Annotated in this window: 42 protein-coding genes and 1 pseudogene (1 of these 43 running past the window's edge); 25 read left to right on the plus strand and 18 right to left on the minus strand. The window is 70.6% G+C overall.

The features are described 5' to 3' along the window. A partial coding sequence (locus tag ACWD5O_RS07900; protein ID WP_450084896.1) for a transposase family protein occupies nucleotides 1-380 on the plus strand: 380 nt, incomplete at its 5' end. Nucleotides 381-424: 44 nt separating this feature from the next. After that, the gene (locus ACWD5O_RS07905; RefSeq protein WP_450084957.1) at nucleotides 425-715 is read left to right on the plus strand and encodes a DUF1801 domain-containing protein; all 291 of its coding nucleotides are present in this window, start codon (nucleotides 425-427) and stop codon (nucleotides 713-715) included. A 154-nt stretch (nucleotides 716-869) separates the two neighbouring features. Here the strand turns inward: ACWD5O_RS07905 and ACWD5O_RS07910 are convergent, their stop codons facing one another. Continuing rightward, nucleotides 870-2,093, minus strand: coding sequence for an FAD-dependent oxidoreductase (locus ACWD5O_RS07910; protein WP_450084897.1), 1,224 nt, complete (start codon nucleotides 2,091-2,093; stop codon nucleotides 870-872). Between the two features lie 445 nt (nucleotides 2,094-2,538). On the opposite strand from ACWD5O_RS07910, the gene ACWD5O_RS07915 reads away from it, so the two are divergent. Together ACWD5O_RS07915 and ACWD5O_RS07920 are read left to right on the plus strand one after the other, a co-directional pair. Then, on the plus strand, nucleotides 2,539-2,970 hold the full coding sequence (locus ACWD5O_RS07915; protein WP_450084898.1) for a YciI family protein: 432 nt from the start codon (nucleotides 2,539-2,541) through the stop codon (nucleotides 2,968-2,970). 100 nt (nucleotides 2,971-3,070) lie between these two features. Continuing rightward, nucleotides 3,071-4,348: an RNA polymerase sigma factor gene (locus ACWD5O_RS07920; protein ID WP_450084899.1), complete on the plus strand. Its 1,278-nt coding sequence runs from the start codon at nucleotides 3,071-3,073 to the stop codon at nucleotides 4,346-4,348. 158 nt (nucleotides 4,349-4,506) lie between these two features. Here ACWD5O_RS07920 and ACWD5O_RS07925 read toward each other — a convergent pair whose 3' ends face one another. Continuing rightward, nucleotides 4,507-4,875, minus strand: a complete 369-nt coding sequence (locus tag ACWD5O_RS07925) for a YciI family protein (protein WP_450084900.1) — start codon at nucleotides 4,873-4,875, stop codon at nucleotides 4,507-4,509. 221 nt (nucleotides 4,876-5,096) lie between these two features. Between ACWD5O_RS07925 and ACWD5O_RS07930 the strand changes: the two genes are divergently transcribed. Both ACWD5O_RS07930 and ACWD5O_RS07935 read left to right on the plus strand, forming a co-directional pair. Then, nucleotides 5,097-5,594 (plus strand): YcxB family protein, encoded by a 498-nt coding sequence (locus tag ACWD5O_RS07930; protein ID WP_450084901.1) that lies wholly within the window; start codon nucleotides 5,097-5,099, stop codon nucleotides 5,592-5,594. Nucleotides 5,595-5,741: 147 nt separating this feature from the next. Then, on the plus strand, nucleotides 5,742-6,233 hold the full coding sequence (locus ACWD5O_RS07935) for a DUF2231 domain-containing protein (RefSeq protein WP_354966861.1): 492 nt from the start codon (nucleotides 5,742-5,744) through the stop codon (nucleotides 6,231-6,233). A gap of 65 nt (nucleotides 6,234-6,298) precedes the next feature. Here ACWD5O_RS07935 and ACWD5O_RS07940 read toward each other — a convergent pair whose 3' ends face one another. Together ACWD5O_RS07940 and ACWD5O_RS07945 are read right to left on the minus strand one after the other, a co-directional pair. Beyond that, a complete protein-coding gene (locus tag ACWD5O_RS07940; protein WP_450084902.1) occupies nucleotides 6,299-7,486 on the minus strand; it encodes a hypothetical protein in 1,188 nt (395 codons plus the stop codon). Further along, nucleotides 7,483-11,007: an AfsR/SARP family transcriptional regulator gene (locus tag ACWD5O_RS07945; protein ID WP_450084958.1), complete on the minus strand. Its 3,525-nt coding sequence runs from the start codon at nucleotides 11,005-11,007 to the stop codon at nucleotides 7,483-7,485. The genes ACWD5O_RS07940 and ACWD5O_RS07945 overlap by 4 nt, the downstream gene beginning before the upstream one ends. Before the next feature lie 99 nt (nucleotides 11,008-11,106). Between ACWD5O_RS07945 and ACWD5O_RS07950 the strand changes: the two genes are divergently transcribed. The 4 genes from ACWD5O_RS07950 to ACWD5O_RS07965 all read left to right on the plus strand — a co-directional run bounded on the left by ACWD5O_RS07950 (nucleotide 11,107) and on the right by ACWD5O_RS07965 (nucleotide 18,162). Next, nucleotides 11,107-12,807, plus strand: coding sequence for an AMP-binding protein (locus ACWD5O_RS07950; protein WP_450084903.1), 1,701 nt, complete (start codon nucleotides 11,107-11,109; stop codon nucleotides 12,805-12,807). Further along, nucleotides 12,804-13,298 (plus strand): pyruvoyl-dependent arginine decarboxylase, encoded by a 495-nt coding sequence (locus tag ACWD5O_RS07955; RefSeq protein WP_450084904.1) that lies wholly within the window; start codon nucleotides 12,804-12,806, stop codon nucleotides 13,296-13,298. Before ACWD5O_RS07950 ends, ACWD5O_RS07955 begins: the two co-directional genes overlap by 4 nt. Nucleotides 13,299-13,393: 95 nt before the next feature. Further along, nucleotides 13,394-14,899 (plus strand): guanitoxin biosynthesis pre-guanitoxin forming N-methyltransferase GntF, encoded by a 1,506-nt coding sequence (gene gntF, locus ACWD5O_RS07960; protein WP_450084905.1) that lies wholly within the window; start codon nucleotides 13,394-13,396, stop codon nucleotides 14,897-14,899. A gap of 305 nt (nucleotides 14,900-15,204) precedes the next feature. Beyond that, nucleotides 15,205-18,162 carry a M4 family metallopeptidase gene (locus ACWD5O_RS07965; protein WP_450084906.1) on the plus strand — a complete coding sequence of 986 codons (2,958 nt, stop codon included), beginning with the start codon at nucleotides 15,205-15,207 and terminating at the stop codon, nucleotides 18,160-18,162. 88 nt (nucleotides 18,163-18,250) lie between these two features. Here the strand turns inward: ACWD5O_RS07965 and ACWD5O_RS07970 are convergent, their stop codons facing one another. From ACWD5O_RS07970 to ACWD5O_RS07995, 6 genes are all read right to left on the minus strand, one after another. Continuing rightward, on the minus strand, nucleotides 18,251-19,267 hold the full coding sequence (locus tag ACWD5O_RS07970) for a helix-turn-helix transcriptional regulator (RefSeq protein ID WP_450084907.1): 1,017 nt from the start codon (nucleotides 19,265-19,267) through the stop codon (nucleotides 18,251-18,253). A gap of 161 nt (nucleotides 19,268-19,428) precedes the next feature. Next, nucleotides 19,429-19,809, minus strand: a complete 381-nt coding sequence (locus tag ACWD5O_RS07975; protein ID WP_354966854.1) for a VOC family protein — start codon at nucleotides 19,807-19,809, stop codon at nucleotides 19,429-19,431. Nucleotides 19,810-19,840: 31 nt separating this feature from the next. Beyond that, the gene (locus tag ACWD5O_RS07980) at nucleotides 19,841-20,173 is read right to left on the minus strand and encodes a GNAT family N-acetyltransferase (protein WP_450084908.1); all 333 of its coding nucleotides are present in this window, start codon (nucleotides 20,171-20,173) and stop codon (nucleotides 19,841-19,843) included. Nucleotides 20,174-20,197: 24 nt separating this feature from the next. Beyond that, complete coding sequence (locus ACWD5O_RS07985) at nucleotides 20,198-21,190, minus strand: ROK family protein (protein ID WP_450084909.1); 993 nt, start codon at nucleotides 21,188-21,190, stop codon at nucleotides 20,198-20,200. A gap of 4 nt (nucleotides 21,191-21,194) precedes the next feature. Beyond that, the gene (locus ACWD5O_RS07990; protein ID WP_450084910.1) at nucleotides 21,195-22,664 is read right to left on the minus strand and encodes a M81 family metallopeptidase; all 1,470 of its coding nucleotides are present in this window, start codon (nucleotides 22,662-22,664) and stop codon (nucleotides 21,195-21,197) included. A gap of 12 nt (nucleotides 22,665-22,676) precedes the next feature. Continuing rightward, nucleotides 22,677-23,822, minus strand: coding sequence for an ROK family transcriptional regulator (locus tag ACWD5O_RS07995; RefSeq protein WP_450084911.1), 1,146 nt, complete (start codon nucleotides 23,820-23,822; stop codon nucleotides 22,677-22,679). Between the two features lie 289 nt (nucleotides 23,823-24,111). On the opposite strand from ACWD5O_RS07995, the gene ACWD5O_RS08000 reads away from it, so the two are divergent. From ACWD5O_RS08000 to ACWD5O_RS08020, 5 genes are all read left to right on the plus strand, one after another. Next, a complete protein-coding gene (locus ACWD5O_RS08000) occupies nucleotides 24,112-25,917 on the plus strand; it encodes a peptide ABC transporter substrate-binding protein (RefSeq protein ID WP_450084912.1) in 1,806 nt (601 codons plus the stop codon). Nucleotides 25,918-25,993: 76 nt separating this feature from the next. After that, nucleotides 25,994-26,953 carry an ABC transporter permease gene (locus tag ACWD5O_RS08005; protein ID WP_450084913.1) on the plus strand — a complete coding sequence of 320 codons (960 nt, stop codon included), beginning with the start codon at nucleotides 25,994-25,996 and terminating at the stop codon, nucleotides 26,951-26,953. After that, nucleotides 26,950-27,870, plus strand: coding sequence for an ABC transporter permease (locus ACWD5O_RS08010; RefSeq protein ID WP_450084914.1), 921 nt, complete (start codon nucleotides 26,950-26,952; stop codon nucleotides 27,868-27,870). The genes ACWD5O_RS08005 and ACWD5O_RS08010 overlap by 4 nt, the downstream gene beginning before the upstream one ends. Before the next feature lie 13 nt (nucleotides 27,871-27,883). Beyond that, on the plus strand, nucleotides 27,884-30,010 hold the full coding sequence (locus ACWD5O_RS08015; RefSeq protein WP_450084915.1) for an ABC transporter ATP-binding protein: 2,127 nt from the start codon (nucleotides 27,884-27,886) through the stop codon (nucleotides 30,008-30,010). Continuing rightward, a complete protein-coding gene (locus ACWD5O_RS08020; RefSeq protein WP_450084916.1) occupies nucleotides 30,007-30,714 on the plus strand; it encodes a copper homeostasis protein CutC in 708 nt (235 codons plus the stop codon). The genes ACWD5O_RS08015 and ACWD5O_RS08020 overlap by 4 nt, the downstream gene beginning before the upstream one ends. Nucleotides 30,715-31,009: 295 nt before the next feature. On the opposite strand, the gene ACWD5O_RS08025 is transcribed toward ACWD5O_RS08020, so the two are convergent. Genes ACWD5O_RS08025 through ACWD5O_RS08060 form a run of 8 tightly spaced genes read right to left on the minus strand, consistent with a single transcriptional unit; the run spans nucleotide 31,010 to nucleotide 40,082 of the window. Next, complete coding sequence (locus ACWD5O_RS08025; RefSeq protein WP_450084917.1) at nucleotides 31,010-32,650, minus strand: DUF4127 family protein; 1,641 nt, start codon at nucleotides 32,648-32,650, stop codon at nucleotides 31,010-31,012. A 2-nt stretch (nucleotides 32,651-32,652) separates the two neighbouring features. Further along, nucleotides 32,653-33,360 carry an N-acetylmannosamine-6-phosphate 2-epimerase gene (locus tag ACWD5O_RS08030; RefSeq protein ID WP_354966851.1) on the minus strand — a complete coding sequence of 236 codons (708 nt, stop codon included), beginning with the start codon at nucleotides 33,358-33,360 and terminating at the stop codon, nucleotides 32,653-32,655. Between the two features lie 47 nt (nucleotides 33,361-33,407). Next, on the minus strand, nucleotides 33,408-34,304 hold the full coding sequence (locus ACWD5O_RS08035) for an ROK family protein (RefSeq protein WP_450084918.1): 897 nt from the start codon (nucleotides 34,302-34,304) through the stop codon (nucleotides 33,408-33,410). Then, complete coding sequence (locus ACWD5O_RS08040; protein WP_354966849.1) at nucleotides 34,301-35,143, minus strand: carbohydrate ABC transporter permease; 843 nt, start codon at nucleotides 35,141-35,143, stop codon at nucleotides 34,301-34,303. Before ACWD5O_RS08040 ends, ACWD5O_RS08035 begins: the two co-directional genes overlap by 4 nt. Continuing rightward, complete coding sequence (locus tag ACWD5O_RS08045) at nucleotides 35,133-36,080, minus strand: carbohydrate ABC transporter permease (protein WP_354966848.1); 948 nt, start codon at nucleotides 36,078-36,080, stop codon at nucleotides 35,133-35,135. The genes ACWD5O_RS08040 and ACWD5O_RS08045 overlap by 11 nt, the downstream gene beginning before the upstream one ends. Before the next feature lie 11 nt (nucleotides 36,081-36,091). Further along, a complete protein-coding gene (locus ACWD5O_RS08050; RefSeq protein WP_354966847.1) occupies nucleotides 36,092-37,375 on the minus strand; it encodes an ABC transporter substrate-binding protein in 1,284 nt (427 codons plus the stop codon). 25 nt (nucleotides 37,376-37,400) lie between these two features. Beyond that, nucleotides 37,401-38,996 (minus strand): FAD-dependent oxidoreductase, encoded by a 1,596-nt coding sequence (locus tag ACWD5O_RS08055; protein ID WP_450084919.1) that lies wholly within the window; start codon nucleotides 38,994-38,996, stop codon nucleotides 37,401-37,403. A 39-nt stretch (nucleotides 38,997-39,035) separates the two neighbouring features. Further along, complete coding sequence (locus ACWD5O_RS08060) at nucleotides 39,036-40,082, minus strand: LacI family DNA-binding transcriptional regulator (protein ID WP_354966845.1); 1,047 nt, start codon at nucleotides 40,080-40,082, stop codon at nucleotides 39,036-39,038. A gap of 363 nt (nucleotides 40,083-40,445) precedes the next feature. On the opposite strand from ACWD5O_RS08060, the gene ACWD5O_RS08065 reads away from it, so the two are divergent. The 10 genes and pseudogenes from ACWD5O_RS08065 to ACWD5O_RS08110 all read left to right on the plus strand — a co-directional run. Continuing rightward, complete coding sequence (locus ACWD5O_RS08065; protein WP_354966844.1) at nucleotides 40,446-41,801, plus strand: glycoside hydrolase family protein; 1,356 nt, start codon at nucleotides 40,446-40,448, stop codon at nucleotides 41,799-41,801. A gap of 109 nt (nucleotides 41,802-41,910) precedes the next feature. Then, nucleotides 41,911-42,598: pseudogene (locus tag ACWD5O_RS08070) on the plus strand (helix-turn-helix domain-containing protein); the annotation flags it as partial. Between the two features lie 1,349 nt (nucleotides 42,599-43,947). Beyond that, nucleotides 43,948-44,616, plus strand: a complete 669-nt coding sequence (locus ACWD5O_RS08075) for a response regulator transcription factor (RefSeq protein WP_354966842.1) — start codon at nucleotides 43,948-43,950, stop codon at nucleotides 44,614-44,616. Then, nucleotides 44,588-45,679 (plus strand): sensor histidine kinase, encoded by a 1,092-nt coding sequence (locus ACWD5O_RS08080; protein ID WP_354966841.1) that lies wholly within the window; start codon nucleotides 44,588-44,590, stop codon nucleotides 45,677-45,679. Before ACWD5O_RS08075 ends, ACWD5O_RS08080 begins: the two co-directional genes overlap by 29 nt. Before the next feature lie 405 nt (nucleotides 45,680-46,084). Then, entirely contained in the window at nucleotides 46,085-51,271 is a 5,187-nt protein-coding gene (locus ACWD5O_RS08085; protein WP_450084920.1) for a hypothetical protein, read from the plus strand. A gap of 169 nt (nucleotides 51,272-51,440) precedes the next feature. Beyond that, nucleotides 51,441-52,586 carry a multicopper oxidase domain-containing protein gene (locus ACWD5O_RS08090; RefSeq protein ID WP_354966839.1) on the plus strand — a complete coding sequence of 382 codons (1,146 nt, stop codon included), beginning with the start codon at nucleotides 51,441-51,443 and terminating at the stop codon, nucleotides 52,584-52,586. A gap of 34 nt (nucleotides 52,587-52,620) precedes the next feature. Continuing rightward, nucleotides 52,621-54,633 carry a multicopper oxidase domain-containing protein gene (locus ACWD5O_RS08095; protein WP_450084921.1) on the plus strand — a complete coding sequence of 671 codons (2,013 nt, stop codon included), beginning with the start codon at nucleotides 52,621-52,623 and terminating at the stop codon, nucleotides 54,631-54,633. 29 nt (nucleotides 54,634-54,662) lie between these two features. Next, nucleotides 54,663-55,643 carry a multicopper oxidase domain-containing protein gene (locus ACWD5O_RS08100; protein WP_354966837.1) on the plus strand — a complete coding sequence of 327 codons (981 nt, stop codon included), beginning with the start codon at nucleotides 54,663-54,665 and terminating at the stop codon, nucleotides 55,641-55,643. A gap of 14 nt (nucleotides 55,644-55,657) precedes the next feature. Beyond that, nucleotides 55,658-56,200: a hypothetical protein gene (locus tag ACWD5O_RS08105; RefSeq protein WP_354966836.1), complete on the plus strand. Its 543-nt coding sequence runs from the start codon at nucleotides 55,658-55,660 to the stop codon at nucleotides 56,198-56,200. After that, on the plus strand, nucleotides 56,184-57,671 hold the 5' portion of the coding sequence (locus ACWD5O_RS08110) for a copper resistance CopC/CopD family protein (RefSeq protein WP_450084922.1). The gene runs 411 nt beyond the window's last position; only the first 1,488 of its 1,899 coding nucleotides appear in the window; its start codon is at nucleotides 56,184-56,186; the stop codon falls past the right edge of the window. Before ACWD5O_RS08105 ends, ACWD5O_RS08110 begins: the two co-directional genes overlap by 17 nt.

A 57,671-nucleotide genomic window follows, 5' to 3' on the forward strand; every position in this document is an offset into this window, starting at 1 on the left:
GGACCTCGGATGCGCTGCCCGGTCACCTGCACGACCTGACCTGCGCCCAACGGTTGGACGTTACCGGCGCCCTCTACTGGGCGGCATCCACACTGAAACTGCCGACCTTGGCCGACTCCGGCTACGACGGCGCTGGTCAGGGCATCCACACCCCGTACAAGCAGCCCGCCGACGGCCGCCGGCTCGCGGTCGACAACCGCGCCTACAACGCCGCTCTCCGATCGATGCGCTGTCTCGGAGAACGCGGCTTCGCGATCCTCACCGGCCGCTGGCGCAGCCTCCGCCACACCACCGCCAGCCCCCGAAACCTCGGCGACCACGTCCGCGCCGCGCTCAACCTCACACATTTCGAATACCGGTACCTACCGGATTCTTGTTGAGATCACCTCAGTACATCAACAAGGCGCAGCCGTGGCAGATCGATGTGTGCGAGAAACTACGTGCGATGGTCGGCCAGACCATTCCAGATGTCGAGGAGCGGCTCCAGTACGGCAAGCCGCACTACCTCAAGAACGGGCACTATGCGGCCGTCATCGCGGTGGCCAAGGACAAGGTCTCGTTCATGATGTTCAACGCAACGGACGTTCCTGAGGTCAAGGGGTTTCTTCGGGCTCTGGGCAACGGTGAACGCAAAGCCGTTGACATCAGAGATGGGCAAACCGTCGACTACGGCGCACTTGCCAGCATCCTGGAGAAGACCGCGACTGCCCTGTAGCTGCCCGGGTGTGTGCCGGGCAAGGCCTGGTCCTGGCATCGCGAGCCCAGGCCGCGGCCGTCCGATGTCCGGCACCTACACCGAGGTCGTACCGAGTGCGCATCGCGGCGTCGGTCATACGGCCCTGCCGGTGGCGGACACCCGCGCCCGGCCGTCACGTGCGGGAGCGTGGCTTCGGCAGATGGTTGAAGATCCAGAGCCACAGCGAGTTCCCCCAGCGGGCGGTACCCGTCTCTGCCCGCCGGGACGCCTCGACTGCGGTGAAGCCGTAGTCGCGCATCTTCTCCTCGTAGGCGCCGATTGCTGCGACGATGTCGGTGCCGCCACCGGGGAGCGCATCGCACAGGTTCGACGCGTCCAGTAGGGCCGTATTCGCGCCGGAGCCGCGGGCCGGGCTCATCGCGTGGATTGCGTCGCCGAGCAGGGTCACCCGGCTCGGCGTCCACGGCTGGACGCGTTCGGCGCTGCGGACCCGGACGAGGAACGTCTCGTCGACCGCGGCTTTGGCGAGCAGCGTGCGCAGGTCGGGGTGCCACGTACGGATCGCCGTGGACGCGACGACATGCAGCGCCACCGCGTCCATCCCGGTCATCGTCGCGTCTGACTCCGGGAACCGGTCATGCTGCGCGGACACGCCCCACATCAGGTAGTCGCCGCTCGGGCTCAGCCTCACCCTCGGGGCGATTGCGGCGGCCGCCTCCGGCGGCGGCTGGCGTAACTCGACGAGTCCGGTCGCCATGCCGATGTGGCCGCCGATGATCGCGGTGAACCCGTCGCGTAGCGCCGTCGGGACGAGCCGTCGCGTCTCGTCGTCGAGCGGCGTCTTGCCGTAGATGATGCGCGACCCGGTGTCCACGACCGTCGCGTCGGGCAGCATCGTGCGGCGGACCGCCGAGTGCACGCCGTCCGCGCCGACGAGCACGTCGGCGCGCTCGGTCGAACCGTCCGCGAAGTGCAGGGTCACACCGGCCGTGTCCTGCTCGTACCCGTCGAGTTCGTGGCCGAAGTGGATCCGATCGTCGAGGCCTGCGCCGAGAATCTCGCGAAGCGCCCCGCGGTTGACCGACGTGCTGAGCGTCTCGGGCTGGTACGGGTCGCGGTTCGGGTCGGTGAGTGTCTCGTGCAGGACGCGCAGTTGGGCGGAGAGCACGGTGAACTTCCTGCTCGGCTGGCTCGCCGTCGTGACGAACAGCCGGAACAGCTTCGGGGGCAGGCGCTTGTCGAGTGCCAGGCCGGCGCGTGCGTCGACGTGCAGCCGGTAGCCCTGCCGGCGGACGTCGGGCGCGGCGTCGCGTTCGTAGACCTGGACGTCGACGCCGGCCCGCACGAGCCCCTGGGCGAGGCACAACCCACCGAGGCCGGCACCGGCCACCGCCACCGCGCAGATCGCTGCTCAACCCTGTCGCCTTCCAGCTTTGCCGGCGTACCGTCCCGGGTTGGATTGACTCGCGGGGTTGAGTAGTTCAGGCCGCGTGTGCGGGTCCTTGGCGATCGGCGTCTCACCCGCGCGGGCGACCGCGACCGCATCACGACGCGACTCCGGCGGGAACGCCTTCGGCATACAGACATCCTTCCAGTGAGGAACACATCCGCACAGGTCAGGAGTCAACCGAACCGGGCGGAGGGTCGTCCCGCCAGCGCTGGCCGCCGTCGCGCGCCCGCTAGGCCGGACCGGCCGCCTTCGCCTGGTGGGCAGCGGACCCGCCGACCCGCCGAGCGCGGCGTTGCCAAGCGCGGCGGAAAAAACTTCTGGCAGGGTGTCGAGCGGGCCGACCGCCGTTCGACGCGTAGGTGAGATGGCACCCTGACATGAGGAGACAGCGATGCGGTTCATGGTGATCACCAAGGCCACCGCGGCGAGCGAGGCCGGCGTGCTGCCCGCCACCGAGGATTTCGACACGATGGGCAAGTTCATTCAGGAGATGGTCGACGCCGGCGTGCTGCTGGACGCCGGCGGCCTTCAGTCCAGCGCCAAGGGCGCCCGGATCTACTTCGACGGCGACAAGAAGACCGTGGTGGACGGGCCGTTCACCGAGACCAAGGAGCTCATCGCCGGTTACTACCTGGTCGAGATGAAGTCGCTTGAGGAGTGTGTCGAGTGGTTCAAGCGCTGCCCGATCCAGCACCCGGGCGTGGGGGCGCAGACCAACATCGAGATCCGGCGGGTCTTCCACGCCGAGGACTTCGGCGAGGAATTCACCGCCGAGCAGCGGGCGGCCGTGGAGAGGCGGCGCGCGACGGTCGCCGGGAACTGATCACCGCAGCCTGGGAGACGCGGGTTCGGCTCAGGACCGAACCCGCCCGCGTGGCATGAGCGTGCTTGCGTCCGATCGCGCGGTGGGGTAGACGGGGGCCGTGGCCACTGACACCCACCGCGCGATCGAGGCTGCCTGGCGGATCGAGGCGCCCCGGCTCATCGCCGGACTGACCAGGCTCGTCCGCGACATCGGCGTGGCCGAGGAGTTGGCGCAGGACGCGCTGGTCGCGGCGCTGGAGCAGTGGCCGGCGGAGGGCGTGCCGCGTAATCCGGGCGCGTGGCTGATGACCACCGCCAAGCGTCGGGCCATCGACCAAATCCGGCGCAACGAGACCTTCAAGCGCAAGGTCGAGGAGGTCGGCCGGGAACTCGAGGAATCCACCCCGGACATCGGTGCGATGGTCGCCGAGGACGACGGCATCGGCGACGACCTCATGCGGCTGGTGTTCGTGGCCTGCCATCCGGTGCTGTCCACGGAGGCCCGCGCCGCACTGACCCTGCGGCTGCTCGGCGGCCTGACCACCGACGAGATCGCCCGGGCCTTCCTGGTGCCGGAACCGACCGTGGCGCAACGGATCGTGCGGGCCAAGAAGACCCTGGCCAACGCTCAGGTGCCGTTCGAGGTACCGCAGGGCGACGAGCTGGCGGCCCGGTTCTCCTCGGTGCTCGAGGTCGTCTACCTGATCTTCAACGAGGGCTACTCGGCCACCACCGGCGACGAGTGGATGCGGCCGGCGCTGTGCGAGGAGGCCCTGCGGCTGGGCCGGGTCCTGGCCCGGCTGGCCCCGCGCGAGCCCGAGGTGCACGGCCTGGTGGCGCTGATGGAGATCCAGGCCTCCCGGGCGGTCGCTCGCACCGGCCCCGGGGGCGAGCCGATCCTGCTGAGCGACCAGAACCGGGCCCGCTGGGACCAGCTGCTGATCCGCCGCGGCTTGGCCGCGCTGGAGCGTGCCGAGGCCCTGATCGATGGCAAGCCCGGCCCGTACGTGCTGCAGGCGGCCATCACCGCCTGCCACGCCCGGGCACGCCGCTTCGAGGACACCGACTGGGAGCGCATCGCCTGGCTCTACGAGAATCTGGCCGAGGCGATGCCGTCCCCGGTGGTCGAGCTGAACCGCGCGGTGGCGCTGTCCATGGCGTTCGGGCCGGCGACCGGGCTGGCGCTTCTGGATCAGCTGATGGCCTTCCCGGCCATGCAGAACTACCACCTGCTGCCCAGTGCACGCGGTGACTTCCTGGTCAAGCTGGGCCGGCACGCCGAGGCGCGGGCGGAGTTCGAGCGGGCGGCGTCGCTGACCCGCAACGAGCGGGAGCGGAGCCTGCTGCTGGATCGTGCCGCCGCCTGCGATCAGCCGCTGCGAACGGACCATTCCTAACCTTTTGAGCCTCTCACCGCCGCGGTGACCGGCGGGGCGCACGCCAGATGAGAGCCACACCAACCTACGGTGCGCAGCCGCGATGAGAGCGACTCCGACGCAAGTCTTGCTCTGACGTGGCGAGTCTTCCTCGATCCGACACCGTCGGAACGTCACCATCACCTGTCAGCCCGGCGAAGCATCGCGTCTGTTTCGGGATCGGGCATGAGCTCCCGAACCTCTTGCGCGCAGCGGCAAGCGCCGGCAATCTTGGCAGCCCACGTCAGCGCCTCCTCGCGTGAGGCCACGTCGACGACCACGAACCCACCAATGACCTCCTTGGTCTCCGGGTAAGGGCAATCGGTGACCATCCCGTCCGTGGCCACGACGCTCGCCCTCTGGCGTTCGAGTCCAGCGCCGAACACAAACACGCCGGCGTTCACGGCCTCCTGGACTACCGCGTGCGATGCCTTGCCCACGTCGGGCCAATCCTCGTCGGGGATGTGGTCCATCGAGCCGTCATTGAACGAGATCAAGTATCGCGTCATCCCATGGCTCCCTTGTCCCGGCGGCCTCGTCCAGCTGCCTCTCGCCTGCTCTACGAACGACTCACCCCGGATCCGACGCTATGCCAGAAGAATTCTCACGGGACCGCCGATGAGCAGAGACTCCTGCCGCGTGCCGCTGACAACGGGCGGCGCTCGACGGTCCGGCCAGGCGGCGGGAGTCAGGCGCTGCCAGGGGCGGGTGGGGGCACTATCGTTCTGGCGTGCACATCCGTTTTGACGTCCCAGCCGATCCCGCCTACCCAGGCTGCGTGGCCGCTGCGCTCGGCAGGGTCCGGCTGCGCAGGTTCGGCTACATCGGTGCGGTGCTGGCGGCGGTCGGGGCGATCGGTTTGGCCGTCTCGCGGGGGTCCGGGTGGGGTGAGCAGACTTCGCCGCTGTGGATGGCGATGGTCGTGGGTGGCCTGCTGTCGATGCTGTACTGGCCGTGGGTGCGGTGGCGCGCCCGGCGTCGCTCCAGTCGCTACGCCGTCGAGGGCGCCTACGACATCACCGATGACAACATCATGATGCGCAGCGGCTCGGAGTCCGGTGGCATCGCCTGGGACGGGGTCGCCGAGGTGAGGGATACCCCGGAGTTCTGGATCGTGTACGTCGGCCGGATGCCGGCGACCGTGATCCCACGCTGGTTGATGTCGGCCGAGGATGCCGAGACGTTGCGAGCCTTCATTGCCAAACGGGGGCTGCTCCGACGTCGGTGAACCCGCCCTGGCCGCGGTCGTACGCGATGCCACTCACCTGGACGCCCGGCCCGCTGGCGCGGCCGTTGAAACCGAACTGTCCCACCGGGTGTATCGGCGTCCGGTCCGGGTATGCGGGCGCGGTTGTCGCCCCGACAGGAGGTAGTGGTGGAAAGTCGAGCCAAGGCGATGGGTCACGCGATCCATCCCATGCTGATCGTGTTCCCGCTCGGGCTCCTCGCCACGTCGGTCATCTTCGACATCCTCTATCTGATCACCGACCGCACCGGATTCCAGATCTCCGCCGCGTACACCATCGCGGCGGGTGTCATCGGCGGCGTGGTCGCCGCCCTGTTCGGCCTCATCGACTGGAGTGCCATCCCAGCCGGCACCCGGGCCAAGCGGATCGGCGCCGCGCACGGCGTCGGCAACCTGGTGGTCGTGATCCTGTTCGCGGTGAGCTGGCTGGTGCGTCTGTCCCGGGAGAACTGGGAGCCGAACGCCGCCGCGCTGGTCCTGAGCTTCGCGGGCATCATCCTGGCCCTGGGGACTGCCTGGCTGGGCGGGGAACTGGTCGAGCGGCTGGGCATCGGGGTGAGTGACAAGGCCGGGGTGAACGCGACCAGCTCGCTGCGCCGCGCGCCGTCGCGCGGCGCCTGACCCCGGCGCCACGCCAACCGGCCGATCTGTCGAGCCGAACCGGTGCCGCGGACATTCCCTCGCGATCAGGTGTCCGCCATCGGTGCCAGGGCGAACAGGGGCGGCACCGGATCCGCAGCCTGGATCGCGGCAACGACCTGCGTCAGTTGCGGGTGGTCGCGGCCGGCCGCCCTGGTGAGGGTGTCCGCATCGGCGTGGTTGCCGAGGTAACACTCGGCGACGGCCCGCAGGAGTAACGCGACGCTGCACAGGTTCGGCGGGTCGGCACCCGGCCGAATGTCGAGAAGCAGCGAACGCGCCTGCTCCGGCCGCTGGTTGAGCAGGTGAGCCAGGCTCATGGCGACACGGGCGGACAACATGTGCGGCTGTACGTGGAAGGCGAGCTGGGCCAGTTCCGCGATCTCCACCACCTCCGGGTGTTGGACCGGCGATTCGTTCACCACCGCGGCGTACAGGTACCACAACCCGAACTGCACCGTGAGCACCTGTCCGATGGCGGCGGCGGTCATGGGATCGGTGCGGTCGGCGCGCGCCAGCGCCGCGAGCCGCTCAGCGTCGGCGATGAGGTCCGCCGCCGACTGCGTGTGGCCCGTGCTCCAGCGCCGGTGGACGGCGGCGAGCGCGAGTCGCGGGTCGTTGCCGTCGCGAGCCGGATCTCTGAGACGATCGTCGTCGACCTGCCCTCGGGCGATCGTCCGCAACGTGCTGCTCACCTCCTCCTGGTAGTAGCCAGCCCGTAGCGCGGCAAGGGTGGCTGTTGGCGCCAGGACCCAGCGCAGCAGGTTGCGGCCGTCACTGCGGGGCGAAGTCCCGGGAATGAGGTTGACCACCCCGAGCAGCGCCGCGAAAAGCGCTGCGCCGAACAGCGCGAGGCGTGTCAACGCCGTGCTCGTCAACGCCGCTGCGGCACAGAGCACCGCCGCAGTGCACAGGTTCGCCATCGGGCCACCGAGGTAGAACAGCACCATCCGCAGCGGCAACGCGGTCGCCGACGGCGCTGGCCGGACCGACACTTCGTTCCGCCACCCGCCGAAGGGTGCGATACGGACCGCGATGACCGGCAGACGCAGCAGCTTCGCCATGACGAGGTGTCCGCACTCGTGCAGGACGAGGTGCACCCACAACGACACGCAGGTGATGGCAACGGCGGCGATCGCACCGGTCACGGACTCGGTCACGACGAGCCCGAACGCCACCGCCTCCAACACCAGGAGAATGGACGCGGCGGCCAGCCGTCGGCGGGGGGAGATCACCGGGAGATGGTACGGCCGGACAAGTAACCGGCGAACGCCTGAACTCGGCGCAGATCGGCGCCACACCCGGCGGCGTCGAATCCGGCGATCGCCCGATCCAGGTGCTCGGCCCTGGTGAGCCCAAGGGTGGACCGCTGCCCCGAGGCGAGGTGACGGCCGAGTTCGTGGTGGGCGCGCGCCAGTTCGTAGGGCATCCCACGGCGCTCGGCTTCGCGTACCGCCCGGACCCACGCCCGGCGGGCGGCCCCGGCGCGGCCGTCGAGCCAGTGGTACCAGCCCAGGCAGATGAGCGCTCTCGGACGGGCCATGGGAAACGTGCGGGCGTAGCGATGCAGCCGGCGCAGGGCGACCGCTGTGGTCGCGCGCAGGTGGGCGGGGTCCGGCTCGTCCGCTCCGCCAGCCGGATTTTCCCGAGAGCCGGCCTGTTCGAGCAGCGTCAGACAGACCTCGGGGACGCCGGCGTGCGCCTCGATGGCGTACTGCTCGAATGACTGATGTGGGCCCATCAGGTGGTCGGCGGTGCGGATCGCCTGCCACGCGTCCGCCCGCCGCCCGGCTGCGAGGTGTTGGCGGGCGGTGGCGACGTGGAGGCGGGCGGCGTCGATCCGGGCTGCTGCCGGCAGGAGCTGTGCGGCCTCTTCGGACCAGCCCGCCAGAGCCGCGTCGTCGGGGTTGGCGCGCAGGGCCGTCTCGATCAGGACGAGCAGACCCCACAGGTGCACGATGGGATCGCGGCGGTCGCGGCCGGAAGCCATCGCCTCGACGGCCGCCGCGGCCGCCTGCGAATAGCGGGCGGTGAGGTACCGGGTGACCGCGGTGATCAGCAGCACCTCGTCGGCCCACCGGTGCATCGGTGTCCGGCGCCGCAGTTTCAGGACCCTGGCGGCGCCGGCCTCGACCGCCGCCCAGTCGCCGACGCCGGTCCAGTGCAGCCCGCCCACGATGCCGACCCAGCAGGCGGTGAGCGGGTCGTCGGTGCGCTCGACGGCGGCGCTCGCGGCGCGGAGGTGTCGGCCCGCGAGCTGGCGCAACCCCAGGGTGCCGACGGTCATCCCGAGACCAGCCTGCGCCCGGACGATGAGATCGAGGTCCCCGGCGCGTTCGGCATCGTTCAACGACGATATCGACGCCGCGAGGATCGGGAAGTGCTCATTGAGCACCCAGTAGACCTCGGCGATCGTGAAGCAGGTGGCGGCGCGTTCCCGGGCCGCCTCGCGCCGCTCCGCACGACGGTCGACGGCACCACCCGGCCGCAGGCCCCGGAGTGTCCGGCGTGCCACCTGTGACGTGAGCATCCCCAGCCGGCCCGTCGTCGACGCCGGCACGCGGGCGCCGAGCAGATCCAACGCCCGTTCCAGGTGGTACCGCGCGGCGTTCGCCTCGCCGAGCTGCTGGTGCGTCTCGCCGAGCATGCGGTGCCAGCGTGCCCGCTGCAGGGTCGTGATCCCCTGGCGTTCCAGGGCGGCGCCGAAGAAGACCTGAGCCTCCCGGAACCAGCCCAGGCGCCGGTACAGCGCCCACAGCCGCAGCAGGTGGGCGTCGAGCGCGGTCGGGTCGGCGTCCAGGATGAGCCAGTCGGTGGCGGCGCGCAGGTTCTCCTGCTCGACTTCCAGACTCGGCCGGCCCTCGGCGCGGGCCTCATCCGGTGGGGGTAGCAGCGCGACATAGTGCTCGGCGTGGCGCCACCGCGCCCGCGCCTCCTCCGCCGGGTCCGTGGCCAGACTCTCGGCGGCGTACTGCCGGAGCAGCTCGTGCATCTCGTAGCGGTCGTCCCCACCGACGGCGACCAGCGACTGGTCGACCAGGCTGGCCAGCATCGGCAGTCCGGCGTCCGCCACGGCGCCGGCGGCCGCGAGGTCGAAGCTGCGGCGCAGCACCGACAACCGACGCAGGGTCCGGCGTTCCTCGTCGGTCAGCAGCTGCCACGACCAGTCGATCACCGAGCGGAGGCTGCGGTGCCGCCGCTCCACGTCAGGTGCGGTCGTCTCGAGCAGTTCGAGCCCGTCGGCGAGCCGGTCGGCGATGGCGGCCGGGCTGGCGGACCGTACCCAGCGGGCGGCCAGCTCGATGGCCAGCGGCACACCGGCGACCAGCCGGCACACCCGACCGACTCCCTCGGCGTCGACGACGGCGGGGAAGCCGGGGCGCAGCGGCCGGGCCCGCTCCTGGAAGAGCTGCACCGCCTCGTAGCCGGCGGCGTCCGCGTCGGCGCCCGGCGGCGGGTACGGCAGGCCGGGCACCTCGACCAGCCACTCCACGCCCAGCCCCAGCTGCCGCCGGGAGGTCACCAGCAGCTGCGTACCCGGTGCTCGTCGCAGCAGTTCGGCGAGGACTCCCGCGGCGTCCCGGAGGTGCTCCAGGTTGTCGAGCACCAGCAGCAGCTCGCGGCCGGCGAGCTGGTCGGTGAGCAGGCCCAGCGGTTCGCGGGGCACGGCCAGCTCTATCTCCAGCGCGCGAGCGAGGCCGGCGACGACCAGGTCGGCGGCCTCGTCCGGGCGGGCCGGGCTGGTCCCCACGAACGACACGAACACCGTCCCGCCACGATGCCGCGTCCGCCGACTCGCGGTGACCTCCACCGCCAGCCGGGTCTTACCGATTCCGCCGGGGCCCACGAGGGTCACGAGCCGGCACGCCGGATCGTCGAGGAGCTCATGCAGACGCGCCAGCTCCCGGTCCCGACCGATCAGCGCGGTGAGCGGGCGAGGCAGGTCGGACGTCGGCGACCCGGCCGACCGGGCCGGATTCTCCTGCCGGGCCGCCGTGGCCGGGAGGACACCCAGCGCGGTGAACCCACCGGTGCCGGCGATCTCGTCCCGCAGGGCGACCGTGGCCGGTGCCGGCTCGACGCCCAGCTCCTCCCGGAGGAGGTAGCGGCAGGTCTCGTACTGGGCGAGGGCGGCGCTGCGCTGACCGCCCACGGCCAGGAACCACATCAACGCGCGGTGCGCCTCCTCGTGGAGCCTCTCCAGCTGCAGCAGACGACGGGTCACCTCGATGCCGCCGGTAGCATCCCGCCGGTCTCTGGCCCGCAGCACGGCACGGTCCATGAGCGCGAGCATGTCCGCTCGGACCGCGGCGCGCCGGTCGGCCAGCCACTCATCCAACAGCGGGGCTCCGGGTACGCCGAAACCCTCGAGAAAATCGCCTCGGCAGAGCCGGACGGCCTCCAGCAGCTCGTCGTCGTCCTGATCGGAGGCGGCCACCCGGCCCACCTCCACAGCGTCGACCCACACCTGCCGGCTGTCCGCCAGCGCAATGGTCTGCCTGCTCACTGCCACATGCTCCGGGACGACCCGACGCAGCTTGGTCAGCACCAGCCGCAGATTTGCCCGGGCCGTCGGCTCCGGAAGGTCGCTCCAGAGCAACCCGGCCAGCGCCGAGCGTGAGTGGGCCGTGCCGGTGACCGCCAGGTAGAACAGGAGCGCCGTCGCCTTGGCAGAGGCCAGCTCCACCAGTGGACGGCCGCCGACCGTCAGCTCGGCCCCGCCGAGCACCCGGACACGCAACTCCTGGTCCCGCATCGCCACCGCCGTCGTCGTCCGCGAAGAACTCTATCGCGATCCACGCTGCGAAAACGGTCGGGAAACGGTCTGCACACGGCCGCTCCCTACGGTCGGGTCATGAGAGTCGAACCCCGGTCCACCAGCGGCATCCCGCCGGCTGGCGTGGTCGCACACGGCAGGGGAGTCACCATGACAGTCGTCCACCCGTTCCGCAGCGACCTGCCCGAGGTGCAGGTCGGCGGTACCACCGTGCAATCGCTCGTGCTGCGGCACGCCGCCCGCCTCGGCGAGAAGCCGGCCCTGATCGACGGCGCAACCGGCCGCACGATCAGCTACCGCCAGCTTGCCACCGGTGTGGAGCGGGTCGCGGCCGGGCTGGTCGCCCGAGGCTTCGCGGCGGGTGACGTCCTGGCCCTCTACAGCCCCAATCTGCCCGAGTACGCCCTGGCGGCCTACGGGACGATGGCGGCCGGCGGGATCGTCACCGGCGCCAACCCGATGCTCACCGTCGAGGAGTTGGCCGGCCAGCTCACCGACGCCGCGGCGCGGATGCTGGTCACCGTCCCGCCGTTCCTGGACCGCGCGTTGGCGGCCGCCGAGCTGGCCGGCGTCCAGGAGGTGCTGGTCTTCGGGGAGGCGGCGGGCGCGACGTCGTTCCGCGAGCTGATCGCCCACCACCATCCGCCGGCGGAGGTGACGAGCGACCTCGACAACGAACTCGCCGCCCTGCCCTACTCGAGCGGCACCACCGGCCTGCCCAAGGGAGTGGAGCTGACCCACTCGAACCTGGTGACGAACGTCCGCCAGAGCCAGGTGGTGATCGATTTCCGCGAGGACGACGTGGTCCTCGCCGCGGCGCCGTTCTTCCACGTCATGGGGTTCAACTTCCTGCTGCCCTGCAGCCTGGCGGCGGGCGCCACCGTCGTCACCCTGGCCAACTCCGATTTCGAGGTTTCCCTTCGGGCCATTGCGGAACACCGGGCGACGGTCACCGTGGTGTCACCGCCGCTGGCGACGGCGTTGGCCGACCATCCGCTGGTGGACAGGCACGACCTGTCCTCGCTGAGAAGCCTCGGCGTGGGTGCGGCACCTCTCGGCGCCGATGTGGAACAGCGGTGCGCCGAGCGGCTCGGCTGTGTGGTCAGTCAGGGCCTCGGCATGACGGAGGCCAGCGCCATGGTCACCGTCGGCCCACTCGACGAGCCGCGGCGCGGGTCGGTCGGCCGGCTGGTACCCAACACCGAGGCGCGCGTCGTCGACCCGGACGGCGGCGGCGACCTCGGTGCCGGACGCGCCGGCGAGCTGTGGATCCGTGGCCCGCAGCTCATGCGGGGCTACCGCGACCGACCGGAGGCCACGGCCGCCACCATCGACGCCGACAGCTGGCTGCACACCGGGGACCTCTGCTACTTCGACGAGGACGGCTACCTGTACGTGGTCGACCGGCTGAAGGAATTGATCAAGTACCAGGGGTACCAGGTCGCGCCGGCCGAGCTGGAGCACCTGCTCCGCACCCACCCGGCGGTCGCCGACGCGGCCGTGGTGCCCCGGCCCGACGCGGACGCCGGCGAGGTGCCGGTCGCGTACGTGGTGCTGCGGGAACCGGCCACAGCCGAGGAACTGCTGGCCTACGTGGCCGAGCGGGTCGCCCCCTACAAACGGCTGCACGCCGTTCGGTTCACCCCATCGGTGCCGAGGGCGCCGTCGGGCAAGCTCTCGCGCCGGGTGCTGGTCGAGGCCGAGCGCGTCGGGTCGGAACGGACGCGGACCGCGCAGGCATCCCCGGCCGAACTCCGCTCGGCTGGCGGGAACCGATGAACATCCTGGTGGCCGGGGCCGTCGGCCGTGGTCCGACCCAGCTGGCAGCGTTCGACGCCGCGCTGGTGGCGGCCGGCGTCGCCGACCGTAACCTGATCTACCTCAGCTCGGTGTTGCCACCCGCCAGCTCGGTACGACAGGTCGACCGGATCGGCTGTACCCCGGGCAGTTGGGGCGACCGGCTGTACTGCGTGGCGGCACAGGCGCGAACAGCGGTGCCGCAAGCAGAGGCCTGGGCCGGTGTCGGCTGGGCGCAGGACGGGTGCGGACGCGGACTGCTGGTGGAACACGAGGCCAGCGACGAGGCGAGCCTGCGGAGGCTGGTGACCACCTCTCTGGACGCGTTGTGCCGCAACCGGGGTACGAGCTTCCCGCGGCGTGGCATCGAGGTCGCGGGCGCTCGGTGCACCGGGCAACCGGTCTGCGCGCTGGTGGTCGCGGTATTTCAGGCGGTGGCCTGGGAACCGGCCCGAGCGGCGGCACCGGTATGAACGGGATTCCCGTGGCGCAGGCGGTTCGGCCACCGCGGCGCCCGCCGACGGAGCACCGAGGGCTCAGGAAGTGGACCGTCAGCCTTGCCGCCACCGTGGCGTCGGCCTACGCGCTGGAGGCGAGCGTGGTGGCCGCGGGCACGTGCCTGGTCGCCTCCGGTCTGTTCAGCGGCCTCGACCGCCAGTGGGTGGTGGCGTTTCTCGTCGCGAGCTACGCGGTCTGGGGGATCGGCCTCACCGCCAATGTGCGAGCGAACTGGATGCTCCTGGCCACGACCGGAACCAGCACCAACGTGCTGTCCAAAGCGGCGTACGACGTGATCCGGCGGATGACGAACAGCGCCCGCGCACCGCGCGTGGCGGCGGCCATCGGGTACGCCGGTACGGAGGTCGCCAAGGAGGTGCCCTACTACGCGGGTGCCTTCGGGGTCGCCGCGCTCAGCGACTCGATCAGCTCGAACGACGCACTCGTGTTCCTCGGCGGCGCGAACCTCGGTGCCGCGCTGTACGAGTACGGGCTCGCCCGTCTCACCCGAGCATTCCTCCGGCGCCGCCGCCACCGGTACGCCTCGTTCGACACGGACTGGGTACCGGCCGAGTACCTCGCCAGCTACTACCGGGCCGTCGAACCGGACGAGATCGCCACCATCGCGTTCTTCGTCGAGGCGATGCGCCACGCGGAGCGCGGTCAACCCGTGTTGTTCTTCGGGGTCGGGCCCACCCTGCACCACGTGTTCGCGGCAGCCGAGGTGGCATCGGAGATTCACCTGGGCGACTATCTGCCGGCCAACCTCCGCGAGATCCAGCGGTGGATCGACCGCGAACCCGACGCCCACGACTGGCGACCGTTCGTCCGCCACACCCTGCGGTGCGAGGGGATCAGCTGCCCGACCGACGAGGACGTGGCCGCCCGCGAGGACCTCGTCAGGGGAAAGATCACCGCGCTGATCCGGGTGGACGGCCGGCACGCCCGCCCGGTGGACCGCCGGTACGCGACGGTGGTCAGCGCCTACTGCGCGGACTCCGCCACCGACGACCGGCCCACCTGGCAGCTCCTCATGCGACACATCACGGGCCTGGTCCAGCCCGGGGGTCTCTTCGTCACCGCGGCCCTGCGCCGATGTCGCGGCTACCTCGTCGCGGGAAGGACCTTTCCCAGTGCTGATGTCGACGAACACGACCTCAGGGCGGTGCTGCGGCCGGAGTTCGGGCCGCTGGACGGGTCGATCGAGGTCCGGCAGGTCGCCCAGGAGAGCTTACACGGCTATTCGGCCATCGTCCTGTGCTGGGCCCGCAAGCGCGTCCGGCCGCCCCGAGCGAACGGCGCGCCGGGACTGGCACTGGTCGGCGCCGGGCTTCTCACCGCGCCAACCCTTTCCACGGTGGCCGACGCGGTGAGCCGGCATGCGCCGGCCAGCGTGCGGGGTGAGGCGACAGGTCTGCAATCCTCGGCGCTGAGCGCGGGTTTCGCGCTCGGATCCCCGGTCGTCGGGCTGGCGATCGACGTCTCCGTGCCAGCGGGCGGCTTCGCGGCAGCCGGGCTGGCCGGCCTCGCCGCGGCGCTGACTGGATGCCTGCTGTCCCGCCGCCCGCCCATCTGAACGGAGTCTCCGCGCAGCGAACTCGGTCGCGCCGGGGCACCGGGCCTTGAGCCACGCGGGGAAACGAGCCCTTGCCAACGGCCGCTCCTCGTCGCCATGAACCGGTGCGGGGTGCAGGGATGACACTGCGCCCACCATCGGCCCCGACCAGGTGTGCCGTTCGGATCGGCTCTCCCTCGACGGGCTTCTGACTTGTGCAGATGCGCAAAGTCGTCCTTGTGTCGATGGCGACACCGCGGTGAGGGTGAGCGAACCCCGTGCCGCAAGGAGTCGGCCGGGCGCTGGACCACCTTGCAGGAGCACAGATGCGCAGACTCAAGGCACCACCCGCCCTCGCCGTCCTGGCGACGGCCGCCCTCCTCGGAACCACCGCCCAGGCCGCGACCGCGGCGACCCCGTCGCCGACGGGCACGACGACCGCCGCGGAGGCTTCAGTTCCGGCCACCGTGGCACCCGCTACGGACGCCCCCGCGCTCGTCGATGACCTGGCCGACCAGGTCGACGCCACGATCGCACCGGACAAGGCCGCCAAGGCCCACCTCGCGGGCCACAAGGACCGCTACCGGATCGCCGACCCGGCCGGCACGCTCACCACCGCGAACATCGACACGCAGGGCGCGCGGGAGACGGTCCGGCTGAACCAGAAGTACAAGGGCCTGCCCGTGTTCGGCGCCCAGTACGTGGTGCGGATGGAGAAGAAGGCCGGCAAGCGGGCGGTGACCGGCACGTCGGGCACCTACTTCACAGACCTCGACGTCGACACGACCAGCACCCCGATGCCCGCGCACGTCGCGGTCTCCCGAGCGGTCGAGGACGTGCGCAAGAGCCTGCACCCCGGTGCGGCCGTCGTGGCCGGCGCCCCGCGGCCCGGCACGACGCCCGACGCCGCCCACGCCGATCTCAGCGGCACCGACCAGGGTCTCGTGGTCATGCCGACCGGCACCGGCGTGCTCGCCCGGCGCGTGCTCGTCAAGGGCAAGGACGTCGTCACGGGCCAGCCCGTGCTCCGCGACGTGTACGTGGGTGCGACGAACGGCGTGACGCTGCTCAGCGTCAGCCGGATCAAGCCCTTCGCCACCGCGCAGCAGGCCGCCGCCCTGGCCGCCGGCGGGACCGCCGTCGCGCCGCGGGCCGTTACGAAGGCGCTCCCGTCGCGCAAGGGCACGACGCCGGTCGTCGGCGAGGGCAGGAGCCTGCACGACGCCACGGTGCCGGTCCCGCTCGTCCGGACCGACGACGCGAGCTCCTACCTCATGATCGATCAGACCCACACCCTCCCGGACGGCCGGACGGTGCCGATCACCACCTGGGACGCTCGGGGCCGGGACTACTACGAGCTGCTCGACGGCCAGTTGCCCGAGGGCGTGGGGCCGTTCGCGTCGCCGTCGAGCACACTCGGCGCGGACCTGACCGACGCCGGCGCCGTGGACGCGGCCTGGGACGCCGCGAAGGTGTTCGAGTGGTTCCAGACGAATCTCGGGCGCAACAGCCTGGACGATGACGGCATGCCGATCAACTCGATCGTGGGCATCACCTACGGCGGCTACCCGTTCGTCAACGCGTACTGGGACGGCACCCGCATGGTGTACGGCAGCGGCGACGACGAGTACCTGCCGCTGGCCGCCGACCCGGACGTCGTGGGCCACGAGATGACGCACGGTGTGGTGGAGAACTCCGCCAACCTCGTCTACGCCGGCCAGCCCGGCGCGCTCAATGAGGCGATCGCCGACTACTTCGGCAACGCCATCGACCTCGACGCGGCCGGCACGCCCATGTCCGACCCCGAGGCGAGCCTGATCGGCGGCGACCTCTGCCGCACCCTGGCGCCCACCAAGTGCGCCCTGCGCAACCTCGACGACGGCGCCACCACGGCGAACTTCCAGCACCTCATGGACACGCCGCAGATGGACGACGGCGGCGTGCACCTCAACTCGACGATCGTGTCCGGGGCGCTGTGGGACCTACGTCAGGCATTCGGTGGCGCGGTCGCCGACAAGATCGTCTACCGGGCGCTCACCGACTACCTCACGCCGATGTCCGACTTCGTCGACGCCCGCGAGGCGGTGCTCGCCTCCGCCAAGTCCTCCGGCCTGAGTCAGAAGGACCTCAAGGTGGTGCGGGCGGCGTTCGACTCGCGCGGGATCACCGCGAAGTGGAAGGCGAACCTCTACGGCAAGAAGACCGACCTCCTGGTCGACCGGCTCAACACCGGGATGTACGTCGACATGACGGCGAGCATGGCCGGCGGCTGGTTCACCGTGCCGCGCTCGGACGCGAACCACACCCAGCCGCCGTCGATCTGGATGGGCCGCATTGACGGCAAGGTCGCGCCGTACCGGATCTCCCCGGACGACGGGAACATGCACAGCTTCCCGCACACCGATGGCAAGCGGGTCGTGTGGCTGTCGATCGAGGCGGACCCCGACTCCCCGACGTGGGAGGTCGACCACATCCTGTCGGCGCCAGTCGGCGGCGGCCAGGTCGAGGAGCTCTACAGCTCCCCGTACCGGATCGACGGCCTGAGCTTCGACGGCACCGTCGTCACGTGGAGCCAGTACGACCCGGAGCAGGGCTACCGCGACGTCGTGCGCTACCTGCAGGGCAGCTCGCGGACCGTCCACACCCTCGCCCACCCCGACTGGCTCGGGAACGCGACGGCGCCGAGCGTCAAGAACGGGAAGATCTCCTACGTCCGGTACGAGGACTACCCGCAGCCCGACGCCAACGGCAACTGGTGGTCGCTGGGCGTCGAGGTGTACGACATCGCGACGGGGAAGACGACCTTCGCCGGCGGTGACCCTGGTGCCGAGACGATGAGTTACCCCCAGGTGTCCGCCACCGGCGTCGCCTGGGTGATCAACCGCGACTACGGCAGGTACGTCGACGGCGAGTGGAGCCAGGGGACGTTCAACGACTCCGTGCGGCTGTTCGACTTCGCCACCGGTACCAGCCACCTGCTCTTCGAGGAGAACTCCCCGCAGGCGATCCGCGCCGACGTCCTCACGCTGTCCGACACGACCCTCACGGTCACCGAGGAGGCCCCCGCGGACCTCTGGCTCTCGACCGGCGGCTACCCGGACAACTCGCTCAACCCGAAGCTCAAGCAGTACACGCTCAACGGAAAGTACGTCGGCCCGGCGTCGTGCAGCCCGGGCGCCCAGATGTTCGCGACGGCGGGCACGGGGCGCGAGGTGATCTTCATGGACTCGTCGGCCGGCGGTTTCGGCCTGGCGTACGCGAAGGGAGCCAAGTCCTGCAAGTGAGCCCCTACTAGGAGGCGCGCTCCACGACGAAGCGCCGGGACCCCTCAGGGCGGTCCCGGCGCGGCGTCGCGTTCAGGACATGGCCTGGTCAATTCCCCACCGGGCCTTTGAGCCACCCCCGCTCCGCCGCCAGCAGCGCGATCTGGAACCGGGTCCGGGCGCCGAGCAGGGAACCCGCCTCGCTGACATGTTTCTGCACCGTACGGCGGCTGACCTGGAGCACGCGGGCGATCGCCTCGTCCTTCATCCCGGTCGCCATCATGTGCAGGATCTCCCGTGTTCGCCCGTCCGGCCCCTCGGTCGCCGGACCGCCCTTCGGAGCCGGCCCGTCATGTCGGCTCGCCAGCGACACCGGCTCGGCGCGCTCCCACACGCTCTCGAACAGCGCCACCAGCGCCACCACCAGCGCGGGGGAGTGCACCACCAAGGAACCCGCCGCCGGGCGGTCCCCGCGCACCGGCAGCAGAGCCGCCGCCCGGTCGAACACCACCAACTTCACCGGCAGCCGTGCCGCCAGCCGCAGTTCCCCGCCCTGACCCGTCCCGCGCCGCGCCGTCGTGAGCGACACCGCGTCGGTGAAGCCCTCCGTCTCGTACACCGACCGCATCCGCACCCCGGGCGCCACGCCCGACTCCCCGACGGACGGCTGCGCGGCCGTCACATACGGCGGCTTGGCCAGATGCAGTACCTCGACCGAACTCCCCTTCAGCAGCTGACCGTAGCGCGCCGGCACCTCGTCCTCGCGCTCCAGCACCTCCACCAGGTGCGCAGTGCGCGGCCCGGACACCGCCTCGTACACCTCGTGAAGCCGCTCCACGATGCCGTCAACATGGGCCAGTTCGGCCCGCCGCCGGGCCAGCAGGGCGCTGAGCGATGACCGTGGGGGGCCGGCCGCCCATCGCGGTGTCGTGCCGTCGATCTGCAGCGCCAGTGCGGAGTCCGCCAGGTGCCGCAGTGCTCGTTCCGCCTCCGCCGAGGACACCCCGACAGCGGCCGCCACCTCGGTGGCGTCCGCCGACGGCACGGCTACCAGGTGCTCCAACACCCGTCCGGCCAGTGGATCCAGACCGGTTACCGCCCACGGGCTGCCTGCGGTTCCGTCCATACGTTGTGACACTCCTGTGGTCTGACTCGTTCCGCTGCGGCGGAAACCACCGGTGTGGTGGTCAGGCCGCCAGGGCGGCCTCGTTGTCGGCGGGACTGCGGTGGCCCAGGCTGCCGTGCAGCCGGTGCAAGTTCTACCAGCCGTAACAGCCAGGGCTGAGCTCAGTTCACGGGCGGCGCCCAGGTGGGGCGTCTGATCAGGCAGAACGGGTGGCCGGCCGGATCGGCGTACACGTGCTCGCCGGGCAACCGCCGCGCACCCAGCGCGAGCACTGCCTCGCCTGCCGCGGCCTGATCGTCAACCATCACGTCGAGGTGCATCTGCTGCGGCACCGCCGGCTCCGGCCACGTCGGCTGCGTCAGGTCGGCGGCGCGCTGAAACGCCAGCCCGGACGCCGACGTGCTGGCCGACACGACGGCGAAGTCCTCGTCCGCGTAGGTGATCGGGTCGCCGAGGACCGCGCTCCAGAAACGCGCCTCGACCGTCGGATCCAGGCAGTCGACGATCAGATGGTGGAGCCGACCGATCGGCACAGCGGTCACCTCCTTCGTGGTCGGGCCCCGGCCCGCACGGTCAGTATGGCCGCCTGCGCGAGGGAAGCGTCATGTCCGTACCGTGTCCCTTCCTCGTCGGCCACTCTCGCCTGATCAGCCCGTAGACCCACGAGTCCGAGACCTCGCCGTTCACGACGCAGTCTTCGCGCAACGTCCCTTCACGCACGAACCCGAGCTTCTCCAGCACGCGGGCAGATGCCACGTTGCGTGTATCGGTCTCCGCCTGCACGCGGTTCAGGTCTAGCGTCTGAAGGTGGTCCAGCCGTCCCGCGTCTCCTTCGAGAGGAGTGTCGTGTAGATCCTCTCCCTTGGACGGCCGCGGCTTCGCTGCCCGCCGGCCGTGTACGCCCAATCCACTCGCGCCGGACGGGCATCGTCAAGGTGTCGAGGCCACTCCACCCTCGTCGTGGTCGTGGTCACCGAGGGCCGGTGCGCCCCAGCCGTCGGGAACGGACAGGCCGGCGAGCCGTCGGGCCAGGATGGCGGCGCCGATCTGCGCGGCCTGCGGACCGAAGGCGGAGCGCAGCACCGGGGGCGGGGTCCGCCAGGCGAGGGCCGCACGCAGGGCGTCGCGTACCGGGTCGAAGAACAGCGCGCCCGCGTCCGCCAGCCCGCCGCCGAGAACGATGCGGGCCGGGTCGAGGGTCAGGGTGAGGGTGGCCAGGGCGATCCCCAGCGCCTGGGTCGCGTCGTTCCAGACGGCGGCGGCGACCGGGTCGGTGCCCACCGCGTCGGCGATGGCTCGGCTGTCGGCGTCCGGGGTTCCGCCGAGTCGGGCGTAGCGGCGGGCCAGCCCGCCGGCGGAGGCGTAGACCTCCAGGCATCCCCGCTGCCCGCAACTGCACGGCTCGCCGCCGGGGTGGACCGGCATGTGGCCGACCTCGCCGGCCGAGCCGGTCGCGCCCGGCACCGGCTCGCCGTGCACCACCACCGCCGCGGCGATGCCGGTGCCCAGCGGCAGCAGCAGGAAGTTGTCCAGCCCACGGGCCGCCCCGGCCGCCGCCTCGGCGACGCCGGCCGCCCGCGCGTCGTGCCCGACCGCCACCGGGAGTCTGAGGTCGTCCCCGACGAGGGCGCGCAGCGGCACGTTCCGGAACCGGAGGTTGGCGGCGTACCGCACCACCCCGTTCCTCTCGTCGACGAGGCCCGGCGTGACCACGCCGATCGCGGCGGGTGTGGTGCCGAGATCGAGCGCGTCGTCGCGCAGTTGCAGGCACAGGGACCGGACGGCCTTGACCGGGTCGTCGTCCGCTTGCGACGGCACGGTCAGCAGGTGCCGGAGCCGGCCGTCCTCGCCGACCACGGCCCCCTTGATGGTCGTTCCGCCGACGTCGACGGCGAGGACGCACTGGCCTTCGGGCTGGGTCACGCGATCACCCGGTCACCACGGCGAGGTCCGCGGTGAAGTCGCGGTCCAGGGGAAACACCGGTCGCACCACGTTCTGGTACGGCAGTCGTGCGAGGTCCTGGTCTACGCCGCCCGGCGTCAGGGCGAGGAGCCAGTCTCCGGCCGCGTCGAACAGTTCGGGTTCGAGATAACCGATCTTCACCACGACGAGGTCCATCTCGTCGACCTTGATGCCCAGCCGTGCGTAGGAGTCCAGGAGGCGGTACTGCATCCGGCGGGAGGTGACGAGGACGCTGAGCCCGCCGACGCGTACGCTGACGCACCGCCCGCCGTCGGGATCGTCGGCGACCGCCTCCAGGGTGCCGTCGAGCGAGAGCGGCCCTGGGTCCCGGGAGTCGATCCGCCCGCCGACGGTCACCCGGACCGGGGAGCCGAGCGGCTGGTCGGCGATCTGTGCCACGGCCTGCGGGTCGACCAGCGAGGCGAACACGGCACGACGGGAGTCGTCGCGGATCTCGGGACGGGCCAGCATCCGTTCGGGGGCGAAGGTGACGTCGTCGGCGCCGCCGGCGCCCGGGTTGTCGCCGGAGTCGCTGATGAAGAACGGTCGCCGGGCCGGATCGGCGACCGCGGCCAGGGCGGTGTCGAGGCACTCGTCCATCGAGCCGGTGGGGGCGACGAAGGCGAACTCGTCGCGGGCCGCCCAGAAGTGCCCGCCGAGTTCGCGGGCCGCCTCGGTGGTGGCGGCGGCGTTGGTGCCGGTGACGACGACCGCGCCGCGGCAGCGCGGCTGGTCGGCCCAGGCGAACCCGATCCAGATCGCCGCGTCGACGACGCCGTCCCGGGCCTCGACCTCACCGATCCGCGCGTAGAGCCCCCGGGCCGGCTCCTCGCGGGTGCTGGTCATCTCGCCCGGCAGCAGGATCGGCACGTGGACCAGCGCCTTGTGCGGGCGCTGCTGCCGGCGCAGCGCCTCGACCAGGTTCCGGGCGGCGCGCTCACGGGTCTCCCACACGTCGACGTGCGGGGCGGTGCGGTAGCAGGTGAGCAGGTCGCAGGCGTCGAAGAGCACCCGCGAGACGTTGCCGTGCAGGTCCATCGCGGCGGAGACGAACGGCTCCGGCCCGATCACCGACCGGATGGCGGTGACGAGTTCGCCCTCCGCGTCGTCGCTTCCGACGACGGTCATCGCGCCGTGGATGTCCAGTAGCATGCCGTCCAGGGGGCCGGCGGCGGCCAGCTTCTCCACCAGCTCGGTGGCCCAGACCTCGTACGTCGCCGGGTCCACCGCTCCGCCGGGCAGGGCCCGGGCGTGCACGAGCGGGATCCACTCGACGTCGGCGGCCCAGGGCTGGGCGGGGGAGAGCCAGTCGTATCGCGCCAGCAGCGCGTCGCCCCGGGTGACCTCGAAGTCGTCGGCGGTGCTCAGGTGCGGCGAGAAGGTGCTGGACTCGATGTGGATGCCGCCGATGGCGACGCGGAGGGGACGGGACACGGGTGTTGCTCCTCAGGAGGGTCGTACGTCGGTCGTCGTGCGCAGCAGGTGCCCGAGGCCGACCAGGGCCGCATCCGGGCCCGCGACGCTGGCTTGGATGGTCAGGGACTGGGTCACGGACGGAAGGCAGCGCTCGTAGAGCATCCCCCGGGTCGCGGCCACGTAGACGTCGAGGCTGGACAGTGCGCCGCCGATGACGACGGCGTCGGGGTTGAGGAAGTTGACCAGGCCGGAGAGGGCGACGCCGAGCAGCCGGCCGGCGTGGCGCACCATGGTCACCACGGTCGGGTCGGCGTCGCTGACGGCTGCCATGATCTCCCGGATCGTGGTCGCCGACGAGCCCTGCTCGGCCAACTGGCGGGCCAGGGCGGCGCCGCTGGCCACGGTCTCCAGGCAGCCCCGGCTGCCGCAGGAGCACTCCCGCTCGCCGCTGTCCGCCACGCGGACGTGGGTGACGTCGCCGCTAAGGCCGCGCCCGCCGCGATAGATCTGACCGCCGCTGACCAGGCAGGCGCCGATACCGGTGCCGGCCTTGACGTAGATCATGTCGCCGAACTCGTCTCGCCGGGTGACGTACTCGCCGATCGCCGCCGCCTTCGCGTCGTTGTCGACGACCACCGGCACCGGGAAGCGCTCGGCGAGGCGCGCCCTCGCGTCGACACCGCTCCAGCCGGGCATCCGGGCCGGGCCGATCAGCCGCCCGCCGGGGAATTCGACCGGACCCGGCAGGGCCACGCCGACCCCGAGCAACTCCTGGCCGGGCGCGGTCGCGGCCTGGAGTCGGTCGACCGTCGCCCCGACGACCTCGAACACCTCCGCCGGCCCGGCGGCGATGTCGATCGCCACCTCCTCAGTGGTACGCAGCCCTCCGTCGGGCGCGCACAACCCCACCCGGGCGTGCCGGCCGCCCAGCTCCGCGACGGCGAGGATCCCCTTGGTCTCCCGCAGGCGCAGGATCCGGGGGCGTCGTCCCCCGGTGGACCGGCCCACCCCCTCCTCGAGGATGACGCCCTCCTCCAGCAGCCGGCGTACCACGCTCGTGACCGTCGAGGGGGCGACCTGCAACGCCTCGATGAGGTCGGCGCGCGAGGTGACCGTACCGCTGGCCAGCAGGCTCAGGGTCTGGTCTCGCAGCGTGGCGGAGATCGATGGTTCCAAGGGGTGCCTCTCCTTGTTCGGGCGTTCCGCCGGCACCGCCTCAGTGTCGCAGTGCCCGGGAGGGTGCGCTCCGGAGCCCACGCGAAGAGTATCGGTCCATGCTTCGCCGACTTCGACCGTACCCTAGCCGAAGTAGGCGAATAAATGGGGTAAGTTTCGTTGACTCACGACTTCGACCCGGATACATTCTCCGCGTCGAACGTCGAGGAGCAGCACCAGGCGGCCGAACGCGTGGCATCGCCGGTAGCGCCCGGAGACGCGGGGCAGTGCACATCAATCGAGGAGATTCATGAGGAGCAGATTTCCCCGGCGAGCCCTCCGCGGCGCGATGGCGGTAGCCAGCGCGGTCGCCCTCGGGGCGGGTCTGGTCGCCTGCGGCGCTGGCAGCGGTTCATCGAAGGAGGGCGGGAGTCGGGGCAAGGACACCGTGACCGTCGCCTTCCGTACCCCCAACTGGATCCTGCCGATCTCGGCACCCGGCTTCACCCAGGGCGAGAACGCGATCTTCGGCCAGGCGCTGTACCGGTCCCTCTACCAGTACAAGCTGGACGGCTCGGCGCAGTACAACATCGACCCGCAGCGCTCGATGGCCGAGGCGCCGGTGGTGAGTGACGGCGGCAGGACGCTGACCATCACGCTGAAGGACAACACCTGGTCCGACGGCAAGCCCGTCACCACCAGGGACATCCAGTTCTGGTACGACCTGGTCAGCGCGAACAAGGACAAGTGGGCGTCCTACCGGGCCGGCGGCCTCCCGGACAACATCGCGCAGTGGTCGGTCAAGGACGACAAGACCTTCTCGATCACCACCACCAAGGTCTTCAACACCGCGTGGTTCGTCGACAACCAGCTCAACAAGATCACCCCGATGCCGCAGCACGCCTGGGACAAGGACTCCGCCACCGCGGCGGTGAGCGACCTGGCCAGCACGCCGGCGGGCGCGAAGAAGGTCTTCGACTTCCTCACCGCGGCCGCCAAGGACCCCAAGACCTACGACTCCAACGAGCTGTGGAAGGTCACCAGCGGCCCCTGGAAGCTGACGAAGTACGTGCCGAGCGGCGAGGTCACCCTCGCGGCCCAGCCGAACTACTCCGGTGTGGACAAGCCGAAGCTCGCCAAGGTCGTCCTTCGTCCGTTCACCGGCGACGACGCCGAGTTCAACGTGCTGCGCGCCGGTGACATCGACTACGGATACGTGCCCGCGGCCAACCTCTCCCAGGAGGGCTACCTCAAGTCCAAGGGCTACACGGTCTCTCCGTGGTACGGCTGGTCCGTCACCTACCTCCAGCTGAACTTCAACAACCCGAAGACCGGGGTGCTGTTCAAGCAGCCGTACCTGCGGCAGTCGCTGCAGATGCTCATCGACCAGCCGACGATCAGCAAGGTGGTCTGGTCCGGCACGGCCGCGCCGACCTGCGGCCCGGTGCCGGCCAAGCCGGGCACCAACGGCACCGACGCCGCCGGCTGCGCGTACTCCTTCGATCCGGCCAAGGCGAAGGAACTGCTGGAGAGCCACGGCTGGAAGGTGACCCCGGACGGGCAGACCACCTGCCAGACGCCGGGCACCGGGCCAAACCAGTGCGGCGACGGCATCGCCGCCGGCACGGCGCTGAACCTCACCGTGACCAGCCAGACCGGTTTCGCGGCCACGACCAAGATGTTCGCCGAGATCAAGTCGCAGATGTCAAAGCTGGGCATCCAGCTGACCATCAAGGAGGTGCCCGACTCGGTCGCGGTCACCCCGGCCTGCAAGCCGGCGGACGCCACCTGCTCGTGGGACATGTCCTTCTTCGGCTCGCAGGGCAGCTGGTACTACCCGGCCTTCGCCAGCGGCGAACGGCTCTTCGCCACCGGCGCCCCGGTGAACCTGGGCAGCTACAGCAACCCGGAGGCCGACAAGCTCATCGAAGCCACGCAGTTCTCCGGCGACGAGAGCACGCTCAAGGCGTACAACGACTTCCTCGCCAAGGACCTGCCGGTGCTCTGGATGCCGAACCCGGTGTTCCAGGTCTCGGCCTACCGGTCCGGTCTGCAGGGGGTCGAGCCGCAGGACCCGATGAACTTCATGTACTTCCAGGACTGGTCCTGGAAGTGACCGACCACTGATCGACCCGGCCCCGGCGGCGCCCACCGCGCCGCCGGGCCCCGACCAGGGAGGAGGCACGGCCCAGGTGGTCCGGTACCTCATCACGCGCTTGGGTCAGGCCCTCGTCGTCGTCGTGCTCGTCACGGTGATCGCGTTCCTCATCCTGCACCTGCTGCCCGGCGGCGCGGCACGCGCCACCCTCGGCAAGGAGGCGACGCTGGAGCAGTTGGCGGCGTTCAACCACGACATGGGCTACGACCGGCCCTGGATCCAGCAATACGGCATGTACGTGCACCGTCTGCTGCGGGGCGATCTGGGCTACTCGTACCAGCTCAACCAGTCGGTCGTCGAGGCGATCACCCAGCGGCTGCCGAAGACCATGGTGCTGTCGCTGTTGTCGACCGTGCTCGCCATCGTCCTGGCGATCCCGCTCGGGGTGATCCAGGCCGTACGCCGCAACCGCTGGCCCGACTACGCCATCACCTCGCTGTCGCTGCTGGCGTACGCCACGCCCATCTTCTTCATGGGCCTCATGATGATCATCCTTTTCTCGCAGATCTGGCCGATCCTGCCGCCCGAGGCCCCGCAGGGGTTCACCGTGGCGGAGGTGCTCGCCGATCCGGCCGGGCTGGTCCTGCCCACGATCACCCTCGCCATCGTCACCATCGCGGTCTACTCGCGGTACGTCCGCTCCGCCATGGTCGACAACCTCAACGAGAACTACGTCCGCACGGCCCGCAGCAAGGGCCTCTCCGAGCGGCGGGTGGTGCTGCGGCACACGCTGCGCAACGGGCTGTTCCCGGTCATCGCGCTGCTCGGGATGTACCTGCCCGCGCTGTTCAGCGGGGCGCTGGTCGTCGAGTCGCTGTTCAACTTCCCCGGCATGGGACAGCTGTTCTGGCAGGCGGCGCTCAAGCGTGACTTCCCGATCCTGCTCGGGGTCACCGTCATCATCTCGATCGCGACGGTGGTCGGCGCGCTCGTCGCCGACCTGCTCTACGCCGCCGTCGATCCCCGGGTCCGACTCCAGCGGAGCGCGTCATGACCACACCCTCCGAGGCGGTCGGCCCAGGTGCCGCCCCCGACCAGCCGGCCGACGCCGAGGCGCCGGTGCGCGGCCTCTGGCGGCAGGGTCTGGCCGTCTTCTGCGAGAACCGGCTCGCCCTGGTGGGCCTGGGCCTGTTCGTCCTGCTGGCCGGGATCTGCTTCCTCGGTCCGGTCTTCTACCACACCGACCAGGTGCACACGGATCTCACCGCCGTCCACCTGGGCCCCGGTGAGCAGGGGCATCCGCTCGGCACCGACGGGGTCGGCTACGACCAGTTGGGGCGGCTCATGCTCGGCGGGCAGACCTCGATCATCGTCGGGCTCGCCGCCGGGATCCTCGCCACCGCCGTGGGCACGATCTGGGGCGCCGTCGCCGGGTTCGCGGGCGGCTGGGTGGACTCGGCGATGATGCGGGTCGTCGACGCGATGATGTCGATCCCGTCGCTGTTCCTCTTCATGCTGCTCGCCGCCATCGTCACACCGAGCGTGTCCATGCTCATCGTCATCATCGGCGCCTTCGCCTGGCTGGGACCGGCCCGGCTGGTCCGGGGTGATGCACTGACCCTGCGCTCCCGCGAGTACGTCCAGGCCATGCGGGGGATGGGCGGCACCGGCGGCCGGGCCGTGCGGCGGCACATCGTGCCGAACGCCATCGGGACCGTGATCGTCAACGCGACCTTCCAGGTCGCCGACGCGATCCTCTACGTCGCGTACCTGTCCTTCCTCGGCCTCGGCGTCCCCCCGCCGGCGGCGAACTGGGGCGGGATGCTCTCCGACGGCCTGGCGGACACCTACAGCGGCCACTGGTGGCTGCTGTACCCGCCCGGCATCGCCATCATCCTCATCGTCCTCGCCTTCAACTTCATCGGCGACGGTCTGAGGGACGCCTTCGAGGTCCGCCTCCGGCGACGCTGAGCAGGAGCAGAAAATGAGCGAATCGACCGTCCGACACGTCCCGGCGGCCGGCGGGCCGGCAGTGGTCCAGCCCCTGCTGGAACTGCGCGATCTCGACACCGACATCGCGCTGCGCCGCGGTACGGTGCACGCCCTGGACGGGGTCAGTCTCCAGGTCATGCCGGGGGAGACCCTCGGCGTCGTGGGGGAGTCGGGCAGCGGCAAGACCATGACCGCGCTGTCGATCATGGGCTTGCTGCCGCCCGGCGGCCAGGTGTCCGGGGGACAGATCCTCTTCGAGGGCCGGGATCTGCGATCGCTGTCCGCCGACGAGGTACGCCGGATCCGTGGGGTCCGGATGGGCATGGTCTTCCAGGACCCGCTCACCTCGCTCAACCCGACCATGCGGATCGGCGTCCAGGTCGGCGAACCGCTGCGGGTGCACGAGCGGGTCGGCCGGGCGGAGGCCCGGGAGCGGACCATCGAGATCCTGCGCCGGGTCGGGATGCCGCGCCCGGAGCGGATTGTCGACAACTACCCGCACGAGCTGTCCGGCGGGATGCGGCAACGGGTCGCCATCGCGATGGCACTGATCTGCTCCCCCCGCCTGCTCATCGCCGACGAGCCGACCACGGCGCTCGACGTCACCACCCAACGGCAGATCCTCGAACTCATCGACGACCTGCGGGAAGAGTTCGGGATGGCCGTCATCCTGGTGACCCACGACCTCGGGGTGATCGCCGGCCGCGCCGACCGGGTCGCCGTCATGTACGCCGGACGGGTCGTCGAGACCGCCGCGACCGGAGAGCTGTTCCGCTCGCCTCGGCACCGATACACGGAGGCGCTGATGGAGGCGCTTCCCGAGTCGGCGATCCGGGAGTCCGGTGAACACGCCCGGCTCTACAGCATCCAGGGCCTGCCGCCGGACCTGTCCCGGCCCCTGACCGGCTGCCGCTTCGCGCCACGCTGCCGGCACGTCACCAACGAGTGCCGGACCAGCGAGGTGACCCTGTCGGCCGGCGCGCACCAGCACACCTGTCTGCACCCCGTGCCGGCGGGGCCCGCCGCGCCGGTGAGCCTGCCCGCCCCGGCACGGGTCGAGCCGGTGCCGGAGCCGGCGGACGCGGCGGCCGCGTCCGGTGAGCTGGCGGCCGAGCCCATCCTGTCGGTGCGGGACCTGGTCAAGAACTACGCGGCGCACGGCCGTGGGCTGCTGCGCCGGACCGCCGGACAGGTGAGCGCCGTAGCGGGTGTGTCGTTCGACGTCGGCCCGGGCGAGACGTTCGGGCTGGTCGGCGAGTCCGGCTGCGGCAAGTCCACCGTGGGCCGGCTCGCCGTCGGGCTGGAGCAGGCGACCGCCGGGCAGATCATGCTGGACGGCACAGACATCGCCGGCCTGGCCGGACGGGAGCGCCGCCGGATGCACCGGCAGGTCCAACTGATGTTCCAGGACAGCTACGCCGCGATGAACCCGCGGATGCGCGTCGACGCCATCCTCGCCGAACCCCTCGAGATCCAGAAGGTGGGCGGCCCGGCGGCGCGGCGGGCGCGGATCGCGACGCTGCTCGACCAGGTCGGGCTGTCGCGGCGCGTCCTGGAGCGCTATCCGCACGAGTTCTCCGGCGGTCAGCTGCAGCGCATCGGGCTGGCCCGCTCGCTGGCCCTGCAACCCCGGCTGATCGTCGGCGACGAGCCGGTGAGCGCGCTGGACGTGTCCATCCAGGCGCAGGTCCTCAACCTCATGCGGGACCTGCAGCGCGAGCTCGGCCTGGCGTACGTCTTCATCAGCCACGACCTGTCCGTCGTCGACTACATGGCCGACCGGATCGGCGTCATGTACCTCGGCAAGCTCGTCGAGGTCGGGCCCGCGCGGGACGTGGTCCGAGCCGCCCGGCATCCGTACACGCAGGCGCTCATCGACGCCGTCCCCTCCGTCACGCCGAACGCCGAGACCGCGCGCGAAGGGGTGACCATCCGGGGCGAGCTGCCCAGCGCGCTCAACCCGCCCACCGGGTGCCGGTTCCGGACCCGTTGCCCCCTGGCCCAGGACGTCTGCGAGACCGAGCCGCCGCTGGCCGGCGACACGCACCAGGTGGCGTGCCACTTCCCGCTGCGTCCGGAGTCGACCGCGGCGTCCGCTCGGGCCGGGGCGGCCACATGACCACGGTCGAGATCTGCGTGAGCGACGTGCCGACGGCGCTGGTGGCCGAGGCGGCCGGAGCCGACCGCCTGGAGCTGTGCGCCGACCTCGGCCAGGGCGGCACCACCCCGAGCCTGGGGACGGTCCGGGTCGCGCTGCGGACTTTGCGCCGGGTGGGCGTACGGGTCATGGTCCGTCCCCGTGGCGGTGACTTCCGGGTGAACGAGATCGAGGAGCAGGTCATGCTCGCCGACATCGAGGCCATCCGCGGCCTGCCCAATCCGCACGGTCTCGCGGTCGGGGTGGTGGTCGGCGCCCTCACCGCCGCGGGCGGCCTCGACCTGGCCGTGCTGCGGCGCCTGATCGAGGCTGCGGGACCGCTGCCGGTGACGGTGCACAAGGCCTTCGACGAGGTCGGCGACCAGCTGAGGGCGATCGAGGAACTCATCGACCTCGGGGCCGACGCGGTGCTCACCTCGGGCGGGGCGCCGAGCGCGCTGGCCGGTGCCCCACGGATCGCCGCGCTGCGGCATCGGGCCGGCGACCGGTTGCGGGTCATCGCCGGCGGCGGCATCCGGTCGCACAACGTCCGGCAGGTGCTCGCGGAGACCGGCGCGCGGGAGGTGCACCTGCGGGCACCGGTGCGGCGCGACGGGCGCGAGGCCACGGACGGCGACGAGGTACGCCGGGTCCTCGACGCCACACGGGCTGCCGTGCCCTCCTGAGCGCAAAGCGGCGTCAGCGTCGACGCGGCGCTCGCCGCCCACGAGACACCCGCCTACCAGGAGGCGCTGCGGGCGCTCGGCGACGGCGCCGACCCCGACCTGCGCATCATCGAAGCGACGCCCTGACGCCGGCCGACGGGCACACCCGGGCGGCCGGGACGGACGGCACGGGGAACGGCGACGGACCCGAACCGCCCGCACCACTAGGCGCGCCAGCACCGCGAGCGCGCGGGCTGACGACGGCACCGGACCGGTCGCGCCGGCGGGTCAACCCCCGGCGCGACCGGCCGTCCGGTCAGGACAGTCGCAGCCGAGGCTCGAGGATCACCTCGAAGAGCCGGTCCCACGGCAGCTCGACACGCGCCGACTCGAAGCGAGCCAGGGTCGCCGTGAACGTCTTTGCGCCTCGCTGGCCCAGCACGATGCGGTGCCCGGCGAAGTGGTCGGCGAAGTACCGCTCGGTCAGCGGCACCAGCCGTTCGCTCACCCAGCCGTCGAAGTAGGTCTTCTGCTCGGGGGTGAGCGCGAGTGGGTCCCAGCCCTGCGCCCGTGCGTGCGCGTACGCCTCGACCTGCACGATGTTCTTCCACGGGTCGTCCTTGACGAGCCGGTAGAGCAGGTACTCGGCGTGCGCCTGGCCGGGCCCGCGCAGGTCGGGCACGCCGAATCCGCTGCCGGAGGAGCGAAGGTACGCCCACCGGGCGGTGCCGTGGCCGAGCGCCAGGCCGAGTGCGTTGCCGCCGGTGTTCCACCCCGAGTACGACAGCAGCGCCGCGAGATCCAGGCCGCTCTCCATCCGCGCGACCAGTTCGTGGTCCGCCTTGTTCACGATGAGCGGGTCCACCACGATGACCGGGGTGCCGGCCGCCAGCAGCTTGCCGATCCGCGCGACGAAGGCGTCCAGGTCAGCGGCCCGCTGCCCGGGTGCCGACGAGGGGGTGTTCACGGCGAGCACGATGTCCGTGTCGCCGCTGACGACCCGTCCCCCCACGGCGGCCACGTGCCGGCGGATGTTCTCCGCGAACGGGATGCCCTCCAGTTGAGCGGTCCAGTCCTCGCCGGAGACGCCGGCGTACTCCACGCGGTAGGTGGGCGCCGTGCCGGCCGCGATCACCCGCGCGATCAGCAACGCGTCGACCTCGTCGGCGCCGGGGAAGATCTCCACCCGGTCGTCGACGCCGAGTTGAGCGACAAGCGCCTCCAGTTCCACCCGCTCGGCTCGGGCCAGACCGACCGGCGCGGTGTCGTCCTCGGAGAGCACGAGGTGGCTGATGGTGCCGTCGGCGACCCACTCGACCATCAGCCGGTTGACCTGGTGGTTGCGGGCCCGAGCGGCGAGATAGTCCTCGACGACCTGGTCGGGGATCCGCGCCCGGACGGCGTCGAGCTGGGCCCGCAGCTCCTCCTGCCCGAGGTTCACCACCTGGTCGTAGAGCTTCGCCCAGCTGACCAGCAGGTCGCGGTACTGGTCCAGCTCGGTGCCCGTGCTGGTGATGGCGAGGCGCTGGATGGTGTCGTGCACCTCGATCACCGCCCCCGGCCGGGTCGAGCGCAGGTTTCGGATCGCGGCCAGGTTCTCCAGGGCGGCCGCCAGGGTTGGGGCGGCGGTGCGGGAGGCGATCAGGCCGCCGTAGGCGAGCATGCTGACCGAGATCACGTACCCGTCGACGCCGTTGGTGGTGCCGAGCCAGCGGGCGATGGCGGCCCCGTCGCCGGGGGTGAAGAAGCGGCCCAGCAGTTCCCGTGGCGGCAGCTGCACCTGAGCGCCGGCGCTCGCCGCGGTCATCTGCGGGGCGTAGGTGTTGACCGGCCGGTCGTCCAGCGGGACCAGTGCCACGGTCAGCCGCCGGTTGGCGGGCCCGGCGAATGCGGGTCGGCCGATGGCCACGGTGGTCAGCCCGGCCACGCCGGTGGCCAGCAGGGTACGTCTTCTCATGCTCACTCCTTCTTCCTCGGGGCGCTCGCCGCGCGGGGGACGGCCGGCACGAGCCGGCGGGTGATCCACAGCGGTGAGGTGACGGCGTTGCCCATCACCACCGCGTGCGCACCCGCCTCGAAGGCCCGGCGGATCTGTTCCGTGGTGCGGTACCGCCCTTCGGCGATCACCGGCACGGACAGCAGTGCGACGAGTCGCTCCACGAGCCCGAGGTCGGGCCCGTCAGTCGGTGGGCTGGCCGGGGTGTAGCCGGACAGCGTGGTGGCGACGGCGTCCGCGCCGGCCTCGACGGCGGCGACGCCCTCAGCCGTGGTGGAGACGTCGGCCAGGACCAGTGCGTCGGTCCGTTCGCGGATCACCCGGACCGTGTCGGCGAAGGGGCGTCCGTCCGGTCGGGGGCGGTCGGTGGCGTCGATCGCGACGATGTCCGCCCCGGCCAGCGCCACCTCGAGCGCGTGGGCCGCGGTCGGGGTGATGAAGACGTCCTCGGTGCCGTGCTTGTACAACCCGATCACCGGAACGTCGACGGCGGCGCGTACCGCTCTGACGTCGTCCGGTCCGTTGACCCGGACCGCCACCGCGCCGCCGCGTACCACCGCGGCCGCCACCCGGGCCTGGACGTACGGGTCCCGCATCGGGTCGTCAGGATCGTCGGGCAGCGGTTGGCAGGACACCACCAGCCCGCCGGCCAGGTCGTCAAGCACGCTCACCCGCTGGTCCTCTCACTGATCCGAGTGCCGGCGTGTGTCAGCACCGCTCACTCCTGTGTGTCGATGGCCAGTCGGGCCGCGCCGACCACGACCGCGTCAGCGCCCAACGTGGCGGACAGCAGCGGAACGTCGGCCCAGCCCGCGGGCAACTCGGCCGAGTAGGCGGCCGACGCGGTGGGCAGCAGGGGACCGGCCGCTCCGCCGGCCACCAGGACAGCTTCCGGATCGAGCAGGGCCACCAACCCCGCCAGGGCCGCGCCGAGGACGGTTCCGGCCCGCTCCACGACCCGCTGGGCGACCCCGTCTCCGGCTGCGGCGCGGTCCGCCACGGCCCGCCCGGTGACGTGGGTGCCGGTCTCGATGGCGTACGCGGCGGCCAGCCCGCTGCCGGAGGCGATCGCCTCCAGATGCCCGTACCGGCCGCACCCGCACCGCAGTAGTTCGGCGCCCGGGGCCGGCAGATGTCCGACCTCGCCGGCGGCGCCGCGCGCACCGGCCTCGACGCGGCCGTTGCGGACGACCGCCCCGCCCAGCCCGGTGCCGACGGCCACCAGCAGCACATGAGCGCGGTCCCGTCCGGCGCCGGCCCAGCACTCGCCCAGCGCGGCGGCGTTCACGTCGTTGGTGACCCGCACGGGTCGACCCAGCCGGGCGGCCAGCGCGTCGGCGACCGGGGTGCCGGCCCAGCCGGGCAGGCTGTCAGTGGCGTACCGGATGCCGCCGGTTGCGGGGTCGACCGTGCCGGCGGTGCCCACCCCTACCGGCCCGGCGGCCGCGCCGAGCAGGTCGGTGGCCAGCCGGGCGGCGGAGTCCAGCACGGCCCCGGGCCCGGACCGGGCGGGCGTGGGCACCTCGCGGCGCTCCAGCACCTGTCCGGCCCGGTCGACCAGCGCGGCCGCCGTCTTGGTGCCGCCGATGTCGATGCCGACGATTGGTGTCGTCATCCCTTGAGGCCGGTGTGCGCGAGGCCCTCGACGAACTGCTTCTGCGCGATGACGAAGACCACCAGGACGGGCAGCGCCGTCATCGACGCCGCGGCCATCTGGACGTCCCACATGGGCCCGCCGTACGCGTCGACGAACTGGGTGAGCGCCTGGGGCAGGGTGAACTTCTCCGGAGAGGAGAGGAACACGATCGGTTCCAGGTAGAGGTTCCAGCTGTGCAGGAAGGTGAAGATGGCCACCGCGCCCAGTGCCGGCCGCGACAGCGGCAGGGCGATCCGCCAGAAGGTGGCGAAGCGGCCCAGCCCGTCGACCCGGGCCGCCTCCTCCAGCTCTCCGGGGAGGCTGATGAAGAACTGCCGCATGATGAACGTCGCCAGGACGCTCGGCGCGCCGAAGATCGGCACCAGGATCAGCGGCCAGTGGGTGTTGACCAGGCCGAGTTTGAAGAACATCTGGAACAGCGGAACGATGGTCACCTCGCTCGGAATGAGCAGGCCCGCGAGGACGACCAGGAACAACACGTTCTGGCCCCGGAACCGGATGCGCGCGAAGGCGTACCCGGCCAGCGCCGCAACGGCCATGGTGCCGACCGTGACGACCAGCGCGATGTAGAGGCTGTTCAGGTACTGCTGCCCGAACGGCTGCAACTCGAACACCCGCTGGTAGGCGTCGAACCGCGGGTTGGTCGGCAGGAGCTGCGGCGGGAAGGCGAAGATGTCCGCCACCGGCTTCAGCGACGACGTGACCATCCACCAGGTCGGGAAGACGAACGGGATCGCCAGGACCAGCAGCACCCCGTAGAGCACCAGCTTGGTCCGCCGGGACAGGTCACGATTCATGGAAGACCCACCTCTTGCGCATCTGCCACTGCAGCACAGTGAGGGCGAGCACGATGGCGAACAGCACGATCGACAGCGTGGCGCCGTAGCCGAAGTGATGGAACTGGAAGGCCTGCTGGTACAGGTAGTAGACGAGCACCGTCGTCGATGTGCCGGGTCCGCCCTGGGTGAGCACCGCGATCTGCGCGAAGACCTGCAGCGACCCGACCACGGTGATGATCGAGGTCAGCAGGATCGTCGGGCTGATCAGCGGTACGGTGATCCGCCAGAACTGGCGCATCCGGCTCGCCCCGTCGACTTCCGCAGCCTCGTACAGCTCGGCCGGCACGCCCTGCAGGGCGGCCAGGAACAGCACCATGTTCAGGCCGACGTTCTTGAACACCTGCACGACGATCACGGACACCATCGCGGTGCCCTCGCCGCGCAGCCAGTTCGGCCCGTCCACGCCGACGGTGTCGAGCAGCCCGTTGATCCCGCCGTTGTCCTGAAGCAGGAAGCCCCAGACGATGGTCCAGGCCACCAGCGAGACCACCACCGGGGAGAAGAACAGCGTGCGGAACACGATCGTGCCCCGCAGCCTCTGGTTCAGCAGGACGGCCAGCAGCAGTGCCAGGCTGAGATTGAGCATCACCAGGCCGACCGAGAAGAGCCCGGTGGCGCGCAGCACCGCGCCGAGGTTGGGATCATCGGCGAGAGCCGTGTAGTTGTCGGTGCCGACGAAGTCGAAGGTCCCGGCGAGCACGTTCCACTCGTGCAGGCTGTACCAGAGCACGAGAATCAGCGGCAGGATCACGAAGACGGCGCTGCCGAGCAGTTGCGGGGCGATGAACAGGTAACCGGTGAGCTGGTCCCGGCGGCGGCTGGTCCAGAACGGCCGGGCCGGGCCCGGGGCGGGCCCGGCAACAGCCGAGCCCACCCTGGTGTCCGTCTGGGTCATGATCGTTGGCCTTACTTCGCCAGCAGCGGCTGGATCTTGGCGCAGACGCCGTCGAGTACGGCCTTGACGTCCGCGTTCGGCTGCCACAGCGGGTCGAGGCCGGCGCGGACCTGCTGGCTCAGCTCGGCCTGCCCGGAGTGGCTGGGCTTGACCACGCCGTTGGTGATGCCGTCGATGACGACCTTCTGCAGCTGCTCCGGCTTGAGCTTCGGGTTCGTCTTGGCGAGCGTCTCGGCGGTCAGCTGCGACTGTCGGGGCGCCGGGAAGAACTGGGCGAGCTTGGCCGAGTTCGTGGGGTTGGTGAAGAAGGCCAGGAAGTCGGCCGCCTGCTTGGCGTGCGGGCTCTTCTTCATCACCCCGAGGCCGGCCTGGCCGACCACCGCGTAGTTCCCCTTCGGCCCGGCCGGCAGCGGCACCAGGTCCCACCCGAAGCCGCCGTCCTTCAGCAGCGAAGCGCGGGAGATCTGGGTGATCGTCATGGCCGAGTCACCGGCGAAGAAGTCGGCGGTCGTGCCCGGGCCGGGCAGCGCCTTCTGGGTGAAGGTGGCCTTGTGCAGGGAGGTCATCGCGTCGACCATCTCCGGGCTGTTGAAGCCGCAGGCCTTGCCGTCCTCGCTCCATGCCTGGGCTCCCCACCCGGTCCAGAAGGTGGACAGGTTGTCCCAGCCCTTGTAGTCGAAGTCCCGAATTACCAGGCCGGCCTTGCCGGAATTCGCCGCCGTCGCCGCGGCGGTGGCCAGAGCGTTGTCCCAGGTCCACTGACCGGCCGCGATCAGCTCGGCCGGGGTCTTCTGCTTGGCCTTCGTGAGCAGGTCGGTGTTGACGAAGACCCCGAACGGCGAGGTGGAGAAGGGGTACGCGTACAGCTTCCCGTCGTCCTGCCAGAGCTTGAGGGTGGCGGGGGAGATGTCCTCGTACTGGTAACCCTCGGCCTTCTTGAGCGTGTCGTCGAGGGGCAGCAACGCGCCCGAGGAGACGAAGTCGGGGGCGGAGTTCTCGAACACCCACGCGAGGTCGGGCGCGTTCCCGCCCGCGATCTGGGTGGTCAGGGTCGTGGTGTAGGTGTCGAACGGCAGCGGGTCGAACTTGATCTCGGCCACGTCCGGGTGGCTTTTGCGGTACTCGTCGGCGATCTCGTTGAACAGCTTGAGGTGCGCCTCGTTGGCCGACCAGACGGTCATCCGCAGCTTCGCCGGACCGCTGTCGTCGGCCTCGCCACCGCCGCCGCAGGCGGTCAGGGCGAGCGCACCGGTCAATGCGACGGCGACGCCGCGCAGGGCCTTTCCTGCTCTCACAATCTTCTCCTCACCGGGGGTGTTTTCAGTAGCCCGCGATCTGCGGCCAGCGCTGTTCCACGCCGGCCGCGGTCAGGCGGTCCTGGAAGTCGGCCAGCAGACGGGGGGTGTTGCGGACCGCACGCGGGGACTCGCCCCGCGCCAGACAGAAGTCGGCGAGCAGGCCGGCGACCTCGCCGACGTTCCACTCGACCGGATGCAGCCGGTAGCTGCCGTTGGTGACGTGGGTGGTGCCGATGTTCTTGCCGGCCGGCAGCAGGTTCTCCATCCGGCTCGGGATCAGCGCGCCGAGCGGGATCTCGAACGGGCAGGAGCCGACGTCGATGTAGTTGTCACCACCGGTCGACGGGTGCAGGTCGATCCGGTACATGCCCACGCCCACCGCGTCCGGGTAGCTGACCGCGCCGTGGTCGCCCCGGACCGCCAGGGACAGGTCCTGCTCGACCACGGTGTACTCGGCCTGGATCCGGCGGGACTCGCGGATGTACGGGGCCTGGGCCAGGCCGTCCGAGCTGCCGGTCACGTCGCCGCGCAGCCGCAGGCCCGGGAAGCCGGTGCCGCCGTCCGGCCGGGGCGCCTCCGTCTGCAGCCAGTAGAGCACCGAGTACGACAGCTCGCGGGCCTTGGTCAGGTGCCACGACGCGTTCGGCACGTCGATGACCGGACCCTCGAAGTAGTCGATCATTGGCCAGTTGACCAGGGTGATGTCGCTGCCGTACGCGCCGTCGGTGAAGTTGCGCCGTGCGGCGATCCGCCGAAACGTCCACAGGTTGCCATCGCCCGGGTTGACGCGTTGATCGGCGTTGACGCTCAGCGGGTCGTCGTCCGGGTTGGGGGTGAAGCTGCGCTCGACGATCTCCAACGTCCGCGGGTGCGGTGACTTCCAGGACAGCAGGCGGTCACCCCAGAAGTCGGGCTTGTAGTCGCGCCAGAAGTCGTACCCCGCGGGACGGTCGATGGTGTGGTCACCGTCGACGTGGTCGAGGGCGAAGCAGACGGACACCGCCTGCATGTTCATCGGCTGGGCCTCGGCCGGGGCGCTCGGCTCACCGGTGTCCGCCTGCGACTCGAACCCGGTGACGTACTCGGTGCCCGTCAACGGCAGCAACTCGCCGGTCTCGGTGGCGTCCAGGACGTACGGCGCGACCACGTCGATCCGCTCGTCCCGGTCGCGGTGCGCCAGCGTCACGCCGGTCACCCGGTCCCCGTCGGTCTCCGCGGCGACCGGCCGGTACGGCTGCAGCACCCGAAGCCGGCCCGAACCGAGGTACGGGGCGAGCATCTGTTCGAGGACGGCGACGGCCACCCGCGGCTCGTGGCAGAGCCGGCTCACCCAACCCGCACCGGGGTTGAGGTCGGTCCAGGCCCGGGTCCGTTCGGTCAACGGGTAGTGGCGACGGTAGTAGTCGCGGATGCCGTTGCGCAGCGCCCGGTAGCTGGCGGTGGCGCCGAACTGCTCGATCCAGGAGTGTTCGTCCGGCGGGACGGCCTGGCTGGTGAGTTGCCCGCCGAGCCAGTCGAACTCCTCGGTCAGGATGACGGACCGGCCGGCCCGGGCCGCGGCGAGCGCCGCGGCGACGCCGCCCAGTCCGCCCCCGACGACGAGGACGTCCGTACGCATGAGTACCACGTGTTTCCTTCCAGTTGCGCGGCCGACCGCTCAGCGCCGGTCGACCGCCGGATCGGGGGTGCCGAGGGTGACGCCCTCGACGAGTTCGCAGGGGAGAAGTCGCTGCTGGACGCCGGCCGCGCTGCCATCGATGACGCCCGTCAGCACCTCGACCGACTGTCGGCCCATCTCCTCGCGGGGGATGCGGAACCCGGTGAACGCGATGTCGGTGGGGACCGGGGCCGTCGGGTCGCCGAGGGTCACGATCGACAGGTCGCCGGGCACGGTCAGGCCACGCCGACGGGTGGCCGACTCCAGCGCGACCGCCGTGGCGAAGTCCTCCACGAAGACGACGGTGGTCCCGTCGGCCAGCAGGGTGTCGACGGTTGTTTCGGCCTCCGCGGCCACTGCCGACATCTGCCCGGCGCTCTCCGCGGTCGCCGCGGCGGCGTGGAACCCACGGAGCCGGTCTTCGGAGGATTCCGCGGCGGTGCCCATGCTGACGTACGTCAGGCGGCGGTGACCGTGCCGCAGCGCCGTCTCGACGAGCTGGGCCACCGCCGAGGCGTAGTCGGCGCCGACGTAGGGGACCGGCCCGCCGGCGTCGTCGCGGCGCCCGACGGCGACGTACGGATATCCGTCACGGTTGAGCCGGTGCAGCTCCGCGCCGTCGATCTCGCGCCCGAGCAGGATGCACCCGTCGGCCAGACGTAGCCGGTTGTCCTGGTGGAAGATGCGTCGCCGGCCGTCCACCACCGGTGCGCTGGTGAGCAGCAGCAGGTCGCAGCCGACCCGCTCGGCGTACTCCTCGATGCCGAGCAGGAACGGGTGGAAGAAGTCCCGGCTGCCGCTGGGAAAGGCGGGCTCGTACGTGAAGACGCCGATGATCCGGTTGAACCGCGAGGCGAGGCGGCGGGCCACGGGGTCGGCGGCGTAGCCGGTCTCGGCGATGACCCGCAACACCCGGTCCCGGGTCTCCGGGGCGATGCGGACGTCGGCGTCGGTCCGATTGTTGAGCACCAGCGACACCGTCGCCTGACTGACGCCGGCCATCCGCGCGATGTCACGCTGGGTGACACGTCTGGGGGGAGCGGTCACGTCGGGTCCTTCCGGTGTTGCTAATGCGTATTAGCGGTCGGCGTTGGGAAGGAGCTTGGCCGGTGGCCCGGCGTGTGTCAAGGGGTGGACGCAAGATTTCGGCACGGTGAACTTGCTGGAGTAATGCGCATTAGCCGTCGAGGTTCGCGGCGGGTCGCTGTCTGGCCCGGGCCGCGAGCCGGCTCTTGACAGAGTCGCCGCCGGGCGCGCAATATTCGAGAAACATAGATGCTAATACGTATTAGCTCGGGTGGTGCCAAGGGCTGCCAGCCGATCGGTGTCCCCTGTGTTCTTACTGAGCGTCACACCGCGCCGCGCCGCGCCGTTCGTGCCGCCGATCCGACCGACCGAAGAGGAAGCCGCATGACGAGACCATCCGCCCCGTCCCGACGCGCTGTCCTGGCGGCCGCCAGTGCCGGCCTGCTCCTCGCCGCAGTAGCCGGCGCCCGGCCGGCAGCCGCCGAACCCGGGCTCGGCTTCCCCCAGTTCACCTACCAGGGCACCGCGTTCGACAAGGGCACCCTCACCTACAACCCGACGAACGAGTTCATCTTCCCGAGCGTCATCCGGGCCGCCGACTACTTCCCCAACCCGCTCGGCGCCTACTACCTGTACTACGCGCCGCACGAGCGTCCCGGCGGGATCGCCCTCGCGTACTCCGACTCGATCAACGGTCCGTGGACGGAGTACGTCGCCAACCCCCTGATCAGCAACACCTGGCTGCCGTACTACGCGACGGTCAGCCACATCTCCTCGCCGCACGCGGTGTGGATCGAGGGCGAGGGCAAGCTCTTCCTCTACTTCCACGGCGAGAACTCCATCACCCGGTACGCCACCTCCGACGACGGCATCCACTTCAGCTACGGCGGGACGGCGGTCAGCCGGAACGACACGACCGGTGGCGAGACCTCCTACGCCCGGGTGTTCGAGCAGTCCGTGCCCCGCCTGGGCACCCGGTACCTGATGCTCTTCATGGACAATCCGACCGCTGCACTGCCCGGACCGACCGGGCCCGTGTCGCGGCGGATCCGCTGGGCGGTCTCCAACGACGCGCGGACCTGGACCATGCAACCCGAACCGATCGTGACCCCGCAGGGCATCGAAGGGCCGAACGCCTCGGGACCGTTCTTCCTGCGCTGGAACGACCGCAACCTGGTGATCTACCACGCAGCCGATGGCAACATGCACGCGGTGGACGTCGGGCAGGACTTCGACCAGGAGATCCACCTCGGCATCGTGCACGACTCGATGTCCGCAGCGCCCGACCTCGGCCGCTCGGCCGCGCCGACGTTCTACTTCGATGGGCGTACCGCGCACATGTACTACGAGGCCGGCGGCCGGCTCACCGCGACCATCGGGCACGCCACCGCCACCCTGGCAAACCCGTTGCCGGTACGGCAGCTGGACTGTGCCGTGGACCGGCCGGTCCTGTGGCCGCCGAACCATGAGCTGGTCGACGTCAACGTCACAGTCGACCTGCACGACGGCGTCCTCGGCCCGAACGCGTTCACCCTGACCGGCGTGACCGGTGGTGAGGCCGCGGACGTGAGTGGCTTCGCCGTCGGCACGCCGGACGCGAGTGGCAAGCTACGGGCCGAACGCGCCGGGAATGGCGGGGACCGGATGTACCACCTCACGTATGACGGTCACGACGAGATCGGACGGCCGGTGGGCTGCACCGTCACCGTCACCGTCCCGCACGACCAGGGCAGCAACTAGGTGTTCTGTCCATGGACGTTGGTGACACGGCTGGGATCTTGAAATAGGTGAAGGCCTCCGGTTGTGGAGTGGAGCTGTCTAGGAACCGCTCTGGCAACAGGAGGCCTTCGTGTCCCACGCTAACGCTGCCCTGACCCCTCGCGCACGTGTGCGCCTGGCGCGTCTGATCGTGGATGAGGGCTGGTCGGTCGCCCGAGCAGCCGAACGCTATGACGTGTCCTGGCCGACCGCGAACCGCTGGGCGCAGCGATACCGGCAGCAGGGCGCCGAGGGCATGCAGGACCGTTCGTCGCGGCCGCACCGCAGCCCGGCCCGGACCACGCGTCCGCTGGTACGCAAGATCGTGCACCTGCGGTGGAAACAGCGCCTCGGACCCGTGCAGATCGGCGGCCGCCTGGGCATGCCGGCCTCGACCGTGCACGCGGTGCTGACGCGTTGCCGACTCCACCGGCTGTCACACATCGACCGGGTCACCGGGGAACCGATCCGCCGCTACGAACACCCGCATCCGGGCGCGATGCTGCAGGTGGATGTCACCAAGTACGGCAACATCCCCGACGGCGGCGGGTGGCGTTTCGTCGGCCGCCAGCAAGGGCGGGCGCAACCGCCAGGCCACCGCACGGCGGACCGGGGCACGTAACGGCGTCTACGAACCTCAGATGGGTACGGCGTTCGTGCACACCGTCGTCGATGATCACTCCCGGGTCGCCTACGCCGAGATCCGTGACGACGAGAAAGCCGCCACGGCTATCGAGGTGTTACGCAACGCCGTCGGCTGGTTCGCCGCCCGCGGCGTCGACTCGGGCCGCGAGGTGACGGTGGCCCACCCGGACACCGCCCCTGGGTTGGAGTTCGATGGCGTCGTCGTGGTCGAACCCGCCGACTTCCCGCAGGACCTCGGCCGTCAGGGGCCGCTCTACACGGCACTCACCCGGCAGAACCGTGAGCTGGCCGTCGTGCACACGAGGCCGTTGCCTGAGCGGTTACGGAAGAGGTAGGGAGCCTCGCGCCACCACTTCGCCGTCGTCCGGCCGCCCCTGCGGCTCCTCGCTTGCCGATGGTTGTCTCGGCAATGACGTTGCACTACGCAGCGTTAGCGTGACGTACGGTTCGAGCTCGCACGGCCGGGTCACCAAGGTGGCCAGGCTATTCGACGCCAGGACTTAGTAGCTGTCCGTGAGCAGCTCGGCGACACTCGTCGGCTACGCGTGACCTCTGTCGTGCCGCGGCGCGACGGACCGCATCTCCACCACCACGGCGTGGTGGTCCCGAGGCGATGGGCGTGGCCCGTCCCCTTGCGCTTCACCCCAAACTCGGCATAACCCCGATACACACCGTAGTGAACCCATAACTTATAGCTGCTGCCCAGGCTTCCCTGGGCCGACCAGGCCCGGCCGAAGGCAGCAGAACGGGGGAACCATGCGGAGACTTGCAGCCGCGTTGGCGGCGGGCGGGATTGCCGTAATCGGCTTCGCGGCACCCGCCCAGGCCAGCCCCGGCCTCAACTACGGGCATGACTGCGTCCGCACGGGCCAGGTAGAACCTCATCTTGGCAAGTTTGGGCCGGCCAAGATCAACCCGCAGAATAAGCCCACGGGCGCCCTTAACGCCCGTGACGCCAGCGGCGGCAAGAGCCACTTCGACGACGGGGGTGTCTGCTACCCCTGAGTAGCGCTGATCGCACTACCCGACCCCGCTCTCGTGGCCCGCGCATCGCCCCGTGCCGACCCGGGAGCGGGGCCTCGGTGCGTTCAACGCAGGTCAGCGTCTACAGGCGCGCAAGCCTTGCGGCACGCCGGCCGCGACGCACGGCGGGCAACTCCACCCCGCTCGCGAGTATCTCCCGGCGGCCCCCGAGGTAACGCGCCGCCCAAGCCGCTGCGACCCAGTAAACGAGGGCACGTGCTCGACCGGGGTGCTTCCGCGTCGACGGCAACCGGTCGATGGCAACGGGGTAATCGTGGGCGGCGTGCCCTTCGGCGCGCCCTGCCGAGATCGCGACCGCGTACCCGCAGCCCACGCCGCCCCTCGGGCGCTGCAGCGGTGGACCGTGCCGGTATTGGCGCAACCCGCGCCTGACTTACGACAGAAGTCTTGGCTACCCAGGGTAGGGCGGTTATGTTGCGGGCGCCGACGGAGGTGTCCGGTGGGGCTGGTACTTGTCGTGGAGGACGACGACCGAATAGCTCGGCTCGTGTCGCGGGCGCTGCGTGACGACGGGCACGTCGTCGAGCGGGCCGGAACCGGGCGGGACGGTCTGGACGCGGCCCTCGCCACCGAGTTCGATCTTGTGGTGCTGGATCTGATGTTGCCGGGCATCAGCGGTGTCGAGATCCTCGACCGGCTCGTTGGCTCCCGCCCCGACCAACGGGTCTTCGTCGTGTCCGCGGTGCCGGAGATCGGCATCAGGGTCGCCTGCCTGGAGGCGGGAGCGGCCGACTTTCTCGTCAAGCCGTTCGCGGTGGCGGAGCTGGTGGCCCGGGTACGGGCGAGGATGCGCGGCCCCGCCCCCGGTCCGGCGCAGCGTTCCCTGTCCGTGGGGCCGGTCCGCCTGGATCTTCGGCTGCGCCGCGCCTCGGTGGCCGGCCGGCCGGTCGAGCTGTCGCTGCGGGAGTTCCTTCTGCTTCAGCACCTGATGGAGCGGGCCGGGCAGGCGTGCAGCCGGGCCGAGTTGTTGGCCGACGTCTGGGGGCTATTGTTCGACCCAGGCAGCAACGTGGTCGACGTGTACGTTCGCCGGCTCAGAGCAAAGCTGGACACCCCCGAGCGGGTGGAGACAGTACGCAATGTCGGGTATCGATTCATCGCGGAATGACCGCCTTCTCCTCGCCGCCTGGGCCGCCACGGCGATGGTCAACAGCTGCCTGATGTACGTCTTACCCGGAAAGGAGACAGTTCCCTTCCATCTCGTGTGGATCGGGCTGTCGGTCGTGTACGGACTGACCACCTGGCGCCCGGTTGTCATGGTCGTCGTGCTCGCCGCCGTCACGCTCACCACGGGATACATCCTCGTCCACCATGCCGCCGCGGCCGCCATCGGGTGGGAGGAAGTCACCGAGGTGCCACTGATGGCTGCGGTGTTCGGCGTCATGGTCTGGCATGTGCGGCGACGCCAGCAGATGGTGGCCGAGGTCGCCCGACTTGCCGATGTCGAGCGCCGGCGCGCCGAGTCCCAGGACCGCTTCGTACGGCTTGCGTCACATGAATTGCGAACCCCGATCACGATCGCCCGTGGGCACACCGAGCTGGTGTCTGCTGCCACTTCCGATCCCGTGATCCGGGAGGACACTAGAATCGTGCTGGAGGAGTTGGACCGGCTGGCCGGCATAACCCACCGGCTGGTGACCCTCATGCAGTTGGACGGGCCGTACGTCCGCGAGATGCGAGACGTCGACCTGCTGCTGGCTGGCATCGTGCGGCGGTGGCGGCCCGCTGCGGATCGCCAGTGGGGCGTGTGCTCCACGGTCGAGATGGCGTCGATCAATCAGGACCGTCTGGAGATGGCTCTCGACTGCCTTCTTGACAATGCGGTCAAGTTCACCGAAACCGGTGACCGGATCGAGGTCGAAGGAATCGGCACGCGAAACAGCTGGACCATGGTGGTCGCCGACTCGGGCAAGGGAATGTATCCGGAGCAGGTCGAGGCGCTGAGCAACGCGGGTGCGTCACCGGCCCCCCCGGGCATGTACTCCGGCACGGGACTCGGCTTGGCGATCGTAAGAGCCGTCGTCGGTTCGTGGGGCGGTTCGCTGCGGGTGGAGAGCGAGCCCGACGTAGGTACGAGGATCTCAATGGTCTTCCCACGCTTCGTCGCGCAGCAGGCGCCTACGGATGCGGCGCCCGCGCCCCAGCAGCGGGGTTCCGCCCCAGGCGGTTGAGGCGGCCCGAACGCCCGGCGCAGGACAACTGCGCGAGATCCGGGCCGACGGACCTCCGGCATGACAGCCAGATGACAAACCTGTCACGAACGCCGCGGGCCGACCTCCGGGCTCCATCATCAGTGTGACGCACGACCTGTGCCCTGATCTGGGGATCCGTGCCGAGCGTCGCGCCGGGAGGTGGAGCCGATGCGACCAGATCGGTCGAGGGCGACGATGACGAGCGCGCTGCGGACAGCATGGAAGACGTGGTGTCCACGGCCTTCGAGCAGACGATCGGCTGCGACCCCGGACAATCGCCGTCCGGGCCGAGTCGATCCACGGTCGGGGCCAATCCTTCTCCCTGCGGTACGCCGGCGATTCCGGCGACCTCGCCGCGTGATCGCACCGTCGACGGTCGTCCTCATGGTCGCCGCTCTTCTCCCACCGGTGATGGGATTCACCGGCGCCTCGTCGGCGCTGGCGGCCACCGCGTGTCCGGCCGGGGGCTGCACGGTCACCGTGGACGCGCGCGACTTCGCGACCGCTCGAGACAACCCGGCCGCCGGGCAGCTGGCGAACTTCACGTACATCATCAACGCGGACAACACCAAGCTGGCCAGCGATCCGCTCGTCCTGAACACCGAGAGCAACAGTCCGATCGTGGCCGAAGGCGACCAGAGCCGTCCGACGGTCAAGCTGCCCGCGGGACGTTACCTGATCTCGGTCCGCTCGCTGGATCACAAGATGTGGGGCAAGCACATCACGCTGCCCATCGATGCCGCTACTGACGGAACGCTGACCGCGCGGATCGATCTGACCGAGCAGAGCGAGGACCACCCGCTGCCGCTGGGGAAGATCCGGGTCTTCGTGTTCGAGGACAACACGTGGGCCAACGGCGCTCCGGACACCGAAGAGGCGGGTCTGGAGGGCTTCAAGGTCGGGCTCGAGGAGCAGACCGGCAACGCGGTCACCGTCGACTACAACAACAATCCGCTCTGCGGCGGGAACTGCCTGACCGACGACACCGGGTTCACCCAGCTCGACGACCTCGGGCCGGCGACGTACTTCATCGACGTGCATCCGCCGGACCAGCCCTGCAACAGCGACCCTGACAGCCGGTGGTACCAGACCACGACCATCGACGGTGGGCTGCAGCTGCTGGCCCCCGTCGAGGAGGGCAGCGACGGCACCGGCGCTCCGGGCGAGCAGTTGTGGGAACCGCCGAACAACCGCACCGCGTACTGGTTCGGCTTCGTGTGCTCTCCCACCCCGTTCGCCACCAGCGGCACGGGCGAGATCACGGGCAGGGCGCGCAACTGGGTGGAATGGGCGCCCTACACGACCGGCACCTACAACGAGCCGGTGGAGAACCCGTTCGTCGCGCTGTCCGACAGCACCACCGACCAGACCGTCTACATCGGCCGGGGCGACGAGGACGGTAACTTCGACATCCCGCACGTCCCGGCGGGGACCTACAACCTGTCGGTCTGGGATGAGCAGCTCAGCTACATCATGCGCTTCAAACCCCTCACCGTGGGCGCAGGACAGACCGTCGACGTCAACGACACCGGCGACGACGGTGAGGTCGGCCTGGGTGTGTCCCGCTGGTTCGGCTGGCTGGACGGGCACGTCTACAAGGACCTGAACAACAACGGCAAGTACGACGCGGGCCTCGACGCGCCGATCCCGACCACCGACGTGGACCAGCGGTGGCGGGACGGCTCCATCAAGGAATCGACGTTCACCGACGCCCGTGGGCACTACGAGTACCCGACGGCGGAGGGCGGCCCACTCGGCCGGTGGATCGTCAACGAGCAGGGCTTCGCCCGCTTCACCGCCTACCCCGGCCCCTCCGTGCACGACGAGCACACCGGAGCGGTCACCCCGTCCTGCAGCGTGGCGCCCCCGGCCGTACCGGCCAACCCGTGCGTGCCGACCAACCAGGGTGGCGGTCTGCTGCACAACCAGCTCCTGCTCGAGGGACACCGCGCGACGGTCGACTTCGGCAAGCGCGACTACCCTGCCGGTACGCCCGGCCAGATCGTCGGCATCACCTTCAACGCCACCACGCGCAACGAGTTCGACGCGCGGTTCCAGGCCGCCGAGGACTACGAGCCGGGCATTCCCAACGTCACCGTTCTGCTCGAAGGCCCCGGGCCCGACCGCCAGCCGAACACGGCCGACGACGTGGTCCTCAACCGGTACGTCACCGACCACTGGCAGCAGCCAAACGCCAGCCAGGACCCGCAGCCCGACGGCAACAACTTCACGCAGAGCTGCAACCCCATCCGGGACATCAGCGGCGCGGACATCACCGCCCAGTTCAACCCCAAGATCGGGCCGAACTGCCTCGAGGTGCCGCTGACCGGCGAGCAGACCAAGGACGGGGCCTTCGACGGCGGCTACGCCTTCGCCGACTACTGCCCGAGCGGCCTGAACCTGGGAACGGACCTGTGCACGGACGGCTCGGATCCGTCCGATCACCCGCTCGTGGCCGGCACGTACATCACCCATGTGGTCATGCCGAAGGACGCGGCAGACACCCGTGCCTGCAACCCGTCGGGCGCCACCCAGCGGATCAGCAACCCGAAGGGCGCCGTCCCCGGCGGCGGCCAGGGATGCCTGTACCACATCGTCCGGGAGGAAGACGTCAACGTCGACCTCGGCAACCAGTTCGCTCCGCAGATCCCACCGCCGCCGTGCGCCGGCGACAGCCACGTCATCGACCAGTCGACGCTGACCCCCCGGAGCGTTTACTACACCGGGAACCAGGCCACCAGCACGTCCCGGCCGATGTGCGACAAGCGCCTGGTCGTTCTCGAGAACGGCCAGAACGCCAACGCCGACTTCTTCCTCATGACGAACTTCCGGACCGACCCCAACGGCACGAACGCCGCTGACCACCGGACCGGCGACGTGCAGCTGCCCGGCCGCCTGGTCGGACAGGTCTTCAACGACATCTACTTCGAGCGCAACAAGCTGTCCCCGTGGTACGGCGAGCCGCGGCCGATCGCCGGCATTCCGGTCGGCATCTACGCCCGGGTGGACACCGTGCCGAACGTCAACCAGCCGTACGACGCGAACACCTGGCGGCTGTTGACGACCGTGACCACCAGCGCCGACGGCTCGTTCGAGGTGCTCGTGCCCTCCACCGAGACGTTCAACTGCCCGATCCCACAGGGCCCGTGCCCCGGCATGTACCTGGTCAAGGTCGACGACCCCGGGACCAAGGAACACCCGAACACCAACTTCAACCCGAACCTGCTTGTCGCCACTACGCCGGCCGAGGCGTGGCCCGGCCTGACCACGCAGCTCGACCTGCCGCTGGACCCGATCTCCGGCACCGCATGCGAGGACCCCGCCGTCCCGGCACGGCCCGAGCTGCTGCAGATCTCCACCCCGGTCGTGCCGGCCGCCGGCAGCCGGCAGATCACCGTCCAGGCCGACTTCATCGGCGCACCCGGCACGGCCACGGGCACGACCGGCGTCCGGGCGACACTGACCGACGGCCGCACCGGCCAGGTGCAGACCCTGACCCGGGCCAACGGCGGCATCGTCAGCTGGACCCCGGGCAGCGGCTCCACGCCCGACAACATCGTGCTGAATGTGCCGGCGCTCAGCTCCACCTTCCGGCCCGGGCCGAAGCAGCTGACGATCACGACGGCGGACGCGAACGGTGGCGTGTCGAGCGTCAACGGCATCACGCTGCACGTGCTGGGCAGCAACGGCTCCGGCACGGACGTCGTCACCTACACGCCGACCGTGGTGAACGTGCCACCGCCACCGCCGGCCACCGGAAACGGCGGAGTGCACGCCCTGCAGAACGCGATCAACAGCGCCGTCCCGGGTAGCCTGCTCGTGCTCTCGCCCGGCGTCTACAACGAGAACGTGCTGCTGTGGAAGCCGCTCAAGCTGCAGGGACGGGGCCCCGGCGGCATCATCGGCGCCCACGAGCTGCAGGCCCGCGACCCCGAGGACGCGCGGTTCAACGTCCCCGGCACCGTCATCGACGGCCGGTACTTCCAGCAGAACGCATCGGACTACGACGCGACGATCAGCGCGAACTCGCCCTACGCGGGAGTGACGAACAACGGCCTGGTCGGCAACCACCCGGTGCTGCGCGGCGCGGACATCACCGTGCTGGCGAAGACTGCGACGGCTTACGACATCGGCACCGGCCTCACCGCGGCGTTCAACCGGGCCCGCATCGACGGCCTGGGCCTGACCACCGGTCAGGGCGACGGGGCGGGCGGCATCCAGCTGCAGGCCTCCGCCAACAACATGCAGCTGACCAACAACGTGCTGGAGAACAACGGCGGGATCGTCGCCGGTGGGATCGCGCTCGGCCAGCCGTTCGACGCCGGGCCGCGCGGAACCGGCGCGCGGGTCAACCACAACTACAACGTGCGGATCGCCAACAACCGGCTGACCGGCAACGGCGGCCTGACCCAGGCCGGCGCCGTGGGGCTGTTCTACGGCTCCAACGGGTACGAGCTGGCGAGCAACATAATCTGCTCGAACTTCAGCGTGAACTACGGAGCCGGCGTCTCCCACATCGGCCTCAGCCCCGGCGGCAGGATCCACGACAACCAGATCTACTACAACGACTCCGTCGACTCCGGCGCCGGCATCGCCATCGAGACCGAGCTGCCGGTGGGCTCGCCGGCCGCGCTGGGAGACGGGACCGGGACCGTGGACGTCGACCGCAACCTGGTCCAGAGCAACTACTCCGGCGACGACGGCGGCGGGATGTTCGTGCTCGACGCCCTCACCGCGCGGATCAACATCCGCAACAACATGATCAACAACAACGGGGCGGCGGACGTCGGCGGGGCCATCACGCTGGACGACTCGTCGAACGTTTCGATCGTCAACAACACCGTGGCCAACAACGTCTCCACCGGATCGTCGGAGGACTCGGACGGCAACCCGCACTCCGCCGGCCTGGCCTCCGAGGCGAACGACCCGCTGTTCCAGGCGACGCTGCCCGCCGGTTCGCCGCGCTTCTCCAACCCGGTGGCGCTGTTCAACAACATCTTCTGGAACAACGACGCGTTCACCCTGAGCCAGCCCGGCCCGGGAGCCACCCTGGTCGACCGAGGGTTCATCGACTTCGAGGTGCGCGGAACGACCAACAACGCCGACACGTTCACAGCCCGGTACTCCACGCTCACCAACGGCCAGATCCTGGGACCGGACGGCGTGCTGCGGGCACTGCCTGGTGGCCAGGCGAACCGGATCGGCGAGAACCCGCTGTTCGTGACGCCGTTCGGCAACGAGTTGACCGTGTCCGGGTCGCGGCTGGACCCGCAGACCGCGGCGGTGACGATCACCGGGCAGGACCCGCCGGTCGGACTGACCGGTGACTACCACCTCCAGGTCACCTCGCCGGCGATCGACCGCGGCGTGCGCTGCTCCAACACCCCGGTACCGGCGAGCATCTCGGCGTGTTCCGCCACCGCGATCGGCGCTCCCACCGGAACCCCCGGCGACATCGACGGGCAGAGCCGTCCGCAGCTGCGGCTGTCGGGGCGGGACACCACACCGTGGGATCTGGGCGCTGACGAACTGGCCGGAATAACGGTGCTCGTCCCCCCGAGCGGCCAGTGAGGAGTCCGATGTGAAAGCCATGGCGCGAACTTCGACACGGAGAGCGTTCCTCAGAGCGGTCGGCTGGGGCGCGGCAGGAGTCGCTGCCGGCGGAATCGTCGGCACGACCGCGGCGTACGGTCCCCTCGGCGCCCGCCGCGCGGAGGCGGCAACGACCGAGCTGTCCCTGGTGGCCACGGACGGGTACCTCAGCGTCCCCGGCCGGGAGGGCAACCCCCTCTACATCTTCGGCTTCGTTCCCGTCGACCCCTCTCTGTCGGTGGCGGAGCTCATCTCCACCTACAAGGGGCACACCAAGCACACCGCACCGACCCTCGAGTTCCTGCAGAACGACGACATCAGGATCACCCTGACGAACCTGGGTCTGTTGCAGCGCCCCGACCTGACGGACTCCCACACCATCCACTGGCACGGCTTCGACCTGCCGTCGCCGTTGAACGACGGTGTGCCCGAGGTGTCGGTGGCGGTGCCCATCGGCAAACAGCTGACCTACTTCTACCGCCCGCACCGTGAGGGCACGTACATGTACCACTGCCACTTCGAGGACGTCGAGCACGTAGAGATGGGAATGACGGGGATCGTCTTCGTCCGGCCCCTGCAGGACGGCACCTCGATCGGCGGGTTCACCAGGTTCGCGTACAACGACGGCGACGGGTCGACCGGCTACCACCGCCACTTCGCGCTCCTGCTCAACGAGCTGTGGACAGATTTTCACGACGGTGACCGGGACATCCAGGAGTCCATTCCGACCGACTACGACCCGCAGTGGTTCACCATCAACGGCCGGGTCTACCCGCAGACCGTGCTGCCCAACGACAGCCCGAGCCTGCCGACCGCCATGCGCATCGCCACGCCGAACCCGAACTACGGCGGCGCCCTGGACTACAGCCAGCCGAACTCCGCGCTCGTCCAGGTCAACCCCAGTGATCGGGCCCTCCTGCGGCTGGCCAATCTCGGTTACCAGCAGCACAGCATGCAACTGCCGGGCATTCCGATGCATGTCATCGGGCAGGACGCGGCGCTGCTGCGCAACGGCGCCGTCGACACGTCGTACTGGACGAACACCCTCTACGTCGGACCGGGAGAGGCACGAGACGTCCTGTTCGACGCGCCCCCGTACGACACCGCACGCCCCTCCGGGTCGGACAGTTGGGGAAGCTACAACGTCTATTACCTCAAGAACCGGGACTGGCGGAAGCTCTCGAACTTCGGCTCAGCGGCCCCGGGACCCGGGGGAATGATCACCGAGGTCCGGGTCTACTCGCCGACCCGTCCCCTTCCGGCCCAAACCGTTGTGGGCCAGACCTATGTCTGAGTGGGCGTGGCCGCGCGTCGCGGAAGGAAAAGCCATGATGAGGCAGAGAGCCCAACGGCTGGTCACCGTCGTCACGCTCGCCGCCGGCTCGGCGCTGCTTGTACCGGGACCCGCCGACGCGCTTCCCACCGAAGCGCCCAAGGTCGGGATGGTTTGCACCCCCGGCACCGTCGCGGGCGGCACCCACACCTTCAACCTGGTGGCGAAGACCGGCTACATCGAGACACCTGACGGCAACAGCGTCTTCATGTGGAGCTACGCCAACGCGGACGCCCCCGACAGCGGGCAGTTCCAGAGCCCGGGGCCGGTGCTGTGCGTGACCCAGGGGGAGACCGTCGTCGTCAACCTCACCAACAACCTGCCAGAGCCCGCCTCCATCGTGTTCCCGGGCCAGGACGCGGCGGTGACCGCCACCGGCGGCGCCACGAGTCTGTTGACCACCGAGGCGGCGGCGACGAACGGGACCGTCAGCTACCGCTTCGTGGCAGGCAGTCCGGGCACGTACCTGTACGAGAGCGGCTCGGGCATCGCCAAGCAGATCGAGATGGGCCTCTACGGCGCTCTGGTCGTGCGGCCGAGCCTCGGCCCCGCCTACGCCTACGACGCCACGACGGCGTTCGACCCCTCGCGCGAGTACCTCCTGCTGCTCAGCGAGATCGATCCAGAGCTGCACCATGCGGTGGAGACCGGCGCGACGTACGACGTCAACGCCCGGCGCGATCGCTACTTCGCCATCAACGGACGGGACTTCCCGGACACCATCCAGGACAACGGCTCCGGGCTGCTGCCCAACCAGCCGTACGGGGCACTGGTGCGGATCCGCCCGACGTCGCCCGGCACTCCGCCCGCTCTGGTCAGGATGATCAACGTGGGTGCCCTGAACCATCCCTTCCACCCGCACGGCAACCACACCACCCTGATCGCGCAGGACGGCCGGCCGCTGCGCGCGCCCGGCGGGGGCTCGGCGTCCACCGAGCACTTCGGCGAGACCATCGGCTCCGGGCAGACCGAGGACTTCCTCCTGCGTTGGGACGACCAGGACCAGTGGGATCCCAACACCCACCCGTTGCCGGTGCCGCCGCCCAACTACCGCGACGTCACGTTCAAGGACGGCAACACCTGGTACGGCGGCAGCCCATACCTGGGCTACAAGGGCACCCTGCCGACGGGGGTGGTGTCGCAGAACATCTGCGGCGAGTGGTACTTCCCGTGGCACAGCCACGCGCTCAATGAATTCACCAACTTCGACGAAGGCTTCGGCGGTATGGCCACCCTGCTGCGGGTCGATCCGTCCGGCGGGTGCACGGGTTACCCGACGTCGGGCGCCATCGTCGGCGGTGCGCTCAAGGGTGGCAGCGTCTCCGACCTCGCCGCGGACGACAGCAGGTACTACATGGTGAACCCGAGGACGACGACCCGGCCGACGGCCACGACCGCCACGCAGGCGAGCATCACCGTCTCCTCGGCCGCCGGCTTCCCCGCCTCGGGCACCTACCACGTTCGGATCGACAACGAGGTTCTGCTGGTCACGGGCGGACAGGGCACCACGACCTGGACGGTGGCACGGGGCCAACTCGGCACGGTGGCGGCGAGCCACCTGAGCGGCGCCACGATCACCCCGCTGGCAACCGACTGGTACGCGGCGTTCACCGGCATTCCGGCCGGAGCCCAGAACCTCAAGGTGACCTATAAGGGCAAGAATTGCGGCAGCACGACCGCCACCACATGCGTGACGATCAGCTCGAACCAGCCGCAGCAGACGGTCAAGATCTGCAATTGGACGATCGCGGGTGCGGCGGGCTGCTCGTCCGCGACCTCTGCCGGGTGGGTGACCCTTCCGCCACCGCCGACGCAGCCGCGGACCGTCGGATCCAGCGACCTCACCTCGACGTGGACGCTGCCCGGACCCGCCAGCGCCTACGTCGGCACCGGAGCGAACGGCGGCCAGGTCCGCGTGCTCGTCCACACGCAGCGGTACACGGCCCCCAACCCGACCCCCTTCTCGACATGGGGCAACCTCATGGCCCTCACCTACGACGCGCCATGACCGGCCGCGAGGTTAAGGAGAGATCGGCGATGCGCGCACATGCGTGGAAGACGACGACCAGGAGTCTGCTCGTCCTGGTCCTGATCGCCGCCGGGCTCGGGGTTGGCAGCCCGAGCGTCTCGGCCGCACCGGTGTCCATCAACGTGTGCGCGAAGGCCGGTAGCGTCACCCTGGCCGGTGGAGTGAACGTCCCGATCTGGGGCTTCGGCACGACGGCAACGCCGGGGAACTGTGCCGGCGTCACGCCGGTCCTGCCGGGGCCGCCCCTGACCGTCAACGTCGGGGACACCGTTACGCTCGCGGTCACCAACAACCTCCCCGCCGGCCACCCGCTCTCGTTCGAGATCCCGGGCATCGCCTTCAACGCGGGACCGGCCGACGCCGCCGTCGGCGCGACGGTCACCCGTACCTTCACGGCCAACGCGCCCGGCACCTACCTGTACGGCAGCGGCGGCGATGCCGGACGCCAGGCGGCGATGGGGCTCTCCGGTGCGCTCATTGTCCGGCCGGCGACGCCCAACCAGGCCTACAACTCCACGACGACCGCGTACGACGTGGAGGCTTTGCTCGTCCTGAGCGCCATCGACCCCGCCTTCAACGCCGCACCCGCGACCTTCGACATGCACGCCTACCGGGCGACGTACTGGCTCATCAACGGCAGGGCCTACCCGGACACGGCACCGGGCATCACGGCGGCAGCCGGACAACGCGTGCTGCTGCGCTATCTGAACGCCGGCTACGACAACACGACGATGCTGCTGCTCGGCATGCACGAGCGGGTGCTCGCCCGCGACGCCCGGCCGCTGAACGTCCCCTTCGACGCGAACGCCGAGACGATCCCGGCTGGCGCGACCGAGGACGCGATCGCCACGATGCCGGCCGGGTCCGGACCGAGCCCACACGGATTCCCGCTGTACAACCGCCAGCAGCACCTCACCAACGGCGTGCAGACCGGCACCGGCCCGACCCCGGCGACCGGCGGCGGGATGCTGACTTTCATCCACCATTGAGGTGAGGTACGGCCATGAGCGATCCACTCGATCGGGGCGGCACCCCGGTTGCGGGAAGGGGCCGGTGGCGCTGGGGCGGGCGGCACGCGCGCCTCGCCGGGGGGCTCACCGGCTTCGTCCTGGCGATCGCGCTGACCGCGTTCGCCCTGTCGGCCTGGCGCGCCTCGACGGACGACGCGAAGACCGCCGACAACCCCGTCCCGGCGGCCTGGGCGCGGCCGGTCGTGGACGCCGACAGTCTCGGCCAGCGCAGCGGCGTTCGGATCACCCGGGTGGCGGTCACCGGTGGGGGAGGACTGGTCGACCTGCGCTTCACGATCGTCGACCCGGAACTGGCCAACACCCTGCACGACGCGGGCACCCCACCGGCCGTGGTGGACGAGCGGACCGGTCTCGTGGCCCACGAGCTGCTGATGAACCATTCCCACACCGGCGCGTACCGGACCGGCGTGACCTACTACCTGGTGTTCGAGAACCCCGGAAACTGGATCCATCGCGGCGGCAGGGTCAGCGTGCTGCTGGGCAATGCGCAGGTGGAGCATGTCGCGGTCCGCTGACCCGGCCCGCCGGCCGGATGCCCGCATCTGGTTGCGGCTGCTCGGCACAGCCGGTGCGCTCCTGCTCGTCCTCCTGCCGGCGCGGCCCGCGGCCGCCCACGCGGTGCTGGTCGAGTCGCAGCCCGCCAACGGCACGACCGTCACCGCGGTGCCCCGTGTCGCGCTGCTGCGCTTCAGCGAGGACATCTCGCCCGAGTTCAGCGCCGCGTCGCTGCTCGACAGCACCGGGCGGGCCGTCGAGGGTACTCGTATCGCGACCGACCGCCGGGGCCCTCGCCAGCTCGTGCTCGAGCTGCCAACGCTCGCACCAGGGACGTACGGCATCGCCTGGCGCGTGCTCGCAGAGGACGACGGGCACACCACGGACGGGGTCGTGATCTTCACGGTCGGGAGCCCGTCGCCCGGTGCGCCGGCGCTGCAGGCCGCCGAATTCCGGGACGGCACGCCGCCACCGGACATCGTCCGCCGGTGGCTCGGCCTGTGCCTGCTCGCCGGGCTGATCGGCGGACTGGCAGTCGCCGCGGTCGTGCTCCGCCCCGTCGGCGCAGCGGCGGCTGAGCCGATCCGCGTTGCCGTCGACGAGGCGCGTCGGCGGGCGCTCACGCTCGCGGCCGGCGCGGGCGGGCTGGCGGCGGTCGTCGGCGGTGCCGACCTGGTCGCCCAGACGTACCGGTCGGGTCCGCTCGGCTTCTCGACGGCCGCCACCCTGCTGTCCGGCACCCGCTGGGGCAACCTCTGGCTGGCCCGTGAGGCGATGCTGCTCGCCCTTGCCGCCGTCGCCGCCGCCCTGCGATCCCCGGCCCGAGGGCCGCACCTTCGCGGCCCGGCACCGTGGGTGGCCGTCGGGTTGCTCGGGTCGGTCGCCGTGACGGTCGAGGCACTCGGCGGCCACGCCGCATCGGTCGGGGCCACGCGAACCGTGGCAGTCGCCGCGATCGCCGTGCACGCCCTGACCGCCTGCCTGTGGCTGGGCGGCGTTGTCACGCTGGCGGTGGTGCTCGCCCGCCGCGGTGGACCGGCCGCCGGCCGGGGCGACCTGCTGAAGGCCGTCGGTCACCGCTTCACGGTGCTGGCCGCCGTCTGCGTGGCGCTGGTCGTGGCGACCGGACTCTACAGCGCCGGGCGCGAGGTCGAGTCGGTGCGCGCGCTGGTCGACACGACGTACAGCCGGCTGCTGATCGCCAAGGGCGTGCTGCTGTCGGTGGCGGGCGGCCTCGGCCTGGCCAGCGCCCTCCGACTGCACGGGCGGACAGCGGCCCGGCTCGCCGCACCGCCGTCGCGACGGCTCCTCGCGGCCGAGGCCACGGCGGGTGTCGTGCTCCTGCTCCTGGCGGGAGCGCTGGTCGAGACGCCTCCGCCGAGGCATTCCACGGCCCTCGACGCCGGCGCCCCCACCGCCGTCACGCGGAACGGATCCGTCGGCGACGTCGTGGTCTCGGTGACGGTCACCCCCAATCAGCCCGGCACCAAC

It is taken from the genome of Micromonospora sp. NPDC005161 (genome assembly GCF_053599855.1).

Bases quoted from the DNA above. Each gene is read 5' to 3' on its own strand.
- ACWD5O_RS07915 (WP_450084898.1), top strand. From the start codon at position 2,539: ATGCGGTTCATGGTGATCACCAAGGCCACCGCGGCGAGCGAGGCCGGC.
- ACWD5O_RS07925 (WP_450084900.1), bottom strand. From the start codon at position 4,875: ATGACGCGATACTTGATCTCGTTCAATGACGGCTCGATGGACCACATC.
- ACWD5O_RS07945 (WP_450084958.1), bottom strand. From the start codon at position 11,007: ATGCGGGACCAGGAGTTGCGTGTCCGGGTGCTCGGCGGGGCCGAGCTG.
- ACWD5O_RS07950 (WP_450084903.1), top strand. From the start codon at position 11,107: ATGAGAGTCGAACCCCGGTCCACCAGCGGCATCCCGCCGGCTGGCGTG.
- ACWD5O_RS07955 (WP_450084904.1), top strand. From the start codon at position 12,804: ATGAACATCCTGGTGGCCGGGGCCGTCGGCCGTGGTCCGACCCAGCTG.
- ACWD5O_RS07965 (WP_450084906.1), top strand. From the start codon at position 15,205: ATGCGCAGACTCAAGGCACCACCCGCCCTCGCCGTCCTGGCGACGGCC.
- ACWD5O_RS07970 (WP_450084907.1), bottom strand. From the start codon at position 19,267: ATGGACGGAACCGCAGGCAGCCCGTGGGCGGTAACCGGTCTGGATCCA.
- ACWD5O_RS08000 (WP_450084912.1), top strand. From the start codon at position 24,112: ATGAGGAGCAGATTTCCCCGGCGAGCCCTCCGCGGCGCGATGGCGGTA.
- ACWD5O_RS08010 (WP_450084914.1), top strand. From the start codon at position 26,950: ATGACCACACCCTCCGAGGCGGTCGGCCCAGGTGCCGCCCCCGACCAG.
- ACWD5O_RS08015 (WP_450084915.1), top strand. From the start codon at position 27,884: ATGAGCGAATCGACCGTCCGACACGTCCCGGCGGCCGGCGGGCCGGCA.
- ACWD5O_RS08020 (WP_450084916.1), top strand. From the start codon at position 30,007: ATGACCACGGTCGAGATCTGCGTGAGCGACGTGCCGACGGCGCTGGTG.
- ACWD5O_RS08025 (WP_450084917.1), bottom strand. From the start codon at position 32,650: ATGAGAAGACGTACCCTGCTGGCCACCGGCGTGGCCGGGCTGACCACC.
- ACWD5O_RS08035 (WP_450084918.1), bottom strand. From the start codon at position 34,304: ATGACGACACCAATCGTCGGCATCGACATCGGCGGCACCAAGACGGCG.
- ACWD5O_RS08040 (WP_354966849.1), bottom strand. From the start codon at position 35,143: ATGAATCGTGACCTGTCCCGGCGGACCAAGCTGGTGCTCTACGGGGTG.
- ACWD5O_RS08045 (WP_354966848.1), bottom strand. From the start codon at position 36,080: ATGACCCAGACGGACACCAGGGTGGGCTCGGCTGTTGCCGGGCCCGCC.
- ACWD5O_RS08055 (WP_450084919.1), bottom strand. From the start codon at position 38,996: ATGCGTACGGACGTCCTCGTCGTCGGGGGCGGACTGGGCGGCGTCGCC.
- ACWD5O_RS08065 (WP_354966844.1), top strand. From the start codon at position 40,446: ATGACGAGACCATCCGCCCCGTCCCGACGCGCTGTCCTGGCGGCCGCC.
- ACWD5O_RS08080 (WP_354966841.1), top strand. From the start codon at position 44,588: ATGTCGGGTATCGATTCATCGCGGAATGACCGCCTTCTCCTCGCCGCC.
- ACWD5O_RS08085 (WP_450084920.1), top strand. From the start codon at position 46,085: ATGGTCGCCGCTCTTCTCCCACCGGTGATGGGATTCACCGGCGCCTCG.
- ACWD5O_RS08095 (WP_450084921.1), top strand. From the start codon at position 52,621: ATGATGAGGCAGAGAGCCCAACGGCTGGTCACCGTCGTCACGCTCGCC.
- ACWD5O_RS08100 (WP_354966837.1), top strand. From the start codon at position 54,663: ATGCGCGCACATGCGTGGAAGACGACGACCAGGAGTCTGCTCGTCCTG.
- ACWD5O_RS08105 (WP_354966836.1), top strand. From the start codon at position 55,658: ATGAGCGATCCACTCGATCGGGGCGGCACCCCGGTTGCGGGAAGGGGC.